Origin of the sequence: Thiomicrorhabdus marina (assembly GCF_017571465.1) — a bacterium.
GTDB classification, from domain to species: domain Bacteria; phylum Pseudomonadota; class Gammaproteobacteria; order Thiomicrospirales; family Thiomicrospiraceae; genus Thiomicrorhabdus; species Thiomicrorhabdus marina.
In genome coordinates, this window is record NZ_JAGETV010000017.1 from 1 (window position 1) to 51,370 (window position 51,370).

At 44.5% G+C, this 51,370-nt stretch carries 53 protein-coding genes and 1 rRNA gene; 29 read left to right on the forward strand and 25 right to left on the reverse strand.

Annotated elements, in window-relative coordinates:
* From rrf to J3998_RS09200, 5 genes are all read left to right on the forward strand, one after another.
* Positions 1-82: ribosomal RNA gene (rrf, locus tag J3998_RS13550) — 5S ribosomal RNA — on the forward strand; the annotation flags it as partial.
* Between the two features lie 272 nt (positions 83-354).
* Positions 355-756, forward strand: a complete 402-nt coding sequence (locus J3998_RS09185; RefSeq protein ID WP_208150365.1) for a hypothetical protein — start codon at positions 355-357, stop codon at positions 754-756.
* A 1-nt stretch (position 757) separates the two neighbouring features.
* Entirely contained in the window at positions 758-1,579 is an 822-nt protein-coding gene (gene queF, locus J3998_RS09190) for an NADPH-dependent 7-cyano-7-deazaguanine reductase QueF (RefSeq protein WP_208150366.1), read from the forward strand.
* A 154-nt stretch (positions 1,580-1,733) separates the two neighbouring features.
* Complete coding sequence (locus tag J3998_RS09195) at positions 1,734-3,140, forward strand: sodium/proline symporter (RefSeq protein ID WP_208150367.1); 1,407 nt, start codon at positions 1,734-1,736, stop codon at positions 3,138-3,140.
* Positions 3,141-3,218: 78 nt separating this feature from the next.
* Positions 3,219-3,533, forward strand: a complete 315-nt coding sequence (locus J3998_RS09200) for a hypothetical protein (protein WP_208150368.1) — start codon at positions 3,219-3,221, stop codon at positions 3,531-3,533.
* Between the two features lie 38 nt (positions 3,534-3,571).
* Here J3998_RS09200 and J3998_RS09205 read toward each other — a convergent pair whose 3' ends face one another.
* On the reverse strand, positions 3,572-4,186 hold the full coding sequence (locus J3998_RS09205; protein ID WP_208150369.1) for a hypothetical protein: 615 nt from the start codon (positions 4,184-4,186) through the stop codon (positions 3,572-3,574).
* 258 nt (positions 4,187-4,444) lie between these two features.
* Between J3998_RS09205 and mnmG the strand changes: the two genes are divergently transcribed.
* The 17 genes from mnmG (at position 4,445) to ubiA (ending at position 19,220) form a co-directional block, all read left to right on the forward strand.
* A complete protein-coding gene (mnmG, locus tag J3998_RS09210; RefSeq protein ID WP_208150370.1) occupies positions 4,445-6,340 on the forward strand; it encodes a tRNA uridine-5-carboxymethylaminomethyl(34) synthesis enzyme MnmG in 1,896 nt (631 codons plus the stop codon).
* 3 nt (positions 6,341-6,343) lie between these two features.
* Entirely contained in the window at positions 6,344-6,994 is a 651-nt protein-coding gene (gene rsmG / locus J3998_RS09215) for a 16S rRNA (guanine(527)-N(7))-methyltransferase RsmG (RefSeq protein ID WP_208150371.1), read from the forward strand.
* A 29-nt stretch (positions 6,995-7,023) separates the two neighbouring features.
* Complete coding sequence (locus tag J3998_RS09220; RefSeq protein ID WP_208150372.1) at positions 7,024-7,791, forward strand: AAA family ATPase; 768 nt, start codon at positions 7,024-7,026, stop codon at positions 7,789-7,791.
* 20 nt (positions 7,792-7,811) lie between these two features.
* Positions 7,812-8,684: a ParB/RepB/Spo0J family partition protein gene (locus J3998_RS09225; protein ID WP_341829262.1), complete on the forward strand. Its 873-nt coding sequence runs from the start codon at positions 7,812-7,814 to the stop codon at positions 8,682-8,684.
* Positions 8,685-8,956: 272 nt separating this feature from the next.
* Entirely contained in the window at positions 8,957-9,238 is a 282-nt protein-coding gene (locus J3998_RS13280) for an AtpZ/AtpI family protein (protein ID WP_208150373.1), read from the forward strand.
* Complete coding sequence (locus J3998_RS09235; protein WP_208150374.1) at positions 9,222-9,587, forward strand: ATP synthase subunit I; 366 nt, start codon at positions 9,222-9,224, stop codon at positions 9,585-9,587. The genes J3998_RS13280 and J3998_RS09235 overlap by 17 nt, the downstream gene beginning before the upstream one ends.
* 11 nt (positions 9,588-9,598) lie before the next feature.
* Complete coding sequence (atpB, locus tag J3998_RS09240) at positions 9,599-10,414, forward strand: F0F1 ATP synthase subunit A (protein WP_208150375.1); 816 nt, start codon at positions 9,599-9,601, stop codon at positions 10,412-10,414.
* 153 nt (positions 10,415-10,567) lie between these two features.
* On the forward strand, positions 10,568-10,858 hold the full coding sequence (gene atpE, locus J3998_RS09245; RefSeq protein ID WP_208150376.1) for a F0F1 ATP synthase subunit C: 291 nt from the start codon (positions 10,568-10,570) through the stop codon (positions 10,856-10,858).
* A 68-nt stretch (positions 10,859-10,926) separates the two neighbouring features.
* Positions 10,927-11,397 (forward strand): F0F1 ATP synthase subunit B, encoded by a 471-nt coding sequence (locus J3998_RS09250; RefSeq protein WP_208150377.1) that lies wholly within the window; start codon positions 10,927-10,929, stop codon positions 11,395-11,397.
* A gap of 10 nt (positions 11,398-11,407) precedes the next feature.
* A complete protein-coding gene (locus tag J3998_RS09255) occupies positions 11,408-11,944 on the forward strand; it encodes a F0F1 ATP synthase subunit delta (RefSeq protein WP_208150378.1) in 537 nt (178 codons plus the stop codon).
* A gap of 15 nt (positions 11,945-11,959) precedes the next feature.
* Positions 11,960-13,501: a F0F1 ATP synthase subunit alpha gene (gene atpA, locus J3998_RS09260; protein ID WP_208150379.1), complete on the forward strand. Its 1,542-nt coding sequence runs from the start codon at positions 11,960-11,962 to the stop codon at positions 13,499-13,501.
* A gap of 17 nt (positions 13,502-13,518) precedes the next feature.
* Positions 13,519-14,382 carry a F0F1 ATP synthase subunit gamma gene (gene atpG / locus J3998_RS09265; RefSeq protein WP_208150380.1) on the forward strand — a complete coding sequence of 288 codons (864 nt, stop codon included), beginning with the start codon at positions 13,519-13,521 and terminating at the stop codon, positions 14,380-14,382.
* A 28-nt stretch (positions 14,383-14,410) separates the two neighbouring features.
* Positions 14,411-15,793, forward strand: coding sequence for a F0F1 ATP synthase subunit beta (gene atpD, locus J3998_RS09270; RefSeq protein ID WP_208150416.1), 1,383 nt, complete (start codon positions 14,411-14,413; stop codon positions 15,791-15,793).
* 6 nt (positions 15,794-15,799) lie between these two features.
* The gene (locus J3998_RS09275) at positions 15,800-16,234 is read left to right on the forward strand and encodes a F0F1 ATP synthase subunit epsilon (protein ID WP_208150381.1); all 435 of its coding nucleotides are present in this window, start codon (positions 15,800-15,802) and stop codon (positions 16,232-16,234) included.
* A 260-nt stretch (positions 16,235-16,494) separates the two neighbouring features.
* Positions 16,495-17,859 (forward strand): bifunctional UDP-N-acetylglucosamine diphosphorylase/glucosamine-1-phosphate N-acetyltransferase GlmU, encoded by a 1,365-nt coding sequence (glmU, locus tag J3998_RS09280; RefSeq protein WP_208150382.1) that lies wholly within the window; start codon positions 16,495-16,497, stop codon positions 17,857-17,859.
* A gap of 126 nt (positions 17,860-17,985) precedes the next feature.
* The gene (locus tag J3998_RS09285; protein WP_208150383.1) at positions 17,986-18,234 is read left to right on the forward strand and encodes a hypothetical protein; all 249 of its coding nucleotides are present in this window, start codon (positions 17,986-17,988) and stop codon (positions 18,232-18,234) included.
* A 128-nt stretch (positions 18,235-18,362) separates the two neighbouring features.
* Positions 18,363-19,220 carry a 4-hydroxybenzoate octaprenyltransferase gene (ubiA, locus tag J3998_RS09290; RefSeq protein WP_208150384.1) on the forward strand — a complete coding sequence of 286 codons (858 nt, stop codon included), beginning with the start codon at positions 18,363-18,365 and terminating at the stop codon, positions 19,218-19,220.
* Here the strand turns inward: ubiA and J3998_RS09295 are convergent.
* The 8 genes from J3998_RS09295 to J3998_RS09330 form a co-directional block, all read right to left on the reverse strand.
* Positions 19,217-20,734, reverse strand: coding sequence for an HIRAN domain-containing protein (locus tag J3998_RS09295; protein WP_208150385.1), 1,518 nt, complete (start codon positions 20,732-20,734; stop codon positions 19,217-19,219). The genes ubiA and J3998_RS09295 overlap by 4 nt on opposite strands.
* Positions 20,735-20,743: 9 nt before the next feature.
* Complete coding sequence (locus J3998_RS09300) at positions 20,744-21,463, reverse strand: hypothetical protein (protein ID WP_208150386.1); 720 nt, start codon at positions 21,461-21,463, stop codon at positions 20,744-20,746.
* Between the two features lie 26 nt (positions 21,464-21,489).
* On the reverse strand, positions 21,490-21,783 hold the full coding sequence (locus J3998_RS09305) for a hypothetical protein (RefSeq protein WP_208150387.1): 294 nt from the start codon (positions 21,781-21,783) through the stop codon (positions 21,490-21,492).
* Positions 21,780-22,547, reverse strand: a complete 768-nt coding sequence (locus tag J3998_RS09310; RefSeq protein ID WP_208150388.1) for a nucleotidyltransferase domain-containing protein — start codon at positions 22,545-22,547, stop codon at positions 21,780-21,782. Before J3998_RS09310 ends, J3998_RS09305 begins: the two co-directional genes overlap by 4 nt.
* A 21-nt stretch (positions 22,548-22,568) precedes the next feature.
* Positions 22,569-22,805, reverse strand: coding sequence for a DUF2442 domain-containing protein (locus J3998_RS09315; protein WP_208150389.1), 237 nt, complete (start codon positions 22,803-22,805; stop codon positions 22,569-22,571).
* Between the two features lie 21 nt (positions 22,806-22,826).
* Positions 22,827-23,096 carry a DUF4160 domain-containing protein gene (locus tag J3998_RS09320; RefSeq protein ID WP_208150390.1) on the reverse strand — a complete coding sequence of 90 codons (270 nt, stop codon included), beginning with the start codon at positions 23,094-23,096 and terminating at the stop codon, positions 22,827-22,829.
* Positions 23,097-23,108: 12 nt separating this feature from the next.
* Positions 23,109-25,865 (reverse strand): DNA methyltransferase, encoded by a 2,757-nt coding sequence (locus J3998_RS09325; protein ID WP_208150391.1) that lies wholly within the window; start codon positions 25,863-25,865, stop codon positions 23,109-23,111.
* Positions 25,866-25,935: 70 nt separating this feature from the next.
* On the reverse strand, positions 25,936-26,439 hold the full coding sequence (locus J3998_RS09330) for a hypothetical protein (protein WP_208150392.1): 504 nt from the start codon (positions 26,437-26,439) through the stop codon (positions 25,936-25,938).
* Positions 26,440-26,510: 71 nt separating this feature from the next.
* Here J3998_RS09330 and J3998_RS09335 point away from each other — a divergent pair, with 71 nt between their 5' ends.
* Positions 26,511-27,554 carry a hypothetical protein gene (locus J3998_RS09335; protein WP_208150393.1) on the forward strand — a complete coding sequence of 348 codons (1,044 nt, stop codon included), beginning with the start codon at positions 26,511-26,513 and terminating at the stop codon, positions 27,552-27,554.
* Between the two features lie 141 nt (positions 27,555-27,695).
* Here the strand turns inward: J3998_RS09335 and J3998_RS09340 are convergent, their stop codons facing one another.
* Both J3998_RS09340 and recG read right to left on the reverse strand, forming a co-directional pair.
* Positions 27,696-28,310 carry a chorismate--pyruvate lyase family protein gene (locus J3998_RS09340; protein WP_208150394.1) on the reverse strand — a complete coding sequence of 205 codons (615 nt, stop codon included), beginning with the start codon at positions 28,308-28,310 and terminating at the stop codon, positions 27,696-27,698.
* 8 nt (positions 28,311-28,318) lie between these two features.
* Entirely contained in the window at positions 28,319-30,553 is a 2,235-nt protein-coding gene (recG, locus tag J3998_RS09345) for an ATP-dependent DNA helicase RecG (protein ID WP_425086094.1), read from the reverse strand.
* 132 nt (positions 30,554-30,685) lie between these two features.
* On the opposite strand from recG, the gene J3998_RS09350 reads away from it, so the two are divergent.
* Positions 30,686-31,486, forward strand: a complete 801-nt coding sequence (locus J3998_RS09350; RefSeq protein WP_208150396.1) for a Cof-type HAD-IIB family hydrolase — start codon at positions 30,686-30,688, stop codon at positions 31,484-31,486.
* 22 nt (positions 31,487-31,508) lie between these two features.
* Here the strand turns inward: J3998_RS09350 and J3998_RS09355 are convergent, their stop codons facing one another.
* The 5 genes from J3998_RS09355 to gmk all read right to left on the reverse strand — a co-directional run bounded on the left by J3998_RS09355 (position 31,509) and on the right by gmk (position 36,256).
* Positions 31,509-32,351 (reverse strand): HDOD domain-containing protein, encoded by an 843-nt coding sequence (locus J3998_RS09355; protein WP_208150397.1) that lies wholly within the window; start codon positions 32,349-32,351, stop codon positions 31,509-31,511.
* Positions 32,352-32,521: 170 nt separating this feature from the next.
* Positions 32,522-32,908, reverse strand: coding sequence for a RidA family protein (locus J3998_RS09360; RefSeq protein ID WP_208150398.1), 387 nt, complete (start codon positions 32,906-32,908; stop codon positions 32,522-32,524).
* A gap of 11 nt (positions 32,909-32,919) precedes the next feature.
* Positions 32,920-35,049, reverse strand: coding sequence for a RelA/SpoT family protein (locus J3998_RS09365; RefSeq protein WP_208150399.1), 2,130 nt, complete (start codon positions 35,047-35,049; stop codon positions 32,920-32,922).
* Positions 35,050-35,064: 15 nt separating this feature from the next.
* Entirely contained in the window at positions 35,065-35,289 is a 225-nt protein-coding gene (rpoZ, locus tag J3998_RS09370; RefSeq protein ID WP_208150400.1) for a DNA-directed RNA polymerase subunit omega, read from the reverse strand.
* A gap of 352 nt (positions 35,290-35,641) precedes the next feature.
* Positions 35,642-36,256: a guanylate kinase gene (gene gmk, locus J3998_RS09375; RefSeq protein ID WP_208150401.1), complete on the reverse strand. Its 615-nt coding sequence runs from the start codon at positions 36,254-36,256 to the stop codon at positions 35,642-35,644.
* 202 nt (positions 36,257-36,458) lie between these two features.
* On the opposite strand from gmk, the gene aroK reads away from it, so the two are divergent.
* From aroK to J3998_RS09390, 3 genes are all read left to right on the forward strand, one after another.
* Complete coding sequence (aroK, locus tag J3998_RS09380; protein ID WP_208150402.1) at positions 36,459-36,983, forward strand: shikimate kinase AroK; 525 nt, start codon at positions 36,459-36,461, stop codon at positions 36,981-36,983.
* 10 nt (positions 36,984-36,993) lie between these two features.
* On the forward strand, positions 36,994-38,079 hold the full coding sequence (aroB, locus tag J3998_RS09385; protein WP_208150403.1) for a 3-dehydroquinate synthase: 1,086 nt from the start codon (positions 36,994-36,996) through the stop codon (positions 38,077-38,079).
* Positions 38,080-38,155: 76 nt separating this feature from the next.
* The gene (locus tag J3998_RS09390) at positions 38,156-39,067 is read left to right on the forward strand and encodes a D-hexose-6-phosphate mutarotase (protein WP_208150404.1); all 912 of its coding nucleotides are present in this window, start codon (positions 38,156-38,158) and stop codon (positions 39,065-39,067) included.
* 22 nt (positions 39,068-39,089) lie between these two features.
* Here J3998_RS09390 and J3998_RS09395 read toward each other — a convergent pair whose 3' ends face one another.
* On the reverse strand, positions 39,090-39,332 hold the full coding sequence (locus tag J3998_RS09395) for a GlsB/YeaQ/YmgE family stress response membrane protein (protein WP_208150405.1): 243 nt from the start codon (positions 39,330-39,332) through the stop codon (positions 39,090-39,092).
* A 177-nt stretch (positions 39,333-39,509) separates the two neighbouring features.
* Here J3998_RS09395 and J3998_RS09400 point away from each other — a divergent pair, with 177 nt between their 5' ends.
* Together J3998_RS09400 and J3998_RS09405 are read left to right on the forward strand one after the other, a co-directional pair.
* Positions 39,510-41,921 carry a hybrid sensor histidine kinase/response regulator gene (locus J3998_RS09400; protein WP_208150406.1) on the forward strand — a complete coding sequence of 804 codons (2,412 nt, stop codon included), beginning with the start codon at positions 39,510-39,512 and terminating at the stop codon, positions 41,919-41,921.
* A gap of 74 nt (positions 41,922-41,995) precedes the next feature.
* Complete coding sequence (locus tag J3998_RS09405) at positions 41,996-42,499, forward strand: hypothetical protein (RefSeq protein ID WP_208150407.1); 504 nt, start codon at positions 41,996-41,998, stop codon at positions 42,497-42,499.
* On the opposite strand, the gene J3998_RS09410 is transcribed toward J3998_RS09405, so the two are convergent.
* The 8 genes from J3998_RS09410 to J3998_RS09445 form a co-directional block, all read right to left on the reverse strand.
* Positions 42,496-42,816 carry a nucleotidyltransferase domain-containing protein gene (locus tag J3998_RS09410; RefSeq protein WP_208150408.1) on the reverse strand — a complete coding sequence of 107 codons (321 nt, stop codon included), beginning with the start codon at positions 42,814-42,816 and terminating at the stop codon, positions 42,496-42,498. The genes J3998_RS09405 and J3998_RS09410 overlap by 4 nt on opposite strands.
* On the reverse strand, positions 42,809-43,231 hold the full coding sequence (locus tag J3998_RS09415; RefSeq protein ID WP_208150409.1) for a nucleotidyltransferase substrate binding protein: 423 nt from the start codon (positions 43,229-43,231) through the stop codon (positions 42,809-42,811). The genes J3998_RS09410 and J3998_RS09415 overlap by 8 nt, the downstream gene beginning before the upstream one ends.
* A 46-nt stretch (positions 43,232-43,277) precedes the next feature.
* A complete protein-coding gene (locus tag J3998_RS09420) occupies positions 43,278-44,546 on the reverse strand; it encodes a MalY/PatB family protein (RefSeq protein ID WP_208150410.1) in 1,269 nt (422 codons plus the stop codon).
* Entirely contained in the window at positions 44,531-46,705 is a 2,175-nt protein-coding gene (gene ovoA, locus J3998_RS09425; protein ID WP_243750684.1) for a 5-histidylcysteine sulfoxide synthase, read from the reverse strand. Before ovoA ends, J3998_RS09420 begins: the two co-directional genes overlap by 16 nt.
* Positions 46,706-46,877: 172 nt before the next feature.
* On the reverse strand, positions 46,878-47,768 hold the full coding sequence (rpoH, locus tag J3998_RS09430; protein WP_208150411.1) for an RNA polymerase sigma factor RpoH: 891 nt from the start codon (positions 47,766-47,768) through the stop codon (positions 46,878-46,880).
* A gap of 213 nt (positions 47,769-47,981) precedes the next feature.
* Positions 47,982-48,401, reverse strand: a complete 420-nt coding sequence (locus J3998_RS09435; RefSeq protein ID WP_208150412.1) for a flagellar protein FliS — start codon at positions 48,399-48,401, stop codon at positions 47,982-47,984.
* A gap of 294 nt (positions 48,402-48,695) precedes the next feature.
* The gene (purT, locus tag J3998_RS09440; protein WP_208150413.1) at positions 48,696-49,886 is read right to left on the reverse strand and encodes a formate-dependent phosphoribosylglycinamide formyltransferase; all 1,191 of its coding nucleotides are present in this window, start codon (positions 49,884-49,886) and stop codon (positions 48,696-48,698) included.
* Between the two features lie 185 nt (positions 49,887-50,071).
* Entirely contained in the window at positions 50,072-50,470 is a 399-nt protein-coding gene (locus J3998_RS09445; RefSeq protein ID WP_208150414.1) for an SCP2 sterol-binding domain-containing protein, read from the reverse strand.
* Positions 50,471-51,370: the final 900 nt, after the last annotated feature.

A 51,370-nucleotide genomic window follows, 5' to 3' on the forward strand; every position in this document is an offset into this window, starting at 1 on the left:
CCCTTCCCGAACTCAGAAGTGAAACGTCTCTGCGCCGATGGTAGTGTGGGAGGTCCCATGTGAGAGTAGGTCATCGCCAAGCTTATATCCTAAAAAACCGCTGATTCCAGAAGGAACGGCGGTTTTTTTTTGCCTGAAATACATCCATATTAACCTTGGTAAGCTTCTTCTCGCTGAGTTTTAAGAAGAAGGGGGGCTATTGGTGTATTCAGGTATTTATATATGCCAAAGCCTCGTTGGTTAACGCCAACGGGGCTTTTTTATTGGCTGCTATTTTTTGCCCTTATTACTAAGTTTTTCTTGTTTTCTCTAAGCGCATCTTTTAGATTGATGCTCATAATTTAAGGAGTAAATATGATTTTGGCAAAAGGTTCAGATAGTAGTCTGATTAAAACAATTTCGAAGTTTCCATGGATGCTACTGGTTATTGCTTTTTTGGTAGCAGCAGACCAGCTTGATATTTCTTTAGATAATACGATTTATGGTTATGTGTTTATCACCATGGCAATTATCATCTTGTTTGTCGAGATGATGAAGTCAGTGGACATTACTTCTTTTGGTTTTTTTATGGATTTATTTTGGGCGGTTTTTACGGTTATTGTTGCGACAGCTTTACTGACTTATCTGTATTTCACCCCTGAAAAGAGTATTTCATTTTTCCATTGGTTGGGGTACGGAATTATTCTGGCCGATGCTTTATTGAATCCATTTAACTCTTTCCGCTCAGCACTTCGTAACTTCGATGTAGGCTCTTAATATGTCAACTGCAGATAAAAGCCTGTTAGGCAAAGATACTCCTTATTGTGCGCAGTACGATGCTTCTTTACTGTTTCCGATTCCACGCCAGGAAAAACGAAATGAGTTAGGCATAGAAGAAAGTAGCCTGCCTTTTAGTGGCCTGGATATCTGGACAGCTTATGAGGTCTCTTGGCTAAATATGAAAGGCAAGCCGGAAGTGCGTATCGCTGAGTTCGGTTTTCAAGTGGATTCGCCAAACCTGATTGAGTCGAAGTCTTTCAAACTGTACTTAAATAGTTTTAACGGCACTCGCTTTAACTCTGAGCAGGAAGTCATAGAGTTGATGACGAAAGACCTGTCAGATGCTTCAGGTGAGATTGTCGGTATAGAATTTAAACCGCTTACTGGTCATGAACTTTTGTTTGGAGATATGCCGGGTGAGAACATCGATCACTTGGATATCGAGGTCGATAATTACCAAGTTGATGCAGCCCTTTTAAAGTGTACCAGTGAAGACGTGGTTGAAGAGACCGTTAATAGTCATTTATTGAAATCGAACTGTCTGGTAACGGCTCAACCGGATTGGGGTTCGGTAGTGATTAAATACACTGGTAAGCAGATTGATGAAGAATCCTTATTGAGATACATCATCTCCTTCCGTGAGCATAATGAGTTCCACGAGCAGTGTGTCGAGCGGATCTATACCGATATTATGAAACAGTGTGCGCCAAGCCAGTTAACGGTATATGCGCGTTACGTCCGACGTGGCGGCTTGGATATCAATCCTTACCGCTCCAACTTTGAAGACGAATTCGATATTTCTCGCACTCAGCGCCAATAATTGATGTTTTTTGTTAGCCCACAATCTTTTTCTGATGAATTTGTGGGCATTCCTGCCTTACTGATTCGTGGCAAACTTGTTGCCTACCTTCTTCTAAACCGATTTTAGCCCTAAGCAATTTTCTTTCTCTATTTGAAATTTAATTGGATTAGGTATGGTTGAAATTGCATTTATCGGCTTTCTGGCCGCTTTCTTTTTAATTGGTGTTTCGAGTTATTATTTTAGCCAAGGCACTACGGCAGATTATCTTGTAGCGGGTAAAAGCGTCTCGGCGCCTCTAATAGGCCTCTCTGCTGTTGCAACGAACAATAGCGGCTTTATGTTTATTGGAATGATTGGCGCTACATACAGTATGGGGTTGTCATCTATTTGGCTAATGATTGGTTGGATTGTTGGTGATTTTCTTGTGCAGCGCACGGCGGTGGTGAAAATCAATCAGGTTGGGGCGAGTAATAAGGTTCATTCTTTTGGTGGTCTGCTGTCTCACTGGATTAGTAGTAACCAATCAAGCTCTGATAGCACTCATCGGTTACGGCAGTTTATCGGCATCCTTACTTTATTGTTTTTGACTGTCTACGCGGCCGCGCAACTTAAAGCCGGCACCAAAGCGACAGAGGTGGTCTTGGGTTGGGATGCGTCCAGTGGAATCTTAATCGCTGCGCTCATCATTTTTGTCTATAGTTTGGTGGGTGGCTTAAGAGCCTCTATCTGGACCGATGTGGCGCAGTCATTAGTTATGTTGCTAGGGATGATGTTAATTGTCTTCTATGGGTGGCAGTCGATAAGCGAATCCGGTGCTTTTTGGCAGCAACTCAACGCCATTTCAGCAAGCTATCTGTTTTGGTTTCCGGTTGATTCAGGTATTACCGGCGCCATGCTGTTTGTAATTGGTTGGATGTTTGGTGGTATGGGTGTCATTGGTCAGCCGCATATTGTTATTCGCTTTATTACTCTGTCTCCAAATAGCAGTGTCACCAAGATGCAGGTTTATTACTATTTTTGGTTTACCTTGTTTTATGGAATGACCATTATCTCCGGATTAATCAGTCGCATTCTATTGCCGGAAATTGGCGACTTTGATGCAGAGTTGGCATTACCGATGTTATCGGAAAACTTGATGCCGGAAGTGTTTGTCGGTTTGTTATTAGCAGCACTTTTTGCCGCCACCATGTCGACGGTGGATTCGTTGATTTTGGCATGTTCAGCCGCGTTGAGTCGTGACTTTACCGCCCAGCCGATTAATAAATTGTGGCTCAATAAACTTGCGACCTTAATTATCCTGACCATCGCTGTATTGATCGCCTTGTCGAATAATCAAACGGTGTTTGCATTGGTGCTGGATACTTGGGGAATGTTAGGCAGCGCTTTTGGTGCCTTGATTATATGGTTGGCAATCGGTAAAAAAGTTAGTGTGGCAGCTGCTTTCGTTGCAATCGTAACCGGAATGAGTGTCTTTGCACTGTTTACGCTAACGGGATGGTGGTCAATGGTATATGCGTTAACTTTTGGTTTTAGTGGTAGTTTTCTGAGTTTGTGGATTCTGAATAGGTTACCAAGATAAGTTCAATGGGTTCTTTGTCAGAAAGTCACTTTAGCGATTAGGTTATTGATTAAAATATGAGCAAATAACGAATAGGTGATGACTATGATTCCAGGCAATGGCAACTTTAAGAATATTGTTAAAGATACCAATATCAGTGCAGACGAAGCGCTACAGCGTTTTGACTTAAATCTAGACAAGCTTTGTTCTTGTGGTATTCCTCCAGAAGAGATGGAATACAAGATGAAAGAGTTATCGACGCTTTCAGCTTGGTTGCAAGAAGCATTGGAAAAGGGTCAAACCATGCAAGACCTACAGCCACGCGCATCAAAACTGGCTAAGTTAGCGTTTGATTTAGGTTGTTGTCGTGAAGAAGTCGAAGTTCTGCTGACGATCTATCCAAAACACGGTTAAATGTTTTAAGAGCGACTTTCCGGTCGCTCTTTTTCTTTTTAAGGCTTGATTTTGATTGAGCCAATCTCACCCAAAATTTTATTAATCTTTTCTCTTTCCGGACGATGACTTCTCGGTTCGTCAAACGGGTCGCCATCACTTAACGAACCGGCGCATGTCAGGCGTAAAACATTCGGTTGTTTATCTGACTGTAGATAAAGATGGACAAAGTCCATGGTCGGTACACGATTGGAATCGTTATCGCTGTCATTAGCCATTGCTTGGCCAATAAATCCACCGGTTGCGGCGAGCATGAAGTCACTGGTTTTGGTCTGTTTTGCTGCGACCGCTTCTTCGCCGATGCGTACCGCACTGATAGTAAAGCTATCCGGCTGAATGGTTCTGCCTTGTGGGTTTAAATCGCGAGTTTCAAGGCGGCAATGTGGCTCGTAACGATCAAATCCCGAGCCGGTGATTTGACCGTGCTGAATGTAAACTCGCGCTCGTCCAGCGCCAATTGTAACGGGTTGTTGTAATACGAAACTCTCACCTTGCTGGACGTCCATCATGAATTTAGGTGGGCTCATGCTACAAGCGCTGATCGTAACCAGCGCTGCCAGACTGCTAGCCAATAAAGCGGTTTTGAAGGTTTTGGAAAATTGCGTTGGTTGCATAACAGCCTCCATTAAAATGAATGAACTAAGCCCTCTAACTTAAATAGTCCTTGTGCTAAAATATTGGATTGACTTGCGTTTTTTGATTTTGGCAAAGCCGATATTTTTCAGGGCGTAAAATTTATTATCCGCAAAATTCCATATATGGAAATGGATAAACGTCTGTATTGATGGCAAATCCATGCTGTTGCCATGATTACCAAATCAGAAACGATTTTGACCAGATGAACGAAGTAAATACTTCATTGTGAGAATCCAATGGATAAAGCCTTTTCAACTTATGATGTGATTGTTGTCGGTGGCGGACATGCCGGTACCGAAGCCGCGTTAGCCTCTGCTCGTATGGGGCAGAAGACCCTGTTGCTGACGCATAATATCGATACGCTTGGGCAGATGTCGTGTAATCCGGCGATTGGCGGTATTGGTAAAGGTCATCTGGTTAAAGAAGTGGATGCGATGGGTGGCGCAATGGCATTGGCGACCGACATGGGTGGGATTCAGTTTCGTACGCTGAATGCTTCCAAAGGGCCAGCTGTACGCGCGACACGTGCTCAAGCCGACCGTCAGCTGTATAAAGCGGCGATTCTGAAAATGTTACAGCATCAGCCGAATCTGACTCTGTTCCAACAACCGGTGGAAGATATTTTGGTTGAAGGTGAGCAAGTGACAGGTGTGGTCACTAAAATGGGTTTGCAGTTCTATTCGCAGAATGTTGTGCTGACGGCAGGAACTTTCCTCGCCGGTCGCATCCATATCGGTCTACAGAATTACCAAGGTGGTCGTGCCGGCGATGAACCAGCCAATCGCCTTGCAGAAAAACTGCGAGAACTGGATTTGCCTGTTGGGCGTTTGAAAACCGGTACGCCACCACGAATCGATGCGCGCACGGTTGATTTCTCTAGGCTGCAAGTGCAACCGGGTGATGATCCGGCTCCGGTGTTCTCTTATATGGGCAACCGCGAAATGCATCCGCAACAAGTGCCTTGCTGGATTACTTATACCAATCCGAAGACACATGAAGCGATTATGAATTCGCTTGACCAGTCGCCGATGTATTCCGATCAAGGTGAAATTGATTCGGTTGGACCACGGTACTGTCCATCGATTGAAGATAAGGTAATGCGTTTTGCCGATAAAGACCGCCATCAAGTGTTTATTGAACCGGAAGGACTGAATACTACGGAACTTTATCCAAACGGGATTTCTACCAGTCTGCCGTTCGAAGCGCAGATTCAAATCGTGCGCTCGATGGAAGGTTTGGAAAACGCGCATATTATGCGTCCGGGTTATGCGATTGAATACGATTTCTTCGATCCGCGCGGTCTAAAACCGACCTTGGAAACGCGAGCAATCAACGGTCTCTTCTTTGCCGGTCAGATTAACGGAACCACCGGTTACGAAGAAGCTGCCGCACAAGGGATGTTAGCCGGTATTAACGCCGCGCGTCGTTCACAAGAGAATGAGCAGTGGTATCCAACTCGTGATACGGCATATTTGGGTGTCTTGGTTGACGATCTAATCACTATGGGAACCAACGAGCCATACCGTATGTTTACCTCGCGTGCCGAATACCGTTTGATGTTGCGTGAAGACAATGCAGACCAGCGCCTGACGCCGGTAGCGCGTGAAATGGGCTTGATTGACGATGAGCGTTGGTCTGCATTCGAAACGAAAATGGAAGGCCGCGAACAGGAGATTCAACGTTTGAAAGAGACTTGGATTTATCCGTCGCATAAAGACGCCAAACGTGCTGAAGAATTGATGCAGCTACCATTGAGTAAAGAGCAAACTCTATATGATTTGCTAAAACGCCCGAATGTTAGCTATAACGCCATGGCTGAACTGGAAGTATTTGGTGATGCTGTGCAAGACCCGCAAGTGGTTGAGTTGGTTGAAATTGATGCCAAATATTCCGGCTATATTGCCCGCCAGATGGAACAGATTGATAAGCTGAAACGTTCTGAAAAAGTCGAGATTCCAGGTGATTTGAATCTGGACGGTATTTCAGGTTTGTCGAATGAAGTAAAACAGAAGCTACGCGACCATCGTCCGGCTAACCTGGGGATGGCGAGCCGTATCCAAGGAATTACGCCGGCGGCGGTGTCGATTCTGCTGATTGAAATTAAAAAACACCGTTCACAAAAAAGTGCCTGATAAATGAATCAAGATTCACTTTCTCATCTACAACCGCAACTTGAATCGGCTCTGGAAGCGATTGCGCTGGATCTTTCCGGGGCGCAGATCGATTCGTTAATGGCGTATTTAACACTGCTACAAAAGTGGAATAAGGTCTATAATCTTACCGCGATTCGTGATCCGCAAGAGATGTTGATCAAGCACCTTATCGACAGTTTGGCGGTCGTACCGCACATTACCAGTGAATCATTGATTGATGTCGGTTCCGGTGGCGGCCTGCCGGGTATTCCTTTAGCGATCTGTTTTCCCGATCGTCGTATTGATATGCTCGACAGTAATATCAAGAAAACCCGTTTCTTGACGCAGGCCAAAGCCGAATTAGGGCTGGTAAACAGTCAGGTTTGGCATAAGCGTGTTGAAGAATATCAGCCGGAACCATTGTATGATGCGGTGATTTCGCGCGCCTTCGCCTCTTTGGAAGATATGTTCACTTGGACTAAAGATTTGATCCCGGAAAACGGTGTCTGGTGGGCGATGAAAGCGCAAAAAGAGACCGAAGAGTTTGCTAATCTGCCGGACTATGCAGTGATTGAAGACACTATTGAGCTGCATGTTCCGGGGCTAGATGCTCAGCGTCGCCTGATTAAAGCGCTTAAAAAATCAACAACGTAACAACAAAGTAAAGATTTAAAGGACCTTGTGTGGGCAGAATCATAGCCGTTGCAAACCAGAAAGGGGGAGTGGGAAAAACCACGACCAGTGTAAATCTTGCCGCTGCGCTGGCTAAGTTGCAGAAAAAGGTATTGTTGATTGATCTGGATCCGCAAGGAAACGCTTCGGTTTCAGTTGGTGTCGATAAAGACCATGCGGAAAAAACTGTCTATGACCTGCTGATTGAAGGGGCTCCGTTCTCTGAAGTAGTCATCCATGCCGAGCAAGCGGAGTTGGATATTTTGGCGTCGAACGGCGATTTGACGGCCGCTGAAGTTGAACTTTTAGAAGAGGGTATGGGGCCGACTAAATTAGGCGATGCGCTTAAGCCAATCAAAGAGCAATATGATGTCATCCTTATTGACTGCGCCCCAAGTCTAAATATGCTAACCGTCAATGCATTGGCGGCTGCAGATGGTATTTTAGTGCCGGTGCAGTGCGAATATTTTGCACTTGAAGGCTTGTCTGCATTGATGGATACCATTGAAACAGTTCAAGCTAATCTAAATCCAAATCTACATATCGATGGTCTGTTGCGTACCATGCATGACCGTCGCAACAATCTCGCCAATGACGTTTCCAATGAATTGATGACTCACTTCGGTATGAAGGTGTTGCAGTCGATTATTCCGCGTAATGTTCGTCTGGCGGAAGCACCGAGTTACGGTGAATCGATTTTTGATTACGATAAAAACTGTCCCGGTGCTCTGGCTTATTTCGCACTGGCAAATGAATTAATGCGTAAATCGCTAATTTGATCCGAAGGAGAAGTTCTGTGGTGAAAAAACGTTCTGGAATGGGTGGCCGTGGCTTAAGTGCGATGTTGGGCGCTAAGCAGAAGTCGGAAAAGAATGTCAGTGATTTACGTATTGAAAAAATCGCGATTAGCCAGCTACAGCCAGGTCAATATCAGCCACGTCAGCAATTTGATGACGAAGCTTTGTCAGAACTTGCCGATTCCATCAAAGTTCAGGGTGTGGTTCAGCCGATTGTAGTGCGTCCATTGCAAGATGATCAATATGAAATCATTGCCGGTGAACGTCGTTGGCGTGCTTCGAAACTTGCTGGTTTGGAAACGGTTCCGGTCGTGATTCGCCAAGCCGATGGGCAGGCGACCTTAGCGATGGCGCTAATTGAAAACATTCAACGTGAAAACCTGAATCCGATTGAAACTGCAATTGGCCTTAAACGTCTGCTGGAAGAGTTTGAATTAACACAGCAAGAAGTCGCCGAAGCGGTTGGGCGTTCTCGTTCAGCAGTATCGAATTTATTGCGTTTATTGAAGTTGCCGCAAGCAATTCAAAGCGCTCTGCATGATGGTCAAATCAGTATGGGGCATGCACGTTGTGTGATCAGTATGCCTGAACCGATTCAAACCGATTTAGTAAGTAAAGCGGTGAAAAGCGGTTGGTCAGTGCGGCAAATGGAAGAAGCGGCTCAGGAAGTTCTCGTCCCGAAAGCAGCGAAGAAAGCCGTCAAAGCAGCGCAAACACCAGAGTTTGTCAGTAAGCATCAAGATAATTTGAGTAAAGCGCTAGAAGCCAAAGTACAAATCAAGCACGGCGACAAAGGGCGAGGCAAGATTGAAATCAGCTATAAAGATGAAGATGAACTGCAGCGCTTATATCAATTGATTGCGCAAAATTCCTGAACAGTTATAAGAAAACTTAATACGTTGTCATTTAATTGTCTTAAAAATATTTAATCGCTAGATATAGTGTTTTTGTGGATAAATTTTCACTATCAGTTGTTGTCCATTGCCAGCCGTTTGTGAAGGGAAATAAAAGCCATAGATAAACTATTCAAAAAAAGCTTAAAAATCAGCCCGCTACGGCTAGCTTTTGGCGCCATAAAACATTATCATGTGCCGTCGTTTAGGTATATAAAGATGACCTGAATCAACGGTTTTAAAAGGTAAAGAAAGTGAGCGACACGCCAAATTCCCAGAACAACGAGCAGCAGAATAAAGCTCCTGGGGCAGCAGCAAACTATTTAATGCTAAGTGCGGGTTCGATCTTTACCTCAATGCTGGTAGCCGGCTTTTTGGTCGGTTATTTTTTGGACGAATTATTCGACACGCGTCCAATATTGATGCTGGCATGCGCGCTATTAGGGTTTATTGGCGGGATTCAGAAAGTTATTCTCCTTACCCAGCGCTTAGATCATTACCAACCTGAGAAAGGCAAAAATGATCAAGAATCTTGATACCGCGTACAAAGTACAAGGCATTATCGGAATTATTGTGGTTGCGTTTTATGCAACACAGGGCCATGTTATGGGCTCAGCGTATGGTTTTTTAATCGGTCTGGCTAACATTTTCATGTTGCAATTGACCTTTGCTAAAGCCAATAAACGCGCTGCTCAAGACCCAAAAGCAGGCATGCTGATTTTATATATGAGTGCAGTGATCAGATTTATTCTGCTAGCTGTGTTTTTTGTTTTAGGGCTGTCTATTCTCGATCAGAGCGAGGCGTTCCCGGTGATTATCACTTTTGTGTTAATGCAAATCGGGCAACTCTTTAATCTGAAAGGGAAAAGACGTTTGACTGACTAAGGAGTAGACCCTTGAGTGCTGAAAAAATGGGTACGGTCGAGTATATCCAACACCACTTGACCAACAATACCATCGGGGAAGGTTTCTGGACCTTCAACATGGACACTATTATTGTCAGCTTTTTACTTGGTGCGCTGATCGTCTTTGTGGCGGCTCGTCTAGGTAAACAGCTTGAAACCGGAACCCCAGGTGGCTTCCAGAACTTTGTAGAATCGATTCTTGATTTCGTTGCTACTAACGTTCGTGATGCGTTCCCTGGCCACAATCCACTTATCGCTCCATTAGCATTGACCATCTTTATTTGGGTTTGGTTGATGAACTTCATGGACTTGATTCCGGTTGATCTACTTCCTTGGTTGTTCCAGTTAATTACTGGTGATTCTCACGCTTACTTGAAAGTGGTTCCTACCACTGATTTGAACACCACCTTAGCGATGGCGTTCACTGTATTTGCGTTGATCCTTTACTACAACATCAAAATTAAAGGTGTTTGGGGCTTCACTAAGGTGTTCCTATTCCACCCATTTGGTAAATTCTTCGTGCCGTTTAACATTGTTATGACGCTAATCGAAGAAGTTTCTAAACCTCTATCTCTTGCTCTGCGTTTGTTCGGTAACATGTTCGCAGGGGAATTGGTATTCCTTCTGATCGCTTTGATCGGTGGAACTCTAGCAGTGGGTGCCGCTGCCCTATTCTGGGCGCCACTACAAGTGTTGCTTGATTTAGGTTGGTTGATTTTCCACTTGTTGGTAATCACGCTACAAGCATTCATCTTTATGGTGCTCACAATTGTTTACCTAGGTATGGCACACGACGAAGGTCACTAATTACCTAAGTAAGCAATAAGAAGTCAGGTGATCGTCTTCGGAGGGTCACCAAAAAGGGTTTAAGCGCACCTACTTGAGTTTTCGAATGAATACCTAAGTAAAAAGCTTTTTTTAACTTTAACTTTTCTAACTTTAAATATTTGGAGAAAAACGATGGAAGTAACTGCTACTATGATCGCTGATATCTACGCTGCAACTGCTATTGGTGTAGGCGTAATCCTAGCTGCTGCTGGTCTAGGTTCTGCTATTGGTTGGGGTCTAATCTGTTCTAAGACTCTTGAGGGCATCGCTCGTCAACCAGAAATGCGTCCTGCTTTGATGACTAACATGTTCATCTTCGCTGGTCTTATGGAATCTTTCCCATTCATTATCCTAGCTTTCGCAATGTGGTTCCTATTCGCTAACCCATTCGTTGGTGCTATGACTGCTGCAATGGGTGGTTAATCCACTGCACAGACACTGCAACTAATTAATTAAATATTTAATTACTAACGAATGGCGAGGTAACCACTGTGAGTATTAACGCAACGCTTCTCATCCAGATTATTGCATTTGTGCTATTGATCTGGTTTGTGAACAAAGTGCTGTGGGGCCCACTTTCTAAGTTGATGGAAGAGCGTCAGAAGAAAATCGCTGATGGTCTTTCTGCTGCTGAGAAAGGTAAGCATGAGTTAGAGCTAGCTGAACAAAAAGCTAAAGAAGTCCTAAAAGACGCTAAAGCTCAAGCTCAGAACGTACTAAGTCAAGCTGAAAAGCGTGGTTCTGAAATCGTAGAAGATGCGAAAGTAAAAGCCACTGAAGAAGCTGACCGTATTAAAGCTTCCGCCCAAGCAGAAATAGAGCAAGAAGTAAGTCGTGCAAGAGAGCAATTACGCAAAGAAGTTGCAACAATTGCTGTATCTGGTGCAGAGAAAATTTTAACTAAAGAAGTTAATGCTGCTGCGCATAGCGACATGCTAGACGCCCTAGTAAAACAAATCTAAGGGTAACTCTATGGCAGAATTAATGAAAATCGCAAGACCTTACGCTGAAGCGGTTTTTGCTCTTGGTAAAGAAGAGCAAAGCCTTGCAGCTTGGTCAGAACAACTAGCAAACCTAGGAGTAATTACTTCTGACGCAGCAATGCAAGGTATGTTGGCTGATCCAGCACGTTCATCTGCAGAAATGATTTCTGTATATGAAGCAGTTATGGGTGACAATCTGACTAGCCAAGGCAAGCAATTGTTAACCGTAATGGCTGAAAACAAACGTCTTGCAGCACTGGCTGAAGTTGCTGAGCAATTTGAAGCCCTTAAAGCTGCAGATGAAAAGCGCATTCGCGCAACTGTTATTTCAGCTTTCGACGTAACGGAAGAGCAGAAGAATAAATTAAGTGCTGCTTTAAATGCTAAGTTTGATGCCGATGTAGAAATTTCATACGAAGTCGATGCTTCGTTGATTGGCGGTATTAAGATTAAAGTCGGTGACTGGGCACTAGATGGCTCAGCACTGTCACAGTTAAACAAACTTGGCGCAGCAATCGCCCAATAATGGAGAGGAACAAACATGCAATTGAATGCCTCTGAAATCAGCAGCTTAATCAAAGACCGTATTGCCGGTTTTGACGGTGCAGCTGAGTCTGGCAGCGAAGGTACAGTCGTTAGCATCGCTGATGGTATCGCACGTGTACACGGTGTGTCAGATGTAATGTATGGTGAGATGGTTCAATTTGACGAGAACACTTTCGGTATGGCGCTTAACCTTGAGCGTGATTCTATCGGTGTTGTTGTTCTTGGTGAATTCAAACACATTTCTGAAGGTGCAAAAGTTACTTGTACCGGACGTATTCTAGAAGTACCAGTTGGCCCGGAAATGATGGGTCGCGTTGTTGACGGTCTAGGCCGTGCAATCGATGGTAAAGGTTCAATCGAAACTAAAGTTACTTCACCGATCGAGCGTATCGCTCCTGGTGTAATTGACCGTAAATCGGTTGACCAACCAATGATGACTGGTATCAAGTCTATCGACTCTATGATTCCTGTAGGTCGTGGTCAGCGTGAGCTTATCATCGGTGACCGTCAGACTGGTAAAACCGCTATCGCTATCGATGCGATCATTTCGCAAAAAGACACTGGTGTTAAGTGTGTATACGTAGCGATGGGTCAAAAAGCATCTACGGTTAACAACGTTCGTCGTAAGCTAGAAGAAACTGGCGCTATGGCTAACACGGTAATCGTTGCGGCTAACGCGTCTGATCCAGCAGCACTACAATACCTAGCGGCATACGCTGGTTGTGCGATGGGTGAGTACTACCGTGACCGTGGTGAAGATGCACTGATCATCTATGATGACTTGACTAAACAAGCGCAAGCTTACCGTCAAATCTCACTACTACTTCGCCGTCCACCAGGACGTGAAGCATTCCCTGGTGATATCTTCTACCTACACTCACGTTTACTTGAGCGTGCTGCTCGTGTAAGCGCTGATTACGTAGAACGTTTCACTAACGGTGAAGTAAAAGGTAAGACTGGTTCTTTGACTGCTCTTCCAATTATCGAAACACAAGCGGGTGACGTATCTGCATTCGTACCGACTAACGTTATCTCGATCACTGACGGTCAGATCTTCCTTGAGACAGCAATGTTCTCTCAAGGTATCCGTCCTGCGGTTAACGCTGGTCTATCTGTATCACGTGTTGGTGGTGCGGCTCAGACTAAAGCGATCAAGAAACTTGGTGGTGGTATCCGTCTTGACCTAGCTCAGTACCGTGAACTTGCGGCTTTCGCACAGTTTGCTTCTGACCTAGATGCAGTGACTAAAGCACAGCTAGAGCGTGGTAAGCGCGTAACTGAGCTGATGAAGCAGAAACAATACTCTCCGCTAACTATTGCTGAAATGGCAGCATCGCTATTCGCAGCGAACGAAGGTTTCCTAGACGACGTTGAAGTTGAAAAGGTACTGGATTTCGAAGCTGGTATGCATGCTCACCTAAACTCTGCAAATGCTGATCTTGTTGCTAACATCAATGATGGTGGCAAATGGAACGACGACATCGCTGCTGAACTAAAAGCTGGCATCGAAGCGTTCAAAGCAAACGGCGTTTACTAAGAGTTAAGGAGTAGGCCATGGCAGGCGGTAGTAAAGAAATACGGGCTAAAATTAAGTCCGTAACGAATACCAAAAAAATCACCAAAGCCATGGAAATGGTTGCGGCGTCTAAAATGCGTAAAGCGCAAGCTCGCATGGAAGCGACTCAGCCATACGTCGAAAAAGTGAAGAGAGTGATTAGCCACGTAGCAGCGGCTCACCCTGAGTATAAGCATCCTTATACTCAGACTCGTGAGACGGTTAAGCGCGTAGGTCTAATCGTGGTCTCTTCTGATCGAGGTCTTTGTGGTGGTTTAAACTCAAACTTATTCCGTAAGATCTTGCCGAAGATGAAAGCTTGGCAAGAAGCCGGTGTTGAGGTTGAACTTGCCCTAGTTGGTAGCAAAGCAAAAACTTTCTTCCGTTCATACGGTGGTAACGTTGCTGCTTCGGTTGCTGACCTTGGCGATACCCCTCACATCGAGGACCTAGTGGGTACAGTTAAAGTTGTTCTTGATAAGTTCGATGCAGGTGATTTGGACGAAGTTCATATCGCATCTAACGTATTCGTTAACACGATGTCGCAAGATCCGACTGTATCTCAGCTGGTTCCTTTACAAGCTGAAGAAAAAAATGACGCTTCTCGTTGGGATTACCTATACGAGCCAGACGCAAAAGGCGCTCTGGATTTACTAATGCGTCGTTATGTTGAAGCAACCGTTTTCGGTGCTGTTGTTGAAAATGCAGCATGTGAGCAAGGTGCTCGTATGATTGCAATGAAGAACGCAACCGACAACGCTGGCGAAATGATCAATGAATTGAAGCTGTCTTACAACAAGGCGCGTCAAGCGGCGATCACAGCTGAAATTTCAGAAATCGTTGCTGGTACAGCAGCTGTATAAGTTTGAAAGTTTCAATAAAAGGTTAAAGATTATGAGTGGAAAAATAGTACAAGTAATCGGCGCAGTTGTTGACGTCGAATTCAAAGGTGCTGATTTACCAAATATCTATGACGCGTTGATTGTTGATGAGACTGGTCTAACGATCGAAACTCAACAGCAGATCGGTGATAACACTGTTCGCGGTATCGCGATGGGTTCATCTGACGGTCTTAAGCGTGGCATGTCTGTTAAAAATACTGGTGAAGCGATTGCAGTACCAGTAGGTAAAGCAACACTAGGTCGTATCTTCGACGTTCTTGGTAACGCGATCGATATGGCTGGTCCTGTAGAAGCTGAGCAAAAAATGGTTATTCACCGTGAAGCGCCAGCATTTGATGAGCTAGCAGCTTCTCAAGATCTACTAGAAACAGGTGTTAAAGTTATCGACCTTATCTGTCCTTTCGCGAAAGGTGGTAAAGTTGGTCTATTCGGTGGTGCCGGTGTTGGTAAAACCGTTAACATGATGGAGCTTATCCGTAACATCGCTATCGAGCACAGTGGTTACTCTGTATTCGCTGGTGTTGGTGAGCGTACTCGTGAAGGTAACGACTTCTACTACGAGATGGAAGAGTCAGACGTACTTGACAAAGTTGCCCTAGTATATGGTCAGATGAATGAGCCACCAGGTAACCGTCTACGTGTTGCACTGACTGGTCTAACAATGGCTGAGTACTTCCGTGACGAAGGTCGTGATGTTCTATTCTTCGTAGATAACATCTACCGTTATACTCTAGCTGGTACTGAGGTATCTGCACTTCTAGGTCGTCTACCGTCTGCGGTAGGTTACCAGCCTAACCTAGCTGAAGAGATGGGTCAGGTTCAGGAGCGTATCACTTCAACTAAGACTGGTTCTATCACGTCTATCCAAGCAGTATATGTACCTGCGGATGACTTGACTGACCCGGCTCCTGCTACTACGTTCGCTCACTTGGACGCGACTGTTGTACTTAACCGTGGTATCGCAGAGCAAGGTATCTACCCTGCAATCGATCCTCTGGATTCAACTTCACGTCAGCTAGACCCACAGGTTGTTGGTCAAGAGCACTACGACGTAGCTCGTAACGTTCAGCAAACGCTACAACGTTATAAAGAGTTGAAAGACATCATCGCAATCCTAGGTATGGATGAGCTATCTGAAGAAGACCGTAACCTTGTTGCGCGTGCTCGTAAGATGCAACGTTTCTTCTCTCAGCCTTACTTCGTAGCGAAAGTTTTCACTGGTGAAGATGGTCGTTATGTTCCACTGAAAGAAACTATCCGTGGATTCAAAATGATCGCTTCTGGTGAGCTAGACGACGTTCCTGAAAAAGCGTTTATGTACGCTGGGGACATCGACGAAGTTCTAGAGAAAGCGAAGAAATATCAAGGGTAATAAATTATGGCAGTCTCAATGCAAGTAGATGTTGTTAGTGCAGAAGGTTCAATCTTCTCTGGTAAAGCAGAGCAGGTCTTCGCACAGGCTGCCGATGGTGAAGTAGGTATCCTACCTCACCATACCCAGTTTTTAAGCTCGCTAAAACCGGGCGCAGTTCGCGTTATTTCTGGTGACGAAGAAGGTATCTTCTACGTTAACGGCGGCATTATCGAAATCCAACCAAGCGTTGTGACTATCCTTGCGGATACAGCACTACGTGCGGCGGATATCGACGAAGCCCAAGCAGCAGAAGCAAAACGTGCAGCTGAAGAAGCGATGGCTAATGCAAAATCTGAAACCGACATTGCTCGTGCTCAGATTGAATTAGCTGAAGCAGTAGGTCAGATTCAAGCACTTACCAAGTTGCGTGATCGCCTACAAAAGACTGGGATGGCATAATAGTTACCCCTGTATAAAAAGCGGAGTTTATACTCCGCTTTTTTTATGTCTACAATTTATTGACGCGACTTGTTTGCAATCTCTTTGTCGATGACGTGTCGTGTAGACTTCTACACTCACTTTCATCTCCTCGACCTTGCTAAACAATTCATCGTCACTAAAATGTGACATGTTAGTTTTATTAGATAAGCTCTCTTTGGTAGAGGTTTTATTTAATAAGACTACTGATTTTAGAAGTTAAATTTTATTTGGAATCTCCTATGGCATTAAAAGTCGTTATTTTGGCTGCGGGTAAGGGTACTCGTATGCGTTCGTCGCTTCCTAAGGTTTTGCAGCCGTTGGCGGGTCAGCCGTTATTGCAGCATGTAGTGAATACAGCGCATCAGTTGTCTGCTGAGCAGGTGTTGACAGTAGTCGGTCATCAATCGCATTTGGTAGAAGAAGCGATGGCTGAGCAGAATATCGATTTTGTGGCGCAGACCGAGCAATTGGGTACTGGTCATGCGGTGCAAATGGCGGTGCCGGAAATTGCTGATGACGACACGGTTTTGGTTTTGTATGGGGATGTGCCGCTTACGGCTAAATCGACACTTGAAGACCTATTAGCCTTAGTCTCAGCAGAACATCCATTAGCATTACTAACCATTAATCTTGCTAACCCAACTGGTTACGGTCGAATTGTGCGTGATCAGCATTTAGCGGTACAGGCGATTGTTGAGCAGAAGGATGCTAATCCAGCACAACTAACTATTAATGAAGTGAACACAGGCATCCTTGCCGCCAAAGGTGCTCAGCTAAAAAATTGGCTGTCGCAACTGCAATCCAATAATGCCCAAGGTGAGTTTTATCTAACCGATATTATCGCTATGTGTGTCGCTGACGGTTTTGCCGTGCAAACGACTCAACCGGAAAATGAAATCGAAGTGCTGGGCGTCAATGACAAGCGTCAGCTACAAGGTTTAGAGCGTCAATTCCAGCAGTTATTGGCCGACGAATTAATGGAACAAGGCGTGACCTTGATTGATGCGTCTCGCATTGATATTCGCGGCTGTGTGCAAGTTGAACAAGATGTACAGATTGATGCCAATGTTGTGTTTGAAGGTGTAGTTAAGCTTGGCGAAAACGTCCAGATTGGTGTCAACTGTATTTTGAAAAATGTCAGCATCGCAGCAAACACCGTGATTCATCCATTTAGTCATCTTGAAGACTGTGTAGTTGGTGAGAACGTTAATATCGGTCCTTATGCACGTCTACGTCCTGGTACCGAGTTGGCGGATAATGTTCGCATCGGTAATTTCGTCGAAACCAAAAAGGCCAAAATTGGCGTTGGCTCAAAAGTAAACCACCTAAGTTATGTCGGCGACACCTTAATGGGTGAAGGTTGTAATATCGGTGCCGGTACCATCACTTGCAATTACGATGGCGTCAATAAACATCAAACAGTGATTGGCAATAATGTCTTTGTTGGCTCGGATACTCAGTTGGTTGCCCCAGTTCAAGTAGCAGACGGTGCGACGATTGGCGCCGGTTCGACGATTACCAAAGATGCCCCTGCCGAGCAGTTGACCTTGTCACGTTCGAAGCAACTAACCATTAAAAGTTGGCAAAAACCGACTAAGAAATAATTCTGTAACAATTCAGGTGTAACTTATATAGAGACTATCTTCATATTTTGAAGCTATGCATAGAATAATTAATAGGCTAAATTGAGTCTATTCTTTCTTTTAAGTTACTCTCTGAAGGATTTCACTATGCAATATATTTCCCTAAATCCTGAGTTGTGCGACTCGTTACGTGACCAAATGCAGCAAAACGGTTGGCAAATTACTCACCAAGATGTAGGTCAAACTGAACTGTGCGGCTACGGTTATATCATCAAATGGCAAAAAGACGATGCCAAAGTAATTTTGAATTACGAAGATCATCAAGGTAAGGCGCAAGCTAATCTTGAGTTATCGCCGAGCGCGCGTGCGGAAATTGACGCTTACCTACTAGCGTAAACGCCGTTAATTACCGGTTTGTGATTCTCTCGCCAAGCGGGAGGAGGCTTTTTACCCTCCTGTTCTGGAAATCTTGCTTTAAAAACAGCGATAATAACGGCTTCTAATCTAAACACTAGCAATTTTCTATGTCCGTTAAACTCCAAGCCTATCTCGACTTAACCCGTTTTAATCGCCCAATCGGAACCTATTTGGTTCTGTGGCCGACATTATGGGCTTTGTGGATTGCTGCCGAGGGTGTGCCGGATTTATGGATTCTAACGGTATTTGTGCTTGGCGCGTTTTTGATGCGTTCCGCCGGCTGTGTGATTAATGACTATGCTGACCGCCATTTTGATGGTCATATTGAACGAACTTGCTGTCGCCCTTTAGCGACTGGTGCAATTGGTGAAAAGGAAGCGCTTGGTTTCTTTACCGTGCTCTGTCTGATTGCCTTCGGGTTGGTATTGACCTTAAATAGCCTGACGGTTTTGCTTTCACTCGGTGCGGTTTTCTTGGCGGCACTCTATCCATTCATGAAACGCCATACTCACTGGCCACAAGCCTTTCTCGGCGCAGCTTTCGCTTGGGCAATCCCGATGGGATTTGCAGCAGTAACTGGCGAAGTGCCTTTGGCGGCGTGGTTGGTGTTTGCGGCGACCATGATTTGGTCACTGATTTACGATACCGCCTATGCTGTTGGCGATATGCCGGACGACTTAAAAGTTGGCATAAAATCGACGGCAATTCTATTTGGTGAAAAGATTGTCGGCTGGATCGCTTTCTTTCAACTGCTGATGTTGAGTTTGCTGATTGCAATGGGTTGGGCGTTTGAACTACAAGCGCCGTACTACATCAGTTTATTGGTTGTCGGTTGGTGGTTCGCGAGAGATTTAGAGAAAATTGCCACAAGATGTCCTAAAGACGCTTTTAAGGTGTTTTTGGACAACCATTGGGTTGGTGTTATTGTCCTAATCGGTATTATCAGCGATTTTGCGCTACGTTAATCATCCGCAGGCGCAATATAAACATTCACCGTCGCTCTAGAATAGCGTTTTTCATCGATATAATTTAGGCGAGTTTTGAGTTGAAAGCCTTTATCCCAATACTCATGAATCACGGCATTTTTCTCTTGCGGAATAAAACCGAGTTTGACGCCTTCCAGTGTTAAGACCGCTACCGCTTTATCATCAAATTCATTATCGGGTTCCGCTTGCAGATTGAGTGCTTGAAACACTTCCAACTCTTGATAGACCTGAGCAAAGTCGTAATAGCCTAAGCCAACAATATCGGTTTTTAAAATCAAATACCCCCACGGCGGATTTAATTGCGCCAATTGCTGTTTCAAATAGTCAAAATGACGTTGCGTCGGTTCGGCATTATTAAAGCCTGCAGCGTGAAACAGCCACCACTGAGAGCTGTTAGAGCGTTTGCGTAATTCTACTGTGAGCTCTCTCGGAAAGCGTTTGTCGCCGTGCCAATGGTAGAAATAGGTTTTGCCTTTCATCACCTCAGAAACATAACCGCCAACACAGTGCTGCATGTTTTGCCCTTCCTGGATAAGTTGCTTGCCGGTTGTAATCGCAGTTAAAGACGCACTGGAAATTAAAGGCGGTTCGGCAAAAACAGCATCCTTAGCAAAACGATTAACAAGCTTAGAGAGGGTCTGTTCAAGGTGGATATAACTGTGCACTTTCGATAAAGCTTTACAAGCGGTTTGTTGCACTTTGCCTTCCGCTTCCAATATCAAAGGCGGAATCATTTGTTCTATCCTGCTTTCATCCAAATGCGCCACGGCGTTCCAAATCGAGCCGATCCACAGCCATTTCGGCAGTTTTAAAAGCTTATCCAAGCTGTGCAGATTTACGTGCTCAGCCTCTTTTAAAGCCTGCTTAAATTGCGGCTCCTCGGACAAATTCCAAAGAAACTTTCTAGCCTCTTGCACCGACCACAACTGATTAAGTAAGGCCAATTTAGAAATGTATTTAATATCAGATTTTTTCAGCGGTACGCCGGATAAACGCATTACATACTGCAAACGCGACTGGCCGACAAAATTTAATAGCATCGCTTCTTTAATCGGCAAACTTTGTTTGGGATAGTGCGCCAGTGTCAAAAGCAATTTGAGATAAGCACCCTCATTCGCCTTGGCAAGATTGTGCACCCATTCCGCAAAATGCGCATGCAACTTCATTAAACGCAGCAGTAATAATTGCGGGAATCGTGGATCATGGCCGCTTAAACAACCAACGCTTTGCCGAAAACTGAGTGGAATTTCCTCTTTCCAAGAATCCCAATCTTCCGGTAGATAGTCTTTAATCCAAGCGGAAAACTCCCCATCAGCATTAAAAAACGAGCAAGGGTAATCAACCTCTTTGTAGGCCAACGGCGTTTGTTCCCATGAATTTTCGGTCACACGTAAATCATGTTTCCAATTCCAGACGGTGATATTGCCGGAAAGATCGGAGCCGATATCTTGTAGTTTTAAAAAAGGGTTAATTCCAGGATTAAAGACCGCCATCAGTGACCTTTAGCTGGAGATGCCTAAAATGACTAAAATCGCCGCTAAGATCGGAAACTTCTTCACAAAAGCAATCAGCAAATAACCTAGGCCGATAATAGCGGCAATGACGACAATGCCCTTAAAGGCTTCTGTATTAACTACCCAGACTACAAAACTGGTAACCGCTAAGACAGCGAAAATCACAACAAGATAAGTCCCTATGCCGGTTTTGTCGCTCGTTTTTACTGTGTTTACAAGCTCATGATAATCCGATAAATCAACAGCATTCATTGACAAATTGATCTCATGGTCGGCATATTTTTGTTTATTGCTCAACACCTCGTGCAGATATTCAAGTAGCCGATAACTGGCTTGCAGTTGTTGATAAAACAGCGCTTGCAAAGCATCTAGCAATGGCTGCCATTCTAGTTTCCCCAATTTTGGGTTTTTTAAAGCGCTGTGCATTTTACAGCCCTTGATAAACCAATCATCTAGTGCATCGAGATACTCACCATCGACTTTTTCCATGTCTGGCAAAATCTTCTCCAATACCGCCTCAAACTCCTCATTCCAGTTATCCAGATACGCTTCATAAGGGCTTAAATCATCTAGGGTTTGTACCCATAAACTCCTTGGCAAATTATCAAAAATACTCGCCTTCCAAGTAGTAAGGTGATCTGCCAAAAAACGCTGCAAACTCTGTTTCGGCATAAAATGACTGGCATTAAACTCAATTGTGATACTCATAAGTGCTCTCCACAAAAACTAAATATTCAACCTAGCCCAAGCCAAATAAAAATCGCTCCGAGCACCATTCCGGCACGAGCATTCGGGTTAGTAAAAAATGGAATCACTATCCAGTATAAAAATAAAACACCAAGGCCAAGCCAGAATAAACCAATGCTTTGATCAAGCCATAGGAAAAGTTTAAAGATCAAATAAATCAGCACGGGTGCATAAATGAAAAAGGCAAAAACTTTAGGCCAACTGATTACAAAAACCTTTTTATTGATTTCTCTATCTAATCGCTTTTGGTATTGACCCCAAGTCTCGTTTTCGCCTTTCATAACCGCTCCTGACAAAACTGCTGAAAAACCGTGTTTAAAGCAGAAATTGATGAAGTTTTTATCATATCAGGCCTAATGGCTTCAAATTCAGCGAGTTTTCGCTCAATCCAAGCATTCAAAACCGGAATGGCGTTGCCATAAGCGATTTCCGACCTCTGCGTCTTTACCCACAGCAAATGCTCGACCGCTTCTTTAACGTTCTGTTCTGGTAAGCAAGCGTCGACCAGTTCCGAAAAACGCATCGGAATCGGCTTGGCAAACTGCAAAATCCACTCAATCGCTAACAGAGGGCGTAAGACGTACAGATATTTTTTTAAACGTACCTGCTCACCTTTAAGGTATTCACGATAATTTCCTTTGGCCATGTGCAGATAGTGGTAGAACGTTTTTTGCGCTGAAAAATAGACTGGCATAAGTTCACGCATTGCGCGCACAAAATCATCATCTTGGCGATAAACAATAGGCGAGCTTAACCACTCCAATAGCACAGGGTTTGATTTGTAGAATAAATTCAGTGCTTTCTTTAAATCCCAACCGTTAATGTCTAAAAGATTATCAATCGGCAACTCAATGACATCTCTCTGTCGTTCGGCATCTAACTGCAAATACCAATCGCGCGGATGAACATAGATAAAACGCACATCAAAATCACTGTCCGGAGATTCAAAGCCCCAAGCCCGCGAACCCGATTCACAGGCATACAAAATCTTGACCTGAAATTGCGCTTCGATTTGTGCAAGTTGTTGATGAATAGTGGCTTTCATTGGCTGATACGGGATAAAAGCTTATGCTGCAACACTATCCAAATAGAGTGTTTCGGGGGCGATATCAATCTCATTAGGCCAGCACAAAGTGCCATACTCAATCTTGGCTTGTTTGAAGTAGTGATAATCCTTTAGTACTTCAAATGGCTTTTCATTAAAAATGGTTGCGCAGTCAAAAATTTTTTGCTCATTATTTTCAAAAGTTAATTTAAGTTTATAGTCCTCTAAAAACTCAAACTCGATAATATCCAGCAACATAACGCCTCCAAAAAAGTGGATTTATTTTAAAGGATCAATTTTATAAATTGGCTCACCAATAATTGCCAAATCCCAGTCTGCCATCAGTTCATCAGCGTGTATCTCAATCCATGCTTGTGTGAGACGTAACTGTTTTCTCGGCAATTCGCCTTCGATTAACTCGCCATCAGGAATAGAAATCACCGCTTTTGCATCTTGATAACGAACGTGAATATGGGGCAAATTATGTTGTTTATTATCTTTATAAAACATCATCACCACAATTCCGTAAAACATACTAATGGTTGGCATTGCTACAGCTCCTTAATGTGATTCAGAAAGTTTACTATACATCTCAAACAGGTGGTTGACCCGTTCCAGTGGGGTTTTGAAGGTTTTGCCTTCTGGGTGGTAGAGTTTATCGACGGCTTTGTCTAGCGCTTGGTGGGCTTTGCGCAGGGAAGGCGGCATTAGGTTGGGATCGTACAGGTCGGCAAGGCTGGTTTCGCGGTCTTTGGCAAATTCTGCCTCGCGCGCATCAAGGATTTGTTGCGCCAGTTTTTCGATTTGTGCTTTTTGTTGGTCATCGGTTTGCGGCCAAGGGAAATTGTTATAAACCAGTTTGGCGGAATACTGATAATCGCTTTTTAAACGGCCGGTAACGGTTCGTACCCAATCCATATGCATTTCAGAATTTAATATTCCAAACTCAAAAAGTGTGGCATTGGGTACCATCTGAACTTTATTGCTAGGAATAATTGAATTGTCCATAAAAGCCATTGGGATATATAAACGTCTCTCGGAAGACACTTCTGGTATAGCGATTAATGAGTTGTAACGATGGGACTCCCTGAATAACCAAGGTGTTGAAGATTTTTCCTGCGTCCCTTTATCGGGGCTTGCTAGGCGCATTTGTTTGACCCCTTCAAATCGGCTGTTAATCTCAGGTAATAAGTTTAACTCACGAAGCTCTTTGGTCGTTGCATCAGGAAGCCATAGGCAATAGCGTTTAATATTATTGATAAATTCCCTGCCGCCAACAATTTGTTTAATCCATTTGGTCAATTGCGGATACTTGGAAACCAATTCACGAAATTCTGGTTCATTCATCAAAAGGTTTCCTCCATCTAAAGGCATATTCCCTTTCGACATTTTTGGAACATCACCTAAAGGTTTTGAACGGTTTGCAATAACAATATTTGCGGCATCAATCAGGTAAGGATTGATATTGCTGATTTGTATTTCCACTGGCGCGCCTTTGATATCGGGATAATCAAACAGCACTTTGTTTTCGGGTTTGGTGGCTTGTTGGCCGCTAAAACCAATAATGACGCAGTGCACAGCGGCTTTGCCACTGGCTTCGTTATTCCATTGAAAGGTGCGGTGCGCAAAATCAACCTTAATGCCCAAGTCTAAAATCGGTTGCCAAAGGGTCGCAACCTGTTCGCCCATGGTAATCGAATTGGTGGACACCAAAGCGCAATGGGTGGTGGACGTTTGGACAAATTGTGCCGCTTTATAAAACCAGTTAGAAACAAAATCGAGTTGTTTCGAATTTTTGATTTTGCCGAAAATTTGGCTCTGTAATTCACGCTGTGTTGGGGTTTGATATTTGGAACCCACAAACGGCGGATTGCCAATGAGGTAATTCAGGTTTTCGGCGTCAATAACGTCATTCCAGTCGCGTTCGAGTGCATTGGCGTGATGAACCTGGGCATGTTCTTTGAGCGGCAGCAAATCCGGTTCATGTCCAAAGCGTTTGGCAAATTCCACATTCATTTGGTGTTGCGTCAGCCACATCGCGACTTCGGCGATGCGTGCTGGCCATTCATCGATTTCAATGCCGTAAAAGTTATTGAGCGGAATCGCAGGTTCAATCTCTAAACCGACTTGAAATTGCGCGTCTTCAGCGTGTTGTGCTTGTAAGATTTCCAGCTCTAAACGGCGCAGCTCGCGGTAGGTAATAATCAAGAAGTTGCCACAACCGCAGGCTGGATCCATAAAGGTTAGGTGGCGGATTTTGTCTGTCAATGCTTGCAGTTTGCTGTTGCGAGATTTGTCGCTTTTGACTTTTAAAGCGGCGTTAAATTCACTTTTTAGGGCGTTTAAAAACAGCGGTTCAATGGTTTTAAGAATGTTCTCTTCGCTGGTGTAATGCGCGCCAAGATTGCGGCGGGCGGTTTTGTCCATAATTGATTGGAACAGACTGCCGAAAATCGCCGGACTAATGTCTTTCCAGTTAAACAGACAGCATTCGATTAATTGCTCGCGCATGCCGACGCTAAAGCTTGGCATGTCGATGCGTTCTTTAAACAGGTGGCCGTTGACGTAAGGAAAGGCTTGCAGCTCGGGAATCAGGTTTTTATTGCGGTTTTCCGGCGGTTTGTCGAGAACTTGAAATAGTTTATGCAGATGCATTTCGGTATCAAAACCGCTTTCGTCGGTAAATTGCAGCAGATATTGGGTGAACTGGTGGCGGTTAAAGACGCCGGTATCTTCGGCAAACAGACAGAACAGCACGCGCACCATAAATACTTGCAGTTCGTGACCGCTAAAACCACTTTGGTCGAGTGCGTCGTGCAAATCACCCAGTAGGTCGGCGGCTTGTAAGTTGAGTTCGACTTCGGAAATTTCTTGTACTTTCTGCCCGACCATAAAATCGAAAAGGTGCAGATTATCGACCAAATCGGCCAATTGGAAGGAGTAGTCTTTTTGGTCGTCCAAATCGTATAGACGGAAGGTGTCGAGATCGCACGTTAATACATAGCGCGGCAGATCTTGGTCTTTTAGACCTTTAAAGTAATTTAATCCTTGGTGGTAGGCTTTATCGAGGTTTTGTCCGGTCGATTTCATCTCCACCAACAGCACGCCCGGCCAAAACAGGTCGATACGTTTGGTGCCGCTGGTTTCATCGATTTTTACCGGTAATTCAAAACTGGCAACGCGACGGCGACTAACGCCGAAAATAGCAAAAAAATCGTTTAGAAAACTTTGCGATTCGGCGTTTTCTTTAACCGCCTCGGCGTAATCAAGACTGAATTGGTGAGCGTTGTTGCGAATGTTTTGTAGAGATAGAGCCATAACTTAACTTTAGGGATGTTTTTATGGCAGAAAGTTTAGCATTTTAAGCGATGTGGTAAATAGCAAATAGTTACTGCAACATCTGGCTTTTCGGCACCGACATATCTTTGCTTAGATCCCATTCGGCGTTTTCCAGTGCTTGGCTAATAATTTTCAAAAGTGGGCCGGTCAAATCGGCATGAAATGGTAATACCAAGCCTTTTCCTTTATTCGGCTCGAGTATAAAAACGGCCAGCTCCGGTTTGTTTAAATCTTGAAAGCGGATTTTAGCGAGCAGAACGGGATCTTCACCAAGCGGAAATTCTGGATTCTCTGGCGCTTGATAATCGCTTAGGTAATCACCGCTCTGTTGGCGTTCTTCTTTCTCAGCATCATTGTGTAAAGTGTTTTCATGATCAAATAAGTATTCGCCGCTTTTAGGATGCAGGCCATGTAGTGCCGGTAGCAAAAGTTGACAGAAACGACGAGTCACCCAAGTCAAATAAACATGGTCATTGAGGGTTTTAAATTTTAAGAGTATTCTGTCCTCAAGTGGTTGGTAAGTGGCTTGAATCTGATTTATTTGGTCGCTCACTGGCTCTGTCCGCAAAGTCTGTCTCGGGGGCGCTATTGTATCAAACTGGATTGTTATTTCGGTCTTTTGCTGTGCTTTTGCTGTGTTTCACGGCAAATGCTTCTGCGTGGGCAGACCATGAGCTACAAGCTATAGAAGAGCAAGCAACGGAGCCGGATATTAAAGATCGTCAGGCGGTTGAGGATGATCTTAAGTATTTTTTGGAGCAGTTTCACGGCAAAGAGTTTGTTGACTGGATGAAAGGGCTAATCGGTCTTAAATATGAAGTGACCGACTATCTGGATGATGTAGGTGATAATGTCGATAAATTTCTTGGCGATGAGACGCTACAGGTAGAGCGTCGCGGCAGCGTTTTTAAACTGTATCTACCGTTTACCTATTATGATCGTGGCGTTTTGGAAAGCACGCCGAAATTCCGCGCTTATATCGATATGCCGCGCACTAAAAAACGGATGCGGCTGTTGATTTCTTCTTTTGATGAAACCAATCTGGATAATGCTGACGATTCTCTCAATGCTACGCCGAATCTTGGACAAGGCGGTTTGGATGATGACTCGGGTACTTCGATTGCCGCGCAATATTTGTTGGATAGTCGTGAGAACCGTCTATTTCAATTTGACTTAGGGGCGAGGGTTTCCGGTCTTAAATTTAATCCTTATGCGCGCTTACGATTCCGTTATAAAACTAAATTCGATAACTTCGTGGTCAGTCGCAGTACACAAACATTGCTGTATGAGCGAATCCGCCATTGGGTATGGGAAATGCGCCAGGATTTCGACTATCAGACTGCATCCAATCATCTGCTTCGTAGCGAAACTCGAGGCACTTGGCTGGTCGAAGATGAGCTGTATCAAATCCGTCAACGCGGTATTGTGTTCTTCCAGATTAATCAGCACCGAGTGCGTTCTTATTTTGCCGAAGGCTATTTTGACTATGATCGAAATGGTTTTTCTGCCCAGCAATATGCACTCGGCATGAACTGGCGTGAAAAGCTCTATCAGGACTGGCTATTTGCGGAGATGGAACCACGTTTAAGTTGGTTTGCCGAGGATGATTTTGATAGCACTCAATTCAGTATTCGCTTTATGCTGGAAATGCATTTCCGCAAGCACTGAATGGTTTCGGTGCCTTGTAGGTTTAACAAATTTTGTTATTAAAAGCGGAAATTGTCACGGTTCATCAAATAAGAATGTATCGGTCATTTCGAGGAGCAACGCGACGCGGCAATCTTTGTTAAGTGGGCAGCATTGAACTGATTACGCGTCTTTTGGCGAGAGCAAGCCCGGCAAAAATACTTCCGTTAATAACAGCGGAGCGCCGCGCTCTTCAAATATTGAACGGCGTGCAAAGCCAGGTAATTTGCCGAGCATAGGGTTATTCATATGCGGCATTAAATGTGGCCAGTAATTCAGTGAGTCTTTGGAAAATTCAAAGCTGGAGCGTTTAACACTCGGCATTTCAAATAGCACTTCGCCGAGTGGTTTATTACCAAGTTTTTGTAGTTCCTGCCAAGGATTGTGCGGCCCCATCGCCGGAATCACCGTGCGCGCATAGACCCAGTGATTACCGTTACATTTCAACAATACACAACGTATCCAGACTTCTTCATCCATTGCCAAACCGAGCTTTTGCGCTTCGCTGACCAATGGCGCTTCAAAACATTCCGAAAGCACCTGTACCTCCAGTTCCGGGCATAGATTTCTTAGTTTGGCGGTCAACGATGTTGGGGTTTTCAGCCAGTCATGAATCTTACGCGAGGGGGTGATGCGACTGAGCAGTCCGGCCGGTTTCCAAAACTGCGGACGGATTACCTTAACTTGGGCTTTTTCTTGAATTAGCGCTTTGATTTTGGCGAGTCGGTCAAGTGACATGAAAAATCCTATGCATTCTGATATTCGGTTTTATAGCCAATCCAGCGCTGTTGCAAGGCATTGACCTGTTGCGGATAACGCTCGAGCATCAAACGGCTGTAATCTTGTGCGTTTTCAATAAAAGCGGCATCGCGTTGCAAATCGGCAATTCGTAGTTGAATGCCACCGGTTTGGCGGGTGCCGAGAATTTCACCCGGCCCACGAATTTTAAGGTCTTCTTCGGCAATTCTAAAGCCATCATTGGTTTCACGCATAATATTTAGCCGCGCCTTGCCGGTTGTCGAAAGTGGCGGTTGATAGAGCAAAACACAATGGCTCTGCTTTTCACCACGCCCGACCCGGCCACGTAGCTGATGTAATTGCGCCAAGCCCAAGCGCTCTGCATTCTCGATAATCATTAGGCTGGAGTTGGGTACATTGACGCCGACTTCAATCACCGTGGTCGCCACTAATAAATCCAGCTCGTGATTTTTAAAGGCATTCATCACCATCGCCTTCTCTTCGCCCTTTAAGCGACCGTGCACCAATCCGACGCGTAAATCCGGCCATTGGTCGGTGAACTGTGTTGCGGTGACTTCGGCCGCTTGAGCATGCAATAGTTCTGATTCTTCAATTAGCGGACAGACCCAATAGGCTTGCACGCCTTGCTTACATTTGGCGTACAGGTGTGCCATCAGTTCATCACGCTTCACATTGCTCATTACCGCGGTTTCTATCGGCTTACGCCCCGGCGGAAGTTCGTCGATAACCGAGAGTTCCAAGTCGCCATAGGCTGTCATCGCCAGAGTCCTAGGAATGGGGGTAGCGGTCATAATCAATTGGTGTGGATGCATTTCTAACTTGCCTTTTTGAGCCAGCTTTTTGTTGGATTCAGTCTTCCGTTGCTCATGTACACTTTGAGTACATTGCGCTACGGGTACTTCATCCGCCGCAATCTGACTCAAAAATTCATCGTTAGAGGACTTGTCAGCTTCACTTTCATCATTACCTTCTAGCACAATAGACTGGCCTTTCTGTTGAAGGGTTAGGCGTTGGTGCACGCCAAAGCGGTGTTGTTCGTCGATTATTACCAGCCCGAGGCTTTGGAAGTTAACCGCATCTTGGAACAGTGCATGGGTGCCGACAATAACTTGTGCTTCGCCGTTTTCAATCTGCGCCAACATATAACGCTTTTCCGCGGCTTTCATGCGGCCGTTAATCCACGCCACGCCAATATCTAAGGGCTCCAACCATTCCTTGAAGGCTTGCAGATGTTGCTCGGCAAGGATTTCGGTTGGCGCCATAATCGCCACTTGATAACCGGCTTCAGCGGCTTGCACCGCAGCGATAGCAGCAACTACGGTTTTACCGGAACCGACGTCACCTTGCACTAGGCGTTGCATTGGGTGGTTGTTTTGCAAATCTTGTTGAATGTCTTTTAATACTCTCTGCTGCGCACCAGTTAGGCTAAACGGCAGTGAGGCAATCAGTTCATTGACTTTACGGCTTGCTCCGAACTGCGGCGCGAGCCGTTTCTGTTCTTGCTGTCGCAGGAGTTGCAGGCCAAGCTGTTGGCTAATCAGTTCTTCGATAATCAGACGGCGTTGCGCAGGATGTTCGAAGTTTTTAATGGCGATTAAATCGTCGCTGGCTTGCGGCTGATGCAAGGTTTGAATCGCTTGATTCAATGTCGGCAATTGCAGCTCTTGCAGAATCTCATTCGGTAGCAATTCCGGTAGCGGGTTTTGTTGCGTCAACTCCAGTGTCTGCTTAATCAGTTTCATTAAGCTTGGTTGGCCTAGACCGTCAGTGGTCGGGTAAACGGGTGTCAGCGTGGTTTCCAGCGGTTTCGGTTTTTGTAGATTAATAAATGAATAGTTCGGATGCACCATCTCTAGCCCATTCGAGCCGGAGCGCACTTCACCATAGACACGCACGGTTTTGCCGCGAGTAAAGCTCTGCGCTTGACGATAGTGATAATGGAAAAAACGTAAGGTCAAGCAAGCACCGGAATCGGATTGCAAGGTGACCAATAGACTATTACGACCGCCGCGGGTCATCGCTTGGGCAATGATAGTGCCTTCGGTTTGTGCTTCGACTCCTACCAAAAGTGATTCAATCGGTTTTAGGGTGGTCTTATCCTGATAACGCAGAGGCAGATGCAGCAGCATATCCTGCAAGGTGTGCAAGCCGAGCTTATGCAGCTTTTCGAGCTGCTTTTCGCCAACGCCTTTGAGTTCGGTTAGGGGAGTCGTTTCAAGCATAATCATCAATAATCTGAGTCTGTTCGGATTGTAGCAAATTGTGAAGGCACTGGCGTTATGCAATCGTGTTGTAGCTGAATTGTCATCTACTTTTTGGTACAGTTGCGCTGACTTTTCAGAAGAGCAGAATTTATGATAAAGCTTGTGGTAATTGATTTAGATGGCACTTTGCTAAACGCCGAACATCAGCTGGGGGCGAAGACCATTGAAACTTTGCAAGCGACGCATGCTGCCGGTTATGAAGTGATGATTGCCACCGGTCGGCATTTTCAGGATGTGTATCTACTTGCCCAGCAGTTACAGATTCCGGTCAGTTTAATTACTTCGAACGGCGCGCGCGTGCATGACTGCCGAGGCCAGTTACTGTATGAAAACCATATTCCGCAACAACTGGTCGAGAAGGTGATTGAGCTATCCTCCGGTTACTCGGTGCATCGTAATATTTATCAGGGTGATGTCTGGCTGGTAGAAGAGGAAAATAAACCGCTACTGGATATTCATCACGCTTCCGGTTTTGGCTATCAGTTAACCGATTTCACTCATATCGACCCGCAGCATATCGACAAATTCTATTTCAATGCGACGCATGAAAAACTGCAGCCGTTGGAACAAAAACTACAGCAGGCGCTTGGCGATCAACTGTATATCACTTTTACCACCGAGATTTATCTGGAAGTGATGAATAAAGGGGTTTCTAAAGCGACTGCATTGTCGCAGCTTTGTCAGGTAAAGGGCATTGAGGCAAGTGAAGTGATTGCTTTTGGTGATGGCTTTAATGATGTCGGTATGTTGCAGTGGGTTGGTCATCCGGTGATTATGGAAAACGCTAATCCTAAGTTAAAGCAACAAGTTGTTAACGCTAATATTGCGAAAAGCAATGTCGAAGAGGGTGTGGCGGATTATTTACTGAATCACGTGTTAAAAAATTCCTGAATTTTCTACTTAGTCCTTAGCACTAAGCAGCAAAGCGTTCCATTTTGCTGTTGAGTTGCAGCATTTCTTGTTCATTTATTTCGAGAATTGCACTGCATTTATCCAAGGTTATTTGGTGTTTTTCACTTAACTGTTTGTATTTGTTACGTGAGCGAATATCAAATAAATGTGCCATTTCGATTAGAGCGACATAGCGGCGCAGTTGCGGATTTTTAATCAAATCAATATTTGGTTCATGATGCAATAAAATGGTTTGTGCAAGTTCAGTCGGCAGTTTGAGTTCAGTGGCCATTACATAGCCTAGAGCGCTATGTGTCGTGCCGTAGCGATCATATTCGCTTTCATTGGTTGAGTGGTATTGACGTTGTTTGCTATGAAACGTTAGGCCGTAGCTGTGATCCAGTTGATTAATTGCAAAAGATCCTATGTCATGCACTAATCCGAGTAGGTAAGCTTCTGCTTTTTTAATACCTTGGGTTAGTTCGGCAATCGTGCTGGCTATGGAAGCAATCATTTGGCTGTGGTAGCTAAGCCCGTTCATTCCTTTATCCAAGACATTATTTTTTAGGTGGATTGCTAGAATATAATGACGAAGGTTAATCATGCCCAAACGGAATAGTGCGCCGTCAAGATCTCTGATTTTAGTTGCTTGAGGTGGATTAAATACCGGCATATTGGCGATAGAGACCAGTTCTGCGGCAATATAAGGGTTGGCGCTGATAAGCTCGACAATTTGCTTAATATTCGGGATGTCGTGAGTGGTTAGCAAAGTTTGCAGTTCCAATAATTCTTTGGGGAGAACTGGCACGTCTATCTGAGAGATTAGCTTATACGCGATGTTTACTTCCGTACCGTAATGTGACATAAGTAGTAATCCTTATGGCTTAATATTTTTTTATTATATTTAAAACCTGTCCTTTTGCCATATTTTTTGTAACGAAATTTGTCTTTTGTGCGTTTTTATTTACTCTATAGGGGAAAATAAAACAGCCGCATTAAGCGGCTGTAAAGTTTCTATCCGTAAAGAAGGGAGCTTTAATAGCTTGATAATGCCATTACCCCGTCCATTTCCACATCGGTACCTTTTGGCAGCTCTTTTACTGCAACTGCGGCACGTGCTGGATAAGGCTCCTTAAAATATTGCGCCATAATTTCGTTAACGGTCGCAAAGTGGCTCATATCCGTTAAGAAAATATTCAGTTTCACAATGTCTTGTAGACTTCCACCAGCTGCTTCACATACCGCTGATAGGTTTTTGAATACTTGATGGATGCGTTCGCTGATGTCGCCTTCTGCAAGTTCCATGGTTTCAGGAATCAAAGCGATTTGGCCTGAGAGATAGACGGTGTTGTCGTAACGAATCGCTTGAGAATAAGTGCCAATCGCTTGCGGTGCTTTGTCAGTGCTGATTACTTGACGCATAGGGAATTCCTTTAGTTTCGTTGAATTTTTTGCACAATCGATAGACGTTTCAGCACGCGCATCACTTGCGCCAGATGCACTCGGTCACGTACCTTAATGACGAAGTTCATTAAGCTGTAGCTTTCGTCTTTGTCATCCGAATTGACTCGATCGATATCGGTATTCGTGCTGGCGATGGTACTGGCAATCGTTCCCAAACTGCCACGAACATTATCGACTTCCAGTTGTAGTTCGGCGAGGTAGGTGCCTTCAACTTCATCCGCCCAATGCAGTTCAATGCATTTGTCAGGTTGGGTTTTCAATTGTTTGACATTTGCACAACAGTCGCGATGGATAACCAAGCCTTTCTCTTTAGAAATAAAGCCCAGAATATTATCGCCCGGTAGAGGGTGGCAGCATTGTGCGTAATGAATCACCATTCCTTCGGTACCGGTAATCGGCAGAGTTTTGTCTTGCAGGCTTGCTTGTACTTCTTGGTCGCTGCCGGAGAAATGTTGAATCTGTTTGGCGACCAACTGAGGCATACGATTACCGCTACCAATTTCTTCTAGCAATGTTTGCCAATTGTGCAATTGCAGCTCATCGAGGATTTGTTGCTGTAATTCTTCCGAGATTTCAGTGCATTTGATTTGGTAGGCTTTTAAGGCGCTTTCCAGTAAGCGTTTACCAAGGTTCAGAGCATCGGTCGCTTTTAGATGGCGCATGAAATGACGAATTTGGGTACGAGCTTTTGCGGTAGTAACAAACTGCAACCAACTGGCTTGCGGAGCAGGATGACGGCCTTTGATAATTTGAATACTTTCGCCGCTTTCCAACATTGTACGTAGCGGTGCGGCCTTTTTATCGATGCGACAACCAATGGTCGCGTGACCTAAGTCTGTGTGCAGTGCATAAGCAAAGTCAAGTGCCGTTGCTCCGCGTGGCAAGGTGATAATGTCACCTTTTGGTGTGAAGACGTAGATAACTTCTGGGAACAGATCGATTTTAACGTTTTCCAGGAAGTCGAGAGAGTTACCAGCACTCTGTTGAATTTCCAGTAGGTTCTTCACCCACTCCTGTGCCAAGGTATCAACTTGCGATAGTTTATTATCACCGTTTTCGCCTTCCTGCTTGTATTGCCAATGCGCGGCGATACCGTGTTCGGAGACATCGTGCATCTGTTCGGTACGAATCTGCACTTCTAAGTGGGCATTGTTATAAGGCCCCATGACGGTGGTGTGCAAAGATTGGTAACCATTTTTCTTTGGTACGGCAATGTAATCTTTGATGCGCAGCGGTAATGGCTTATACAGAGAGTGTGCTGAACCGAGTGCGCGGTAACAGCTGTCGATATCCTTAACGATAATGCGAAAGGCAAAAATATCCAGAATTTCTGAGAATTTACGGCCATGCATTTTGCGATACAGACTGTATAGATGTTTTTCACGTCCTATCACTTGTCCTTCAATACCGTCTTGGTCGAGACGATGCTGAAAGGTATCGGCAATCTGTTTCAGGGCTTCGTTTCGACCGCCGCGCACTTGCTGGAGACGTTTTTCAAGAACAGCATGTCGGAATGGATATTTGGCTTTAAAGCAGAGATCTTCGAGTTCGATGCGAATTGCATTAATACCGAGCCGAGCAGCGATTGGTGCGTAGATTTCCAAGGTTTCATCAGCGATGCGAGCCTGTTTATCGCGACGCATAGCGCCCATAGTTCGCATATTGTGTAGACGGTCGGCAAGTTTAATCAGAATAACGCGGATATCGCGTGACATTGCCAGCATCATCTTCTGAAAGCTTTCTGCTTTCGCTTCTTTGGCGCTGGCAAATTGTACTTTGGCAAGCTTGGTAACGCCTTCTACCATATCGGCAACACTTTCGCCGAAACGTTCGATGATGTCTTCTTTGGTAAAAGGCGTGTCTTCGACTACGTCATGCAGAATCGCTGCTATAAGACTTTCGTGGTCGAGTTTATATTCGGCTAGAATTTCGGCAACCGCGACCGGATGCCAGATGTAATCCCCACCGGCTTTACGTTTTTGCCCTTCGTGTGCAATCGCACCAAACTCAAAAGCTTGTCTGATGCGTTCGACTTGTTCAGGGTTGAGGTAGGCGGATGTTTTTTCAATTAGACCATTAATTGAGGTGGGGGTTGCCATCTGAGCGGACGTTCCTTAGTTAAAGAAAGGAGGAGTGTCTGGGTCGTCCATTACTACTTTTCCGTCAATGGTGTCTTCGGCTAGTTCGCGTAACGCCATAACGGTTGGTTTATCGTTGTCCCATTCTAGGGTTGCTTCAGCGCCGTGCGCTAATTGACGAGCGCGTTTCGCACTAAGAATTACTAGTTCAAAACGGTTCTCTACTTGTGTTAGACAATCTTCAACGGTGACGCGTGCCATCTTATATGAATCCCATAAAAATTTGAGTAAACAAGTAATGTATCAAAATCGCCGGTAAAAATAAATGCTGTAAGTTGCGGATTTATCAGTTTTTTTAAAGAAACTTATGTAGAGTGCTTTGTACGAAATGATTAATGATCAAAAATGGTTAAAATTCCCCTGAACATCGTTAAAAATCTAGCGAATATCTAGATATTCGCTGTAATTTTTGCCTCGTTCAGTAAAATTTTTCCTCATTTTATGATTCACTCCTCATTCGTGCAAAGCACTCAGGGGATTGACGCTGTGAATGGTCTGTATTGGGCATGATTAAGGCGGAGATAAAGCAATCCGCCTAGATATGTATTCGGTTTTATTCGCCCAATAGGCCGCTGATGAGGTTTTTGTGAGTTTGTGCTTGAGCGTTTTGTCTCAGGCGGCCGGCTTTAAAGATGCTGTGTAATTCTTCCAAGGCTTTTTCGAAATGGTAATTAATGACGATGTAGTCGTATTCGTGATAATGGGACATTTCACTGACTGCTTCGTTCATGCGACCGGCGATAATTTCTTCGCTATCGGTACCGCGATTGTTTAAACGACGGTTTAGCTCTTCCAGAGATGGCGGCAGAATAAAAATAGAAGTTGCTTCCGGCATCAGTTTACGAACCTGCTGCGCCCCTTGCCAATCGATTTCCAGAATTACGTCTTTACCGGCTTTCAGTTCGCTTTCCACGGCGGATTTTGAGGTGCCGTAGTAGTTGCCGAAAACTTCGGCATATTCCAGAAAGTCGCCATGTTCGATTTTTTGCTTGAACTCTTCAATACTTGAAAAGTGGTAATTGACGCCGTCATGTTCCCCTTGGCGTTTTTCGCGAGTAGTGGTTGATATCGAAACGATGATATGTGAATCCTGCTCAATGAGCTTGCTGACTAATGACGTTTTACCGGCACCGGACGGTGCAGAAACAATATATAAAGTACCACTCATAACAACGACTCCAAGGGCAATCCGCTATCTTTATCTTTTGCCGTTTAAAAGTTGATACGGCGCTTGTTTGACAACGGGCGAGGTTAAAAATAATGCATAAGTTTACCAGAGATTATCCGTATCGGCTGAGACATAGCGTTGCATAGAATTGTGTCGATGATTTTGCGTACCATCTACAGGCAAATCTATTACAATTGCTGTCATGCATAGAGAAAGTATTTTTTTAGTCGGGCCGATGGGGGCGGGTAAGTCCACAGTCGGCAAGTTATTGGCGGACAAACTGCACTACGAATTTGTCGATAGTGACCATGAAATCGAAGCGCGAACCGGTGCGACTATCCCGATGATTTTTGATATCGAAGGTGAGTCAGGTTTTCGTGATAGAGAAGAGTCAGTGATTGATGAGTTGACTCAACGCCACGATATTATTTTGGCGACCGGTGGCGGCGTGGTCGAACGTGAGCCGAATCGTCAGCATCTGCGTAGTCGCGGTTTTGTGGTTTATCTACAGTCGTCGGTTGAATCTTTGATTCAGCGTACGCGGCATGATCGTAATCGCCCTTTGTTGCAAACCGATAACCCGGAGCAGGTGCTCAAGGACTTAATGGAGCGCCGTGAACCGTGGTATCTGGAAATGGCGGATTTGGTCATCCAGACTCAACAGGTTCCGGTGCATCGCGTGGTCAAGCAGATTTACGACCGTCTACAAGAAGAAAAAATCGTTTAAGAGATTCAAGATGAAAACACTAAAAGTCGATTTAGGTGATCGCAGTTACCCGATTTATATCGGTCAAGGCCTTCTGGGCAATGCTGAACTGGTTAAGCAATTTGTGCAAGGGACACAAGTCTTAATTGTTACCAATGAAACGGTAGCGCCACTGTATCTGGAGCAGTGCAAAAAAGCGTTTGCGGATTTTGATACTCATGCAGTGGTTTTGCAGGATGGCGAGCAGTATAAAACGCTGGAAGAATTGAATAAGGTGTTTGATGCGTTAATCGGTAGCCGTTTTGACCGCAAATGTACTTTAGTTGCATTGGGCGGCGGCGTTATCGGTGATATGACCGGTTTTGCGGCGGCGTCTTATCAGCGCGGTGTGAACTTTATTCAAATCCCGACCACGCTACTATCGCAAGTGGACTCTTCGGTTGGTGGTAAAACCGGTGTTAACCACCCGATGGGTAAAAACATGATCGGTGCTTTTCATCAGCCGCAGTGCGTGGTGATTGACACTGATACTCTGAATACCTTAGAAGATCGTCAGTTGTCAGCCGGTTTGGCAGAAGTCATTAAATACGGCTTGATTGTCGATTTACCGTTCTTTGAATGGCTAGAAGAGAATCTGGAAAAACTGTTGGCGCGTGAGCCGGAAGCACTTTCTGAAGCGATTGAACGTTCTTGTCAGAATAAGGCCGATATTGTCGCGCAAGATGAGAAGGAAGCCGGTATTCGCGCTTTATTTAATCTTGGTCATACCTTTGGTCATGCGATTGAAGCAGGCATGGGCTATGGTGTTTGGTTGCACGGTGAAGCAATCAGTGCCGGAACCATGCAAGCGGTTTATATGTCGAAATTATTGGGCGATCTGACAGAGGCCGACCAAGAGCGTACCGCAGCGATTCTTGAGCGTGCGCGTTTGCCGATTGTTCCGCCAACGGTGGCAGAAATGGATAAGGCGAAATTCCTTGATTTGATGTCTGGCGATAAAAAAGTTCAGGCCGGTACAGTTCGTTTGGTGTTGTTAAAAGCGATTGGCGAAGCCTATGTTACCGGTGATTATCCGCAGGCGTTGTTGGAAAGAACACTGGATGAATTAAGACCATAATTTTTTCTGGCGATCTTTATCAAAAACGGTACATTAGACAATCTAATGTGCCGTTTTTTGTTTTTGGGAGAGAGAAATGAACAGTTGGAATAATGTGCAGGGCATTAGTTTTTCGATGCGTGGCGACGTCAGCCTTATCGAAGTCGATAATGTCTATGCGCAAGCCAAAATGACGGCGCACGGTGCAACGGTTTTAAGCTTTTGCCCGAAAGATCCCGCCGGACAGGTAGGCGAGGATTTATTATGGGTGAGTGAGAATGCTTCCTATGATGGCAAAGCGGCGATTCGCGGCGGTATTCCTGTCTGCTGGCCGTGGTTTAGTGGCTATCAGGAGGAGTTCAATGCGCCTTTGGAAGATGATGTTGAGGCGCCGGCACATGGGTTGGTTCGTAAAAAAGCTTGGCATATCGACCGCATTGAAACTTTGGAAAACGGCGCCACCTTAGTTGAGTTCGTAACGCAATCGGATGAGCAAACCCGCGCCATTTGGCCGTATGAATTCACCTTGTCGCTGCAAGTGGTAATCGGCGAAACATTGAGTTTAACGCTGACTACGACCAATCGAAACCCGCTGCCGCTTATCATTACCGAAGCGCTGCATACTTATTTCAATTTGTCGGTAACTAAGGATATTACGCTTAATGGTCTACAGGGGTCTCAAGAAGTTGATACCTTGAAAGCCAATAAAACCCGTATTGTAGATGGCGGTTTGTCTGTTAGTTCGCCAATTGATAATGTCTATTTGACTGTCCAGTCATCGCTCTTAACAAGTGTTGATGATCAGCCTAGTTTGCAAATCGACTCGTCGAATGCGGCGTCTTGTGTGGTATGGAATCCGGGGTCGGAAACGGTTAAAGGCTTTAAAGACATCGCCGATGATCATTGGCCGCAGTTCTTATGTATTGAAAACGGCAATGTTTGGAGTGACCGAGTGATTATTGAACCTGAAACGAAGCACCGACTACAGATTGCAATCAGCAAACCGTAAAGTCGGAGTTGTAAGTAAGGTTTTATGCTTTGTTAATCAATTTGGCAACATAAAGCAAGATGCCGGCGCCGATGGTTGCTGTGATTATTGAGCCGATGAAACCATTGGCGGAAATCCCTAGTAAATTGAAGACAAAACCGCCGATGACGGCACCAATGACGCCGATAATAATATTACCAAAAACGCCAAAGCCACGGCCTTTCATTAACTTTCCGGCTAACCAACCGGCAATTGCGCCGATAATGAGAAAAACGATTACATTCATCTAGAGTCTATTCCTTTATGACTTAATTTACAGAGGAAGCTTCTCGAGACTGAATCTTATAACAGCCATTGCTCACTAATAAGTTGATTTGAAATCAATTTATCCTCTCAAAAGCATGTCTTATACGTAATTTTAATTAATATAAAAGCATTACGTTCTATCCCGAGGCGCCTTTGTATGATACTCGAACGAAAACTTACCTTTAACCTTCTTTTAACCATCGTTAGTTTAGTGACATTGATTTTATTAGTGTCCAGTTGGGTAATGTACACCGAAATTAAATCCAATCGGTTTGATGCGGCACAAAATATGTTGATGCATCATGTTAAGGATGCCGGGATGGATGTAGGGTTGGAATTTAAGGCAAAAATAAGTGCCGCTTTGACATTGACCACTGATGACACGCTCACTGACGCTTTGCAGGAAAGTAACCAAATTTACGCTGCCTTAGATAGTGATCAGCGTCAGCAAAAAATAAAACAGTTGGATCAGCGTTGGCGCGCTTCCGAGGTTGAAGAACCATTCGTACAGTCCTATCTTTCCAACTCTGTCGCACAAGCTTTAAAGAATCAAGAAGCGGCTTTCCCAAATGTTTACGGTGAACTGTTTTTAACCAACCGTTACGGTGCTTTGGTTGGCTCGACTGCCAAACTGACCACCCTGGCACATGGTCATAAGTATTGGTGGAAAAATGCGTTTAAAGAAGGCTATGGGAGTATTTTCTTAGATGATCGTGGCTATGATGACAGTGTTGGAGACTATGTCGTTGGCGTTGTTGTGCCGGTCAAAAAGAATGGTGAAGTGATTGGCATTCTCAAAGCTAATGTGCGAGTGATAAGCGCTTTGGGCGAATTGGTGGTACGACATAATGCGTTACAAGAATCTGAAATTCTGATTGCCCGCTCACAGGGGAAAATTGTGTTTCGAGAAGGTTTGGAGCCGTTAAGCAGAGAATTACCGCCACCATTAATGGATTTATTGAAGGTTCCAAATCTGGAAAGCAGACAAGTTAAGTTGAACGGTGTCGATTACTTTGTTAGTCAAGCACCGTTGAAAATAGATTTCCTTGGTAATTTTGTCGAGCTGGGTGGCACTCCTTCTTCCATTGATCATTCTCAGGGCAATATGGGTGAAAACTGGCATATTTTTGCCTTAAGAAGTACAGATAGTGTTTTGTCTTCATGGTTTGATCGACAACCCAAACTTATCATCGGCGTTTTTATTCTTGTCATTTCGACCTTGCTCATTGGTTGGTGGGCAGCAAGGGTGATCAGCCATCAACAGTCCGAACTCCGTCGTCACCTAGACCGCTATAATCAGCAATTAAAACATGACGTCGAGGTAGCTATTAATGAGCGTAAAGCTGCTCAGGAAATTCTGCAACATCAATCCAAAATGGCCATTATGGGGGAGATGATTGGTTTAATTGCTCATCAATGGCGGCAGCCGCTCAATGTTTTGTCGATTCGTATTCAGAAACTACGCCATAGCTATTTAGAAAACAAAGTGGATGCGGCGTTTATTGATGAATTTATTGAAAGTACTCAGCGAAATATTGAATACATGTCGCAGACGATTGATGATTTCCGAAGTTTTTTCCGTACCGATCGTGTTAAGCGCCCATTCGAGTTAAAGCAAATTATTTATGAGGTGCTGAATCTACAAGGAACTCTTCTTAAAAAGCATAATATTGATGTGACTATCGAAGGCAAGCCTTTGCATCTTGTCGGTTTAAAGAATGACATCAAACAGGTATTTATGAACCTGTTCAGTAACTCTAAGGATGCGTTTATTAAGCAGTCTGTTTATCATCCTCGAGTTTGGATTCGGGTAACTGAGACGGGTGTTAGCTTTGAAGATAATGCCGGCGGCGTTCCAGAAACAACCTTGTCTAAATTATTTAATGCTTACTTTACGACCAAACCGGAAGGGTCGGGGACAGGATTGGGTCTACATATGTGTAGACAGATTGTTGAAGAGAAAATGGGCGGAACTATCCAAGCGAGTAACACCCCAAATGGTTTAAAAATCGTAATGAATTTCTCGACAACGGCTATTTTTGACTCAGATGAGGTTGATGAACCGGAAGAATCGGTTGACATGAATTTTTCAGCACCTGCTACAGAGGCTTCTCTGGATGGCTCGGTTAAACAAGAAAATTCCAGTGCGATGCTAAATGTACAGGAATTGAAAAAAGCCAAAGAGCAGGGCGTAAAATCAGTTTTGTTGGTTGATGACGATGAAATTAGTCGCACTATTCTCGACGAGTTTTTGACGGCTAACGGCTATATAGTAAGTAATTTGGAAAATGGCCAGCAAGCGCTAGAAATACTTTCTCACTCCGAATATTTATTCGACTATGTTCTAATGGATATCCAAATGCCGGTTTTAGATGGCATTGACGCTACCAAAAAAGCTCGTCACAGAGGGGTTTCGATACCTATTCTGGGCTTGTCTGCCTATACGGATGTTGAGCATCAAAAGGCGGCCAAAGAAGCCGGTATGTTAGGGTTGGTTAGTAAGCCTATTAACGCTGAGAAATTATTGGTGCGACTAAGTGAAATCGATAAAAATAGTGATCATACATGATTAGGTTTGCACTTCCCTAGCAAAAGCTACGACAAGCCTTGGCCTTTATTGAAGTTTAGGTAGATACAAGATTAGTGAGTGACAGCGAAAAACTACGATTAGAGCACCAAGCGGCGAAACTGTTTATGCATCGTTACGAAAGACAATTTGCTGTGCCGATGCGTCATATTTGGCATAACTCACCGCGTAAGCCGGATGTCAGTTGTTATCTAGATGGTAAACAGTTGGATTTGGAAATTGCTCACCTCTATGGTAGCGAGGAAGAAGCTAAACAGGTCTTGGGCAGAAGTTTGTCGGCTCGAACCAAGAAGGCTCTGCAACATCTGCAAAAAACACCGCCAACCCATCGCTTGCTCGAAGCGCTTAACCAAGTACTATTGAGTAAATCCAAGAAATGCTATGACTCGAAAAAAGTCTGGCTGGTCATTCGTAACCTCAATCCGCACTGGCAAACTGCGGAATTCGCTCAGCACTCGCATCTTATTGCGCAAATCGACCATCATCCATTTGAACAAATCTGGCTGCTCAGCAATCACGATCATGGATTGGAATGTAATATTTTGCGTTTGGATGCTTAAGAACGCAGATAGAAATCTCGCCCGACTCGATTGATATGCTCAATTAAATCAGGATTATCGATTTGTTGGAAAATGGATAGGTCTATTTGATATGGCAGTAAGAGGTCATCCAATTCACTTTCCAGGTGGGTGAAGGTTTGCCAATCAAGCGTATTCATTATTGTTAAATCAATATCCGAGGCTGGACGAAAGGTTCCTTTGGCGCGAGATCCGTAAATGACCACTTTTGTAACTTGCGGGAAGGCAGAAAAAACAGACTGGATTTTGCTTAAGTCGTTTCTGTTTAAGCCAAATATTTCAGGAGAGGGTTTAGTCATCAGCATATTGTGATTTCTGTAAGAAGGTATTGAAGAATTCTGAAAATAGCTGAGAATACTGCGTTTGAATGTTCTGCAAAATTTGTTGAGCAGTTTCTTCGTTGTATGTATGGACGGTTCGATTACGGTCCTGCAACATTGCGAGCCAAGCGTGACCATCGGAGATTAATTCGCGCTTGAAGCCTTCACGAATTGCATCGCGAGAGCCGGAAATAGTCTCAGCGCCTTGCCAAACTAGGTAGTCGCGTAATACATTCCAAGCCAACTCGTAGGTAAATTCAAATGCTTGAATTGTGCCTTGTTTTTCGATATTGCTTAGAGGCCGTTGTTCCATTAAATCCAAAGCTTCTTTTAGTTGCGAATAGGCTTTTTGGAAGTGGTTAAAACGTTGTAGCCAGCGAATATCTTGCGTCATGGTCGGAATGTCCTAAAAATGGATGGTTGAATTGTAGCATGACTTTTTATGACACAGAATTACACTGGAGGAGTGTCTTCTGCATTCTTTGTATTGCTTGCTGCAATGTCTTTGTGCTCACTGCTAAATTAATCCGCATATAACCTTTCCCTACCTCGCCAAAACTCAGGCCATCGTTTAGCCCCAGTTTGCAGTCGTTGATTAGCCACGCTTTTAGCTCTTGTTGGTTGTCGAACATTTCAGAGAAATCCAGCCACACTAGATAGCCTGCTTGCGGTTGCATGACGTTGACTTTCGGATAGTGTTCAGAGAGGAAACCGCTAAAGGTTTGGATATTGTTTTGCAGGTGCTGTTTTAATAATGGCAGGTATTCACGGCCTTGTTGTGAATAGGCGGAAATAGTCGCGTGAAGGGCAAAGGTATTGAGGTCATGAATTGAATTCTGCTGGCAAATTTGCGTGTACTGTTTGCGTAGTTGGGGGTTGTCAATAATCGCATAGCCGACCTGAAGACCGCCAAGATTAAAGGTTTTGCCGGGGGAGGATAGGGTAATGGTTTGTTGTGCGATGTCTTCCGATAGGCTTGCCATTGGAATATGTTGATGTGGCGCAAAAGTTAGGTCGGAATGGATTTCGTCGGAAAGAATCACGACGTTATGACGCAAACAAATCTCTGCCAATTGTTGCAGTTCTTCTTTGGACCAAACGCGACCGGATGGGTTTTGCGGATTGCAGAACAGCAAAAGTTTCACGTGAAACTTTTTGATGGCGGTTTCAATGGCGGCAAAGTCCATTTCGTAGCGCTCATTATTCAAAACTAATGGTACTTCGATGGTTTGCCGGCCATTGGCTTGCGGTGCGTTAAGAAACGGTGGATAGATTGGCGGCATTACCAAAACGCCATCCCCCGCTTGGCTGAAAGCTTGCACTGCCATAAAGAAACCGTTGGCGACATTATGGGTGAAGCGGATATGGCTGCCTTGCACGACATAATGGTGTTGCGCTTGCCAGTCGATAATCGATTGATATAAGGTTTCGGGCATTAGGTTATAGCCTAAAACGAGGTGTTCGAGCCGTTGTTGTAGCGTCTCGATAATAAACGGCGGCGTGGGTAAATCCATATCGGCAACCCACATCGGCAGGACATCGTCGGTGCCGAAAAGCCTTTGCCGTAAATCGTATTTTTCGGCAAAGGTATTTTCGCGGTTTATTGCCTGCGTAAAACCTTGTTCAATCGCCGCGATATGCTCGCGGCTTAAATGCGGATTGTCGGCTGTAACAGGCGAGTTTAATTCGGCTTTTAACGTTTTTTCCATAGCGTGACTTGCGATAACGTATGTTGGAATTTACGACGGGTCTCGCGAATCACAAACGGAATGTCTTCTGCTTCGCGAATCATCTCAAAGTCATCCGCTAGCAGGTTCTGTAGAGTCTCCAAGGTGGTGACGTTTTCGCCGCTCTGGCTATCCTTATAGCCGCCAAGCCAGTTTTCTTTCTGAGTGAAGGTTTCGTCCCAGCTATATGGCGACGAAACCATCAGCAAGCCACCGTTATTGAGACGATGTGCCACATCTTGCAGGAATTTCTTAGGCTCATACAGACGGTCTAACAGATTGACGGCCACAATCATATCGTAACCGGTGAAAATCGGTTTCATATTGCTGGCATCTTGCTGAAGAAATTCACATTTGCTGGCGGTTTTTTCTAAATCCAAATCACGTAATGTTTGTTCTTTAAAATCCATAATCTCGCCTTCTTGCGGGATGGTATAAAGAATCGAGCCGGTGGTTTGCAGTTGGTTGGCGATACGGATAAAGCGTGCAGAGAAGTCTAGGCCGGTAACCTCATTGAAGTACTTCGCCAGTTCAAAACTGGCGCGACCGACTGAGCAGCCGACTTCCAGCACGCGTAAATCGTTGCGTTGATTGAAGTCCGCATCGGCTTTGATGGCATCGATTGCGTAATTGGCATAGGTTTTCGCGAAGTTCGGCACATTGAAGTATTCGTCACCGAAGTGGAATTCGCAGTACTGTGCCACTGAGCTATCGGTCTCATAGGTTGAGAATTCGGTTTGTACGCTTGCATCGGATTCAATATAGCGGAAGCCGGCATGTTGGAAGAAGTGACGACGGAATGCATATCGCGAATGGCCGTTGATTTCATTACCGGTGGAGATCCAGCTACCGCCCTTAAAGATATTGTGTTGGTTGTCGTAAGTTGGCGTAGTGAAATCGTCGTATAGCGGGTGTACCTTAAAGCCGTCAAACGGGTAAATTGGCGTTTGCGTCCACTGCCAGACATTGCCGAGCACATCATAAAAATTTCCGGCTGCACATTGATCTACCGGCGTCGAAGAGGCGTGTTTTTGTAGATTCCAGTTAGCATTATCTTGATATTCCATAGCGTTGCTGAAATCACGCAGACGTAACCACTCGTCTTCGCTTGGTAGGCGAATTGGTTTGCCGGTTTGTTCGGCTTTCCAGCGACAGAAAGCACTGGCTTCATGGAAGTTGACTTCGGCCGGCCAACTCGACGGCATAGCAATCTCTTCGGTCATGCAGCGCAGATACCATTCGCCATCTTTTTGCAGCCAAAAAGTTGGATGCTTGACCGGCGAGTAGTCGCGCCAGCGATTGCCTTCTTCATCCCAGTATTTATCGTTTAAGTAACCATCGGCGTCAATAAATGCCAAGAATTCTTGATTGCTGACCAGATATTTGCTGGCTTTGAACTCTTGCACAAAAGCTTGATGTTGGCCGTATTCGTTATCCCAGCCATAGTATTCGGCCGGGTCTTGGTTATTGATGACCACATCGCCGGCACTGACCGATAATAAGTCGTTTTCTGGCGCTGGGCTGTCTTGATCTGGGCAGATAGGGAAAAGCTCGCTTGATACGACCGATTCAATCGGTAGCTGACGAATTAAAACCGATGAGGTTTCCAAGTGGATACGTTCATGTTCGATGCCCATCATTACCGGCCACAGCGGGCTTTGCCAGTCAATAGGCATTGTGAATTCGGTATTGTCTATTAGGTCATTGACTGCGGCGCGAACTTGGTCTCGGTAGTTGCGCACGTCTTGCACGCTTGGCCACTCGTAATGAGCATCATTTAAATCGTCCCACGACATCTCGTCGACGCCAACCGCACACATCGATTCGATTTTTGGGTCGATACGCTCGGGTAGCAGTTTTGCCAGCACAAGTTTATTGGTGAAGAAGGTGGCCGTATGGCCGAAGTAGAAAATCAGAGGGTGGCGTAAACTGCATGGACGAAGATAGTAGGCTTCGTCATTCGCCAACGTATCGAACAGCGCTTCGTAGACATCAAAAGTTTGGTTGAAATAGGCTTTGATCTCTGCGCGCTTGGCTTCTACATTGCCGCGGTTCAGTACGATATTGTGTGAGATTAACTGGGTTTGCTGAGAAATCGGCATCGCTTTAGTAAAGGCGTCGATTGAGTATGCAGTTTCCATAAATCTTCCTATGAGTTTTCTTTAGAAAATAAAAATCAATCTAAGCATCCTAGCATGATTTAAATATCTTTGTATAAGTTGTGTATATGAGCTGAAAGAGTATTTGATGCAAATGTGCCAAGAGGTGTTAGGAGGGGGTAATAAAAAACCCGCGCAAGGCGGGTTTAGAGCGTTAGGCAATCATTTGGTTTTTCAGCTTGTTGAGGGCTTGTTTCTCAACTTGGCGAATACGTTCCATCGAGACGCCGTATTCTTGTGAGAGTTCCTTCAAACCGACTTTATTTTCCGATAGCCAGCGTTTTTGCAAAATGTCGCGGCTGCGTTCGTCTAACGTAGCCAAGGCATTTTGCATGCGTTGCATTTCATATTCCGCTTGGCTTTCTTGTTCGATAACTAACGCAGGATCGGCTTCTTGACTGACTAATACCGGGAAAGTAGTGTTTTGGTTGTCGTCATCTTCAGGCAGATCAACCGAGATGTCTTTACCATACAGGCGGCTTTCCATTTCCAGCACGTCTTTACGAGTTACACCGAGTTCATTCGCAAGCGCATCGGCGTCTTTATTGCCGAACCATTCAAGCGATTTTTTGCTGCTACGTAGTTTAAAGAACAGTTTGCGCTGGGCTTTTGTGGTTGCAGTTTTAACGATACGCCAGTTACGGATGACATATTCGTTGATTTCGGCGCGAATCCAATGTACGGCGAAAGTCATTAGTCGAACGCCTTCTTCTGGATTAAAGCGTTTCACTGCTTTCATCAAGCCGATATTCCCTTCTTGGATAATATCGCCTAGAGGTAAGCCATAACCGTTATAAGAACGGGCAACGGGTACCACATAACGTAGTGATGAAAGAATTAATTGACGGGCTGCATCCAAATCTTTCTGGTAGTACAGACGTTCAGCCAACTCGCGTTCTTCGTTGGCGTTTAACTGATGGATGGTTTGCACAGTGCGTAGATAAGCCTCCAGGTTTTTACCCGGTGCCATATCTAAAACAGAAGCAGGCGCAACAGCCAGTTCATTTCTAGAGACGTTGGTTTTAGCTAATAAGTTAGCGGACATACTCTATTGACTCCAAAGTTAATCAGTTATCCAGCTATTCAATATACTGACAAATTTGAGGTATTTCAAGAGAGCGCAGAGCTTATTTCATTATTTGTTAATATTTGGAGTAAGTTCTGTAAAAACAGGCGTTTACATGTTTGGTGGAGAGTCTCAATACCACTGATTGTAGTGGTATTGAGAGGGGAATGAAGCTGTGACAGTAACGGTTTACTAGGCTGTCATTTTCTCGGCATCTTGCATTGAGATAACCCAAGCTTCTTGGATTTCGTTTAGGATTTGGATAGCCGCTTCAAGTTGCTCTGTGCCGGTTTCGTGCACAGATGCTTGTAAGCATTGGTCTATATAATAGTAAAGCGTTTCTAAGTCGTAAGCGATGTTGAATTTAAAATCTAGTCGATCACGTAGTGCATCAATAATGCTTGTCATACGCCCTAGATGAAAGCCTTTTTCGGTAAAGCTGCGGCTGTTGTGGCAAGCAATTGCGAGAGCGCCTTTATGAATAGCACCTTCAAGTAGTAGTAATATGGTATCTTCTGGGTTGTTTGCCAGAGCTTTTTCTTGCTCTGGATCACGCTGATACTCTGTCAATACAGAGTTCTGAACATAACTTTGCATAGCTTCAGTTGTCATAATTAAGTTCCCCTTTGTGTCTAGCGGCCAAATGTCCAGTGCTGGCAATGGCAATATTGTTTTCAACAAAGTAAAGATTTTGCTGTTTATTTCAGGTAAGCATTGGCTGTGCCAAAAAAGAGTATTCACTGGATATGGTTTTTAAGGGGGTGTTTAACTACTACCAGTTGTGCTTGTTTTTCAGAGGGGAGCAAAAGTTACCGGTGTTTTTAATTAGGAACGGTACGGAAGGGAGGTCGTTAGGCAAAATTTGCCGCTTAATTTTTTAAGCGGCAAGGCTTTGGTCAATTTTATCTAGAAAGAGACGTTAACTGATGCGGCAACGCGTTTTGCTTTTTCGATAGCGCTTTCGATGTCGTTGTCGCGTGCTAAGCCAACGCCCATGCGACGGCGGCCAGCGATTTCCGGCTTACCAAACAAGCGGATTTGTGTATTTGTTTCCGCTAAGGCTTCGTCCAAATTACTGAAATTGGTTTGCGTTGAATTACCTGTCGGTAAAATGACAGATGATGCACTTGGACCATGTTGAACGATGTTTGGAATCGGTAGGTTTAGAATGGCGCGAACATGTAAGGCGAATTCCGATAAATCTTGTGAGATTAATGTAACCAAGCCCGTATCATGAGGGCGAGGTGAGACTTCGCTGAAATAAACATTGTCGCCTTTAACGAATAGCTCAACTCCGAAAATACCGCGACCGGTATCACCGCATAGTGCATCCGTTACTTTGCGAGCAATGTCTTGCGAGCTTTCTAACGCAGTTGTTGTCATTGGTTGTGGTTGCCAAGATTGACGATAATCGCCGTCTTCTTGGTAGTGACCGATAGGTTCGCAGAAGCTAATGCCGTCTTTATGACGGATGGTCAGTAAAGTAATTTCGTAATCGAAATCGACAAAACCTTCAATAATGACGCGGCCTTTACCGGCGCGACCACCTTCTTGAGCGTAGTCCCAGGCTTTTTGAATGTCATCGGTAGTTTTAACAACACTTTGTCCTTTTCCTGACGAGCTCATAATTGGTTTAACGACGCATGGCATACCAACACGTTTAATAGCAGCAGTAAAGTCTTCAAGGTTGTCGGCAAACTCATAAGCCGATGTGCTTAGGCCTAGTTCTTCGGCGGCCAAACGGCGGATACCTTCACGGTTCATCGTTAATTGTGTTGCACGCGCATTCGGGATAACGCGAAGACCATCAGCTTCAAGTTCTGCCAAGGTGTCGGTCGCGATCGCTTCGATTTCCGGAATCACCATGTCCGGTTTTTCCTGTTCAATCAGTGCGCGAAGTGCATCGCCATCTAACATATTAATGACGTGACTTCGGTCGGCAACTTGCATTGCCGGGGCATTGGCGTAGCGGTCTACAGCAATAACTTCGACGCCAAGACGTTGTAGTTCGATTACGACTTCTTTGCCAAGCTCGCCAGAGCCACAAAGCATGGCGCGAACCGCTGTTGGAGAAAACGGGGTACCGATAGTAGACATAACCACTCCTTAAGTAATGTGTAGGTTGCAATGCAGGGCGGGATTGCTTGCGTGACAAATTTGGCACTTATTATAAAAGAAGGTTTTCGGGATAGGGTAAAAGAGTGGCGTATTCTGAATAGGTTTACAAAATAAAAAGGCGCGGTATGGGAACTGCGCCTTTTTATGGGGGGATTGGTTAATAATTAGCCAATTTTAGACATTAAAGAGAAACTCTTAATAAATGGGCCTGCCATTGATGGATTTTTGATCATTGCGCCAAAGTCGCCAGAGTTGAATTTTAACTTTCCTGTGGCAACTGCCATGCCCATTGAAGTCATGCCTAAGGGCTTTTTCATCCATTTTTTCCAATTGTCAGTGTCGGCGCGCATATCCCAGTCAGCGCTTTCGCCATTCCAAGAGCCTGCTCGAACACATTCGCCGTTTTCAACGACAAAAACCCCCGTTGGGCTGTTGTCACCTTTAAAACCGCAACAAATGGTCGAGCTGAAATTGATCTCAGCTAATTTATCTTTAACTTCTGGTTCGCTGTTCCAAGCGTCCTTAAGTTGATTCATCCACTCTTCTGAAAAAAGATCTGCCATGTTAGTAGCCTCAAATTTTGTTTTGTTTACATCTTATTTGTATTTTGGCGCTGCTTTTAAAAAGCGTTGTTTGCGCCGGCTAGGTGCCTAGGGAAGCGCAGAACAAGTCCAAATGACCTCAGGCAAAGTAAAATTTAGGCTAAGCAAAGCGTCTGTTTGCAGTCATGTCTAGACCTGGCAAAAACAGACAACACCGCTTAGACAAATTTTACCAAGCCGCTGTCTCGACTTACCCCTTCGGGCGCCGAGTTCTTCGTTTGGGCGAGGCCTTGAAGAGTCACTTCGTTGTTAGCGTTCTCAACCATAACTAAGGCTATGCTTCTCAACCGCTGCCTAGAATTTATCTCTTCAAATTCCTCGTTGAAGTCAATGGGACTTATTCTGTGTTCCCTTAGGTAATAGGTAAGCCGAGTACATATTACTTACTTGCTTTAATCCTGAACAATAGGAAATCTTTATCCAGTCTTTATGTATTTGAATGCCGTGTTATTACCTAGTAAGAAATTTATCTATAAAAAATGTTATAAAAAAGTAAAAAAAAATTAAGGAAGAAGGTTATTTATTTACGAGGAAATTGTGAGTATATTGGTTGCCCTTGCGCGTTACTTAGTAGTGGGATCTGCGAATAAATTTTTGGGTATAGATAAAAATTTATTCGCAGGTCTCTTACTTTATAGAGAAACCTAGTAAGCGGTCAAAATTGACTGTGATTGATGTGTCGTGAGACACCTATAGAGAATAATCAATCTACTACATCATTTCTTTCAATTGGTTATTGGAAGAAGTGAACTCTATTATGTACGCTGAATTTAATTCAACTCCAACCATAAAGGGAGCATTTAACTATGGCACAAACATTTGATGCTGGTGTACAAGATTACCAGTTGACTTACTGGACTC

Coding starts and splice junctions, on each gene's coding strand:
- J3998_RS09285 (WP_208150383.1), top strand. CDS start 17,986: ATGCAATATATTTCCCTAAATCCTGAGTTGTGCGACTCGTTACGTGAC.
- recG (WP_425086094.1), bottom strand. CDS start 30,553: ATGCTTGAAACGACTCCCCTAACCGAACTCAAAGGCGTTGGCGAAAAG.
- J3998_RS09365 (WP_208150399.1), bottom strand. CDS start 35,049: ATGGCAACCCCCACCTCAATTAATGGTCTAATTGAAAAAACATCCGCC.
- ovoA (WP_243750684.1), bottom strand. CDS start 46,705: ATGGAAACTGCATACTCAATCGACGCCTTTACTAAAGCGATGCCGATT.
- J3998_RS09435 (WP_208150412.1), bottom strand. CDS start 48,401: ATGACAACTGAAGCTATGCAAAGTTATGTTCAGAACTCTGTATTGACA.
- gmk (WP_208150401.1), bottom strand. CDS start 36,256: ATGAGTGGTACTTTATATATTGTTTCTGCACCGTCCGGTGCCGGTAAA.
- atpE (WP_208150376.1), top strand. CDS start 10,568: ATGGAAGTAACTGCTACTATGATCGCTGATATCTACGCTGCAACTGCT.
- J3998_RS09410 (WP_208150408.1), bottom strand. CDS start 42,816: ATGACTAAACCCTCTCCTGAAATATTTGGCTTAAACAGAAACGACTTA.
- queF (WP_208150366.1), top strand. CDS start 758: ATGTCAACTGCAGATAAAAGCCTGTTAGGCAAAGATACTCCTTATTGT.
- mnmG (WP_208150370.1), top strand. CDS start 4,445: ATGGATAAAGCCTTTTCAACTTATGATGTGATTGTTGTCGGTGGCGGA.
- J3998_RS09295 (WP_208150385.1), bottom strand. CDS start 20,734: ATGGCGGTCTTTAATCCTGGAATTAACCCTTTTTTAAAACTACAAGAT.
- aroK (WP_208150402.1), top strand. CDS start 36,459: ATGCATAGAGAAAGTATTTTTTTAGTCGGGCCGATGGGGGCGGGTAAG.
- J3998_RS09325 (WP_208150391.1), bottom strand. CDS start 25,865: ATGGCTCTATCTCTACAAAACATTCGCAACAACGCTCACCAATTCAGT.
- rsmG (WP_208150371.1), top strand. CDS start 6,344: ATGAATCAAGATTCACTTTCTCATCTACAACCGCAACTTGAATCGGCT.
- purT (WP_208150413.1), bottom strand. CDS start 49,886: ATGTCTACTATCGGTACCCCGTTTTCTCCAACAGCGGTTCGCGCCATG.
- J3998_RS09255 (WP_208150378.1), top strand. CDS start 11,408: ATGGCAGAATTAATGAAAATCGCAAGACCTTACGCTGAAGCGGTTTTT.
- ubiA (WP_208150384.1), top strand. CDS start 18,363: ATGTCCGTTAAACTCCAAGCCTATCTCGACTTAACCCGTTTTAATCGC.
- J3998_RS09195 (WP_208150367.1), top strand. CDS start 1,734: ATGGTTGAAATTGCATTTATCGGCTTTCTGGCCGCTTTCTTTTTAATT.
- aroB (WP_208150403.1), top strand. CDS start 36,994: ATGAAAACACTAAAAGTCGATTTAGGTGATCGCAGTTACCCGATTTAT.
- J3998_RS09310 (WP_208150388.1), bottom strand. CDS start 22,547: ATGAAAGCCACTATTCATCAACAACTTGCACAAATCGAAGCGCAATTT.
- J3998_RS09390 (WP_208150404.1), top strand. CDS start 38,156: ATGAACAGTTGGAATAATGTGCAGGGCATTAGTTTTTCGATGCGTGGC.
- atpA (WP_208150379.1), top strand. CDS start 11,960: ATGCAATTGAATGCCTCTGAAATCAGCAGCTTAATCAAAGACCGTATT.
- J3998_RS09235 (WP_208150374.1), top strand. CDS start 9,222: ATGATCAAGAATCTTGATACCGCGTACAAAGTACAAGGCATTATCGGA.
- J3998_RS09400 (WP_208150406.1), top strand. CDS start 39,510: ATGATACTCGAACGAAAACTTACCTTTAACCTTCTTTTAACCATCGTT.
- J3998_RS09315 (WP_208150389.1), bottom strand. CDS start 22,805: ATGTTGCTGGATATTATCGAGTTTGAGTTTTTAGAGGACTATAAACTT.
- J3998_RS09275 (WP_208150381.1), top strand. CDS start 15,800: ATGGCAGTCTCAATGCAAGTAGATGTTGTTAGTGCAGAAGGTTCAATC.
- J3998_RS09415 (WP_208150409.1), bottom strand. CDS start 43,231: ATGACGCAAGATATTCGCTGGCTACAACGTTTTAACCACTTCCAAAAA.
- J3998_RS09185 (WP_208150365.1), top strand. CDS start 355: ATGATTTTGGCAAAAGGTTCAGATAGTAGTCTGATTAAAACAATTTCG.
- J3998_RS09200 (WP_208150368.1), top strand. CDS start 3,219: ATGACTATGATTCCAGGCAATGGCAACTTTAAGAATATTGTTAAAGAT.
- glmU (WP_208150382.1), top strand. CDS start 16,495: ATGGCATTAAAAGTCGTTATTTTGGCTGCGGGTAAGGGTACTCGTATG.
- J3998_RS09420 (WP_208150410.1), bottom strand. CDS start 44,546: ATGGAAAAAACGTTAAAAGCCGAATTAAACTCGCCTGTTACAGCCGAC.
- J3998_RS09395 (WP_208150405.1), bottom strand. CDS start 39,332: ATGAATGTAATCGTTTTTCTCATTATCGGCGCAATTGCCGGTTGGTTA.
- J3998_RS09300 (WP_208150386.1), bottom strand. CDS start 21,463: ATGAGTATCACAATTGAGTTTAATGCCAGTCATTTTATGCCGAAACAG.
- rpoZ (WP_208150400.1), bottom strand. CDS start 35,289: ATGGCACGCGTCACCGTTGAAGATTGTCTAACACAAGTAGAGAACCGT.
- J3998_RS09445 (WP_208150414.1), bottom strand. CDS start 50,470: ATGGCAGATCTTTTTTCAGAAGAGTGGATGAATCAACTTAAGGACGCT.
- J3998_RS09305 (WP_208150387.1), bottom strand. CDS start 21,783: ATGAAAGGCGAAAACGAGACTTGGGGTCAATACCAAAAGCGATTAGAT.
- rpoH (WP_208150411.1), bottom strand. CDS start 47,768: ATGTCCGCTAACTTATTAGCTAAAACCAACGTCTCTAGAAATGAACTG.
- J3998_RS09355 (WP_208150397.1), bottom strand. CDS start 32,351: ATGTCACATTACGGTACGGAAGTAAACATCGCGTATAAGCTAATCTCT.
- atpG (WP_208150380.1), top strand. CDS start 13,519: ATGGCAGGCGGTAGTAAAGAAATACGGGCTAAAATTAAGTCCGTAACG.
- J3998_RS09360 (WP_208150398.1), bottom strand. CDS start 32,908: ATGCGTCAAGTAATCAGCACTGACAAAGCACCGCAAGCGATTGGCACT.
- J3998_RS09205 (WP_208150369.1), bottom strand. CDS start 4,186: ATGCAACCAACGCAATTTTCCAAAACCTTCAAAACCGCTTTATTGGCT.
- J3998_RS09340 (WP_208150394.1), bottom strand. CDS start 28,310: ATGTCACTTGACCGACTCGCCAAAATCAAAGCGCTAATTCAAGAAAAA.
- J3998_RS09350 (WP_208150396.1), top strand. CDS start 30,686: ATGATAAAGCTTGTGGTAATTGATTTAGATGGCACTTTGCTAAACGCC.
- J3998_RS09320 (WP_208150390.1), bottom strand. CDS start 23,096: ATGCCAACCATTAGTATGTTTTACGGAATTGTGGTGATGATGTTTTAT.